The 57,671-nt window shown below is 50.3% G+C and carries 47 protein-coding genes (2 of these 47 running past the window's edge); 21 read left to right on the top strand and 26 right to left on the bottom strand.

From position 1 onward, the window contains the following. From R3187_RS13885 to R3187_RS13865, 5 genes are all read right to left on the bottom strand, one after another. Positions 1-239, bottom strand: partial view of an META domain-containing protein gene (locus R3187_RS13885; RefSeq protein ID WP_318967654.1) — the 5' portion only. 865 nt of this gene lie to the left of the window's left edge; only the first 239 of its 1,104 coding nucleotides appear in the window; its start codon is at positions 237-239; the stop codon falls past the left edge of the window. Positions 240-302: 63 nt separating this feature from the next. Next, positions 303-1,184 carry an alpha/beta hydrolase gene (locus R3187_RS13880; RefSeq protein WP_318967653.1) on the bottom strand — a complete coding sequence of 294 codons (882 nt, stop codon included), beginning with the start codon at positions 1,182-1,184 and terminating at the stop codon, positions 303-305. A 65-nt stretch (positions 1,185-1,249) separates the two neighbouring features. Then, the gene (gene upp, locus R3187_RS13875) at positions 1,250-1,876 is read right to left on the bottom strand and encodes a uracil phosphoribosyltransferase (protein ID WP_318967652.1); all 627 of its coding nucleotides are present in this window, start codon (positions 1,874-1,876) and stop codon (positions 1,250-1,252) included. A gap of 43 nt (positions 1,877-1,919) precedes the next feature. Next, positions 1,920-3,182, bottom strand: a complete 1,263-nt coding sequence (locus R3187_RS13870) for an HD-GYP domain-containing protein (RefSeq protein ID WP_318967651.1) — start codon at positions 3,180-3,182, stop codon at positions 1,920-1,922. Between the two features lie 138 nt (positions 3,183-3,320). After that, positions 3,321-5,924, bottom strand: coding sequence for a TonB-dependent receptor (locus R3187_RS13865; RefSeq protein ID WP_318967650.1), 2,604 nt, complete (start codon positions 5,922-5,924; stop codon positions 3,321-3,323). Between the two features lie 482 nt (positions 5,925-6,406). Between R3187_RS13865 and R3187_RS13860 the strand changes: the two genes are divergently transcribed. Further along, positions 6,407-7,081 carry a TetR/AcrR family transcriptional regulator gene (locus R3187_RS13860; RefSeq protein WP_318967649.1) on the top strand — a complete coding sequence of 225 codons (675 nt, stop codon included), beginning with the start codon at positions 6,407-6,409 and terminating at the stop codon, positions 7,079-7,081. Between the two features lie 11 nt (positions 7,082-7,092). Beyond that, positions 7,093-9,414 carry an acyl-CoA dehydrogenase gene (locus R3187_RS13855; RefSeq protein ID WP_318967648.1) on the top strand — a complete coding sequence of 774 codons (2,322 nt, stop codon included), beginning with the start codon at positions 7,093-7,095 and terminating at the stop codon, positions 9,412-9,414. Between the two features lie 84 nt (positions 9,415-9,498). On the opposite strand, the gene R3187_RS13850 is transcribed toward R3187_RS13855, so the two are convergent. Continuing rightward, positions 9,499-10,620, bottom strand: a complete 1,122-nt coding sequence (locus tag R3187_RS13850; protein WP_318967647.1) for an amino acid dehydrogenase — start codon at positions 10,618-10,620, stop codon at positions 9,499-9,501. A gap of 149 nt (positions 10,621-10,769) precedes the next feature. On the opposite strand from R3187_RS13850, the gene R3187_RS13845 reads away from it, so the two are divergent. Next, the gene (locus tag R3187_RS13845; RefSeq protein WP_318967646.1) at positions 10,770-11,219 is read left to right on the top strand and encodes a DUF4826 family protein; all 450 of its coding nucleotides are present in this window, start codon (positions 10,770-10,772) and stop codon (positions 11,217-11,219) included. Positions 11,220-11,295: 76 nt separating this feature from the next. On the opposite strand, the gene R3187_RS13840 is transcribed toward R3187_RS13845, so the two are convergent. The 5 genes from R3187_RS13840 to R3187_RS13820 all read right to left on the bottom strand — a co-directional run bounded on the left by R3187_RS13840 (position 11,296) and on the right by R3187_RS13820 (position 16,309). Further along, positions 11,296-12,450 (bottom strand): cupin domain-containing protein, encoded by a 1,155-nt coding sequence (locus R3187_RS13840; protein WP_318967645.1) that lies wholly within the window; start codon positions 12,448-12,450, stop codon positions 11,296-11,298. Between the two features lie 68 nt (positions 12,451-12,518). Next, positions 12,519-13,889 (bottom strand): adenylosuccinate lyase, encoded by a 1,371-nt coding sequence (gene purB / locus R3187_RS13835; RefSeq protein WP_318967644.1) that lies wholly within the window; start codon positions 13,887-13,889, stop codon positions 12,519-12,521. Positions 13,890-13,904: 15 nt separating this feature from the next. Next, on the bottom strand, positions 13,905-14,534 hold the full coding sequence (gene hflD / locus R3187_RS13830) for a high frequency lysogenization protein HflD (RefSeq protein ID WP_318967643.1): 630 nt from the start codon (positions 14,532-14,534) through the stop codon (positions 13,905-13,907). A 2-nt stretch (positions 14,535-14,536) separates the two neighbouring features. Beyond that, entirely contained in the window at positions 14,537-15,640 is a 1,104-nt protein-coding gene (gene mnmA / locus R3187_RS13825) for a tRNA 2-thiouridine(34) synthase MnmA (RefSeq protein ID WP_318967642.1), read from the bottom strand. A gap of 123 nt (positions 15,641-15,763) precedes the next feature. Beyond that, complete coding sequence (locus R3187_RS13820; RefSeq protein ID WP_318967762.1) at positions 15,764-16,309, bottom strand: pseudouridine synthase; 546 nt, start codon at positions 16,307-16,309, stop codon at positions 15,764-15,766. A gap of 290 nt (positions 16,310-16,599) precedes the next feature. On the opposite strand from R3187_RS13820, the gene R3187_RS13815 reads away from it, so the two are divergent. Then, positions 16,600-18,828 (top strand): NADP-dependent isocitrate dehydrogenase, encoded by a 2,229-nt coding sequence (locus tag R3187_RS13815; RefSeq protein WP_318967641.1) that lies wholly within the window; start codon positions 16,600-16,602, stop codon positions 18,826-18,828. Positions 18,829-18,942: 114 nt separating this feature from the next. Here the strand turns inward: R3187_RS13815 and cspD are convergent, their stop codons facing one another. Continuing rightward, complete coding sequence (cspD, locus tag R3187_RS13810; protein ID WP_019676583.1) at positions 18,943-19,155, bottom strand: cold shock domain-containing protein CspD; 213 nt, start codon at positions 19,153-19,155, stop codon at positions 18,943-18,945. Between the two features lie 192 nt (positions 19,156-19,347). Between cspD and clpS the strand changes: the two genes are divergently transcribed. Together clpS and clpA are read left to right on the top strand one after the other, a co-directional pair. Then, positions 19,348-19,668, top strand: a complete 321-nt coding sequence (gene clpS, locus R3187_RS13805) for an ATP-dependent Clp protease adapter ClpS (RefSeq protein ID WP_318967640.1) — start codon at positions 19,348-19,350, stop codon at positions 19,666-19,668. A gap of 52 nt (positions 19,669-19,720) precedes the next feature. Continuing rightward, positions 19,721-21,988 (top strand): ATP-dependent Clp protease ATP-binding subunit ClpA, encoded by a 2,268-nt coding sequence (gene clpA / locus R3187_RS13800; RefSeq protein ID WP_318967639.1) that lies wholly within the window; start codon positions 19,721-19,723, stop codon positions 21,986-21,988. An 81-nt stretch (positions 21,989-22,069) separates the two neighbouring features. Here the strand turns inward: clpA and infA are convergent, their stop codons facing one another. The 4 genes from infA to trxB form a co-directional block, all read right to left on the bottom strand. After that, positions 22,070-22,288 (bottom strand): translation initiation factor IF-1, encoded by a 219-nt coding sequence (infA, locus tag R3187_RS13795; RefSeq protein ID WP_019676586.1) that lies wholly within the window; start codon positions 22,286-22,288, stop codon positions 22,070-22,072. A 96-nt stretch (positions 22,289-22,384) separates the two neighbouring features. Continuing rightward, positions 22,385-23,113, bottom strand: coding sequence for an arginyltransferase (locus R3187_RS13790; protein ID WP_318967638.1), 729 nt, complete (start codon positions 23,111-23,113; stop codon positions 22,385-22,387). Further along, the gene (gene aat, locus R3187_RS13785; RefSeq protein WP_318967637.1) at positions 23,106-23,822 is read right to left on the bottom strand and encodes a leucyl/phenylalanyl-tRNA--protein transferase; all 717 of its coding nucleotides are present in this window, start codon (positions 23,820-23,822) and stop codon (positions 23,106-23,108) included. The genes R3187_RS13790 and aat overlap by 8 nt, the downstream gene beginning before the upstream one ends. An 18-nt stretch (positions 23,823-23,840) precedes the next feature. Further along, entirely contained in the window at positions 23,841-24,797 is a 957-nt protein-coding gene (gene trxB, locus R3187_RS13780; protein WP_318967636.1) for a thioredoxin-disulfide reductase, read from the bottom strand. 389 nt (positions 24,798-25,186) lie between these two features. Here trxB and R3187_RS13775 point away from each other — a divergent pair, with 389 nt between their 5' ends. Continuing rightward, positions 25,187-26,728, top strand: a complete 1,542-nt coding sequence (locus tag R3187_RS13775) for a S8 family serine peptidase (RefSeq protein WP_318967635.1) — start codon at positions 25,187-25,189, stop codon at positions 26,726-26,728. 78 nt (positions 26,729-26,806) lie between these two features. Here R3187_RS13775 and trhA read toward each other — a convergent pair whose 3' ends face one another. Then, a complete protein-coding gene (trhA, locus tag R3187_RS13770; protein WP_318967634.1) occupies positions 26,807-27,454 on the bottom strand; it encodes a PAQR family membrane homeostasis protein TrhA in 648 nt (215 codons plus the stop codon). 170 nt (positions 27,455-27,624) lie between these two features. Here trhA and R3187_RS13765 point away from each other — a divergent pair, with 170 nt between their 5' ends. Continuing rightward, complete coding sequence (locus tag R3187_RS13765) at positions 27,625-28,875, top strand: glycosyltransferase (RefSeq protein ID WP_318967633.1); 1,251 nt, start codon at positions 27,625-27,627, stop codon at positions 28,873-28,875. Positions 28,876-28,899: 24 nt separating this feature from the next. Here the strand turns inward: R3187_RS13765 and R3187_RS13760 are convergent, their stop codons facing one another. Further along, positions 28,900-29,289 carry a hypothetical protein gene (locus R3187_RS13760; protein WP_318967632.1) on the bottom strand — a complete coding sequence of 130 codons (390 nt, stop codon included), beginning with the start codon at positions 29,287-29,289 and terminating at the stop codon, positions 28,900-28,902. A 139-nt stretch (positions 29,290-29,428) separates the two neighbouring features. Here R3187_RS13760 and R3187_RS13755 point away from each other — a divergent pair, with 139 nt between their 5' ends. Continuing rightward, positions 29,429-30,190: a Nif3-like dinuclear metal center hexameric protein gene (locus R3187_RS13755; RefSeq protein ID WP_413229029.1), complete on the top strand. Its 762-nt coding sequence runs from the start codon at positions 29,429-29,431 to the stop codon at positions 30,188-30,190. Then, complete coding sequence (locus R3187_RS13750; protein WP_318967631.1) at positions 30,187-30,987, top strand: methyltransferase domain-containing protein; 801 nt, start codon at positions 30,187-30,189, stop codon at positions 30,985-30,987. Before R3187_RS13755 ends, R3187_RS13750 begins: the two co-directional genes overlap by 4 nt. Before the next feature lie 5 nt (positions 30,988-30,992). On the opposite strand, the gene R3187_RS13745 is transcribed toward R3187_RS13750, so the two are convergent. Together R3187_RS13745 and R3187_RS13740 are read right to left on the bottom strand one after the other, a co-directional pair. Continuing rightward, a complete protein-coding gene (locus tag R3187_RS13745) occupies positions 30,993-34,631 on the bottom strand; it encodes a translocation/assembly module TamB domain-containing protein (protein WP_318967630.1) in 3,639 nt (1,212 codons plus the stop codon). Continuing rightward, positions 34,628-36,349, bottom strand: coding sequence for an autotransporter assembly complex family protein (locus R3187_RS13740; protein WP_318967629.1), 1,722 nt, complete (start codon positions 36,347-36,349; stop codon positions 34,628-34,630). Before R3187_RS13740 ends, R3187_RS13745 begins: the two co-directional genes overlap by 4 nt. A 308-nt stretch (positions 36,350-36,657) precedes the next feature. On the opposite strand from R3187_RS13740, the gene R3187_RS13735 reads away from it, so the two are divergent. After that, positions 36,658-37,776 (top strand): beta-ketoacyl-ACP synthase III, encoded by a 1,119-nt coding sequence (locus tag R3187_RS13735; RefSeq protein WP_318967628.1) that lies wholly within the window; start codon positions 36,658-36,660, stop codon positions 37,774-37,776. 94 nt (positions 37,777-37,870) lie between these two features. On the opposite strand, the gene R3187_RS13730 is transcribed toward R3187_RS13735, so the two are convergent. Next, positions 37,871-38,179: an isoamylase early set domain-containing protein gene (locus R3187_RS13730; RefSeq protein ID WP_318967627.1), complete on the bottom strand. Its 309-nt coding sequence runs from the start codon at positions 38,177-38,179 to the stop codon at positions 37,871-37,873. Positions 38,180-38,654: 475 nt separating this feature from the next. Between R3187_RS13730 and R3187_RS13725 the strand changes: the two genes are divergently transcribed. Genes R3187_RS13725 through R3187_RS13710 form a run of 4 tightly spaced genes read left to right on the top strand, consistent with a single transcriptional unit; the run spans position 38,655 to position 45,382 of the window. Next, complete coding sequence (locus tag R3187_RS13725; protein ID WP_318967626.1) at positions 38,655-39,896, top strand: efflux RND transporter periplasmic adaptor subunit; 1,242 nt, start codon at positions 38,655-38,657, stop codon at positions 39,894-39,896. A gap of 1 nt (position 39,897) precedes the next feature. Further along, positions 39,898-43,407, top strand: a complete 3,510-nt coding sequence (locus R3187_RS13720) for an efflux RND transporter permease subunit (RefSeq protein ID WP_318967625.1) — start codon at positions 39,898-39,900, stop codon at positions 43,405-43,407. Positions 43,408-43,457: 50 nt separating this feature from the next. After that, positions 43,458-45,083 carry an L-lactate permease gene (locus tag R3187_RS13715; protein WP_318967624.1) on the top strand — a complete coding sequence of 542 codons (1,626 nt, stop codon included), beginning with the start codon at positions 43,458-43,460 and terminating at the stop codon, positions 45,081-45,083. A gap of 41 nt (positions 45,084-45,124) precedes the next feature. Then, entirely contained in the window at positions 45,125-45,382 is a 258-nt protein-coding gene (locus R3187_RS13710; protein WP_318967623.1) for a DUF2007 domain-containing protein, read from the top strand. Here the strand turns inward: R3187_RS13710 and R3187_RS13705 are convergent. From R3187_RS13705 to pabB, 3 genes are all read right to left on the bottom strand, one after another. Continuing rightward, positions 45,379-46,761, bottom strand: coding sequence for an L-serine ammonia-lyase (locus tag R3187_RS13705; RefSeq protein ID WP_318967622.1), 1,383 nt, complete (start codon positions 46,759-46,761; stop codon positions 45,379-45,381). The two genes, R3187_RS13710 and R3187_RS13705, sit on opposite strands and share 4 nt — an antisense overlap. A gap of 146 nt (positions 46,762-46,907) precedes the next feature. Next, positions 46,908-47,510, bottom strand: coding sequence for a CoA pyrophosphatase (locus tag R3187_RS13700; RefSeq protein ID WP_318967621.1), 603 nt, complete (start codon positions 47,508-47,510; stop codon positions 46,908-46,910). Then, entirely contained in the window at positions 47,500-48,912 is a 1,413-nt protein-coding gene (gene pabB / locus R3187_RS13695) for an aminodeoxychorismate synthase component I (RefSeq protein ID WP_318967620.1), read from the bottom strand. The genes R3187_RS13700 and pabB overlap by 11 nt, the downstream gene beginning before the upstream one ends. A 129-nt stretch (positions 48,913-49,041) precedes the next feature. Here pabB and R3187_RS13690 point away from each other — a divergent pair, with 129 nt between their 5' ends. The 4 genes from R3187_RS13690 to bktB all read left to right on the top strand — a co-directional run bounded on the left by R3187_RS13690 (position 49,042) and on the right by bktB (position 54,458). Further along, a complete protein-coding gene (locus R3187_RS13690) occupies positions 49,042-50,574 on the top strand; it encodes a fumarate hydratase (protein WP_318967619.1) in 1,533 nt (510 codons plus the stop codon). A gap of 69 nt (positions 50,575-50,643) precedes the next feature. Next, positions 50,644-52,671, top strand: coding sequence for a S9 family peptidase (locus R3187_RS13685; protein WP_318967618.1), 2,028 nt, complete (start codon positions 50,644-50,646; stop codon positions 52,669-52,671). A gap of 235 nt (positions 52,672-52,906) precedes the next feature. After that, positions 52,907-53,257 carry an MmcQ/YjbR family DNA-binding protein gene (locus R3187_RS13680; RefSeq protein WP_318967617.1) on the top strand — a complete coding sequence of 117 codons (351 nt, stop codon included), beginning with the start codon at positions 52,907-52,909 and terminating at the stop codon, positions 53,255-53,257. A 13-nt stretch (positions 53,258-53,270) separates the two neighbouring features. Next, the gene (gene bktB / locus R3187_RS13675) at positions 53,271-54,458 is read left to right on the top strand and encodes a beta-ketothiolase BktB (protein WP_318967616.1); all 1,188 of its coding nucleotides are present in this window, start codon (positions 53,271-53,273) and stop codon (positions 54,456-54,458) included. A gap of 28 nt (positions 54,459-54,486) precedes the next feature. Here the strand turns inward: bktB and R3187_RS13670 are convergent, their stop codons facing one another. Both R3187_RS13670 and R3187_RS13665 read right to left on the bottom strand, forming a co-directional pair. After that, a complete protein-coding gene (locus R3187_RS13670) occupies positions 54,487-55,131 on the bottom strand; it encodes a DsbA family oxidoreductase (RefSeq protein WP_318967615.1) in 645 nt (214 codons plus the stop codon). A gap of 98 nt (positions 55,132-55,229) precedes the next feature. Next, positions 55,230-56,099, bottom strand: coding sequence for a LysR family transcriptional regulator (locus tag R3187_RS13665; RefSeq protein WP_318967614.1), 870 nt, complete (start codon positions 56,097-56,099; stop codon positions 55,230-55,232). Positions 56,100-56,407: 308 nt separating this feature from the next. Between R3187_RS13665 and R3187_RS13660 the strand changes: the two genes are divergently transcribed. Beyond that, entirely contained in the window at positions 56,408-57,520 is a 1,113-nt protein-coding gene (locus tag R3187_RS13660) for an S-(hydroxymethyl)glutathione dehydrogenase/class III alcohol dehydrogenase (RefSeq protein WP_318967760.1), read from the top strand. A 140-nt stretch (positions 57,521-57,660) separates the two neighbouring features. Beyond that, positions 57,661-57,671, top strand: the start of a protein-coding gene (gene fghA, locus R3187_RS13655; RefSeq protein WP_318967613.1) for an S-formylglutathione hydrolase. Its footprint extends 841 nt past the window's final position; 11 of the gene's 852 nt are visible here — the first part of the coding sequence; the start codon lies at positions 57,661-57,663; the stop codon falls past the right edge of the window.

Raw genomic sequence — 57,671 nt, 5'->3', positions numbered from 1 at the left:
ATCCCGGGACAATCAGCACAGGGCAGGGTGCCGGTATAACTGACATCACTGTCGATAAATATCTGTTCGAAATTAGTGGCAATAGCCTCGGTAGTTTCGCTGTCAGGCACCACTTCTTCCTGCACTTGCTGCGGTGCTGGCTCAATGTTACTGATTTTATCCGGGGCAACCTGTTCAGGAGCAGGTAGCTGGCTGCAGCCTGCCAACACCAGTGCCACTAGTAATAACGACTTTTTCATCTGCATACTCTGATTTCATTTTGGGCAGTATAACGTAAAGCAGCGTTATTTATAACGCCAATTTTACCCGCTGCTCAGCTTTAAATGCTGCAATATAAGCCGGGCAGTAGCTGCCGGGTTTTCTTGCATAAAGCAGTGCCCGCCTGCGGTAACCATACTTGTTATGGCCGGATTACGACCTTGCCATTTTTTAACCGCTTTGCCGATAAAAGGGTAACTGCTGTCACCATAAATTATCAGGGTAGGGGGACACGGCTGGCTCAGTTGCTGCCAAAGCTTATCAGGATACGAGCTGAAAATTTCAGCTTCGCGTTCCGGTTGGCATTTCAGACTAAAACCCTGCTCAGAGTCAGTCAGGGCATGGTCAATATAGGCCGCCAGGGCCTCGGGCTGCCATTTTTTAAACATGCCGCGGTTATGCAGGTAATGGTAAGCAGTGTTTTTATCCGGCCAGTGCCGGCGGCGGCGGATAGCCGCTTTAGCCATCGGGTTTTTGTGGTACAGGCCAATCCCCTGCAACGAGCGCATTACGGTTAGCATAGAAGGGGTAAACAACACCGGATCCAACAGGATGGTCTGCTGAAACGGGCTGGCCGCTTTGCTGTTAATTAACGCGGTTAACACGCCGCCAAAACTGTGGCCAACGCCAATAACCGGCTGACCGGCAAACAGGTGCCGGTGCGCCAGTAAAGCGGCTTCAGCCAGCTCGGCACTGGCATTCCAGCCTAAAAACGGCCCTCCGTGATCGCTGTCGCCATGGCCCTGGGCATCGGACAGGAAAAAATCAAAGTGCAGCTGTAAATGTTGCAGTAACGGCAGGTAAGTGCGGCTGCAAAAACCGTTGCCATGCAACATATGCAGTAGTGGTTTGCCACTGGGTTTGGTGTAATAGCCGCGTAACGTAAAGCCGAAGTGGGTAGGGTAATGCCAGGGGATTAAATCCACAACAAATGTCCATTAACGAAAAATGGCACCAAGGTGCCATGTTTTATGCTGCCAGGCAACGGTGTTTAACGGGTGCCAAATAATTTATCACCGGCATCGCCCAGACCCGGTAAAATATAGCCCTGCTCGTTTAATCCCTTGTCGATAGCCGCAGTATAGAGTTCAATATCGGGGTGGGCCTGGCCAAGGGCAGTAATCCCCTCTGGCGCTGCAACCAGTACAAGTGCTTTAATGTGCTGACAACCCTGTTTTTTCAGCAAATCAATGGTGGCAATCATCGAGCCGCCGGTGGCCAGCATCGGATCGACCACCAGCGCCAGGCGCTGGTTTAAGTCTGCGGCCAGCTTGTGAAAATAAGGCACTGGCTGCAAACTGGTTTCGTCACGATAAACGCCAACCACGCTGATCCGGGCGCTGGGCAGTAAATCCAGCACGCCATCGAGCATACCTAAACCTGCTCGTAAAATCGGCACTATAGTCACTTTTTTGCCCTGGATCTGTTCAATCTGACACTGACCATGCCAGGTATCGATAGTCGTCGTTTCGGTAACCAGGTCCTTAGTGGCTTCATAGGTCAGTAAGCTACCCAGCTCACTGGCCAGTTGCCGGAATTGCTTGGTACTGATATCCGCTGCCCTGAGCAGGCCGATTTTATGCTGAACCAGTGGGTGTTTTACTTCAGTAACATGCATCTGCTGTTCCCCATGTTGTTATCTAAGTTATCTTTCAGCCAGCTTAACCCGGTTTGCCCTGCACATAATAACTGACCTGCGCTCTGGGGTTCAGGTATTCTCTGACCCGCTCGGGCAGACTGGCAATGGGCAGCACCTTGCTGATACTGAGAGCGTCGCTGTCCAGACTGATAACCGGTGCTTCGAGGCGCGGCACTTCGGGCTCATAAATCATAACGTTGGGTTGCAGCAGGCTGTCACTGTTAACTGACATCACCATTGCTATTCGCTGGTCGCTTAGCATTACCACAGTACCGGGTGGGTATACGCCCATCATTTTGATCATAACCCGCATCGTTTTGTCATCCAGCTTGCCTTTCATACTGCGATAGAGGTATGCCAGCGCATGATGGGGAGAGCGTGCTTTGGCAGGGTCTGCCGGATGGCACAGATTATCAAACTCATTTACCACGGCAACAATATGCGCCAGTTTATTAATTTGCTCATCACGCAGGCCTTTGGGATAACCGGTGCCGTCCAGATATTCATGGTGCTGTTCAATTATTGGCCAGGCCTCAAGGGGAAAGGTATCGGCCAGCCCGACCAGATCGGTGCCGTACTTGGTATGCAGTTTTAATAAATTTTGTTCCGGAGCCGTAAGCGGCGTTGTTTTACGCAGGATCTGGCTGGGTATTTTTAGTTTGCCGATGTCATGAAACAATGCGCCTATACCGGTAATTTTAATGTCTTCCGCTGAAAAGCCCAGATTACGGGCCAGCATCATACTGACAATAGAAACGTTAAGCACATGGTAATACAAGGTTTCCTGATCTTTGTTGCCGGATGAAATTAAATGCAGGATCAGGCTCTCTGCATTAACAATAGTGTCGACCAGCTGGCCGATAAGCTGAGACGCTTCAGTAATGGCATTTAACGGCCGGCTGCTAACTTGCTTCATCAGGTCGCGTACCTGATTTAACGAATGATTAAAGGCTTTCTCGGTTTTCTGAATATCCCGCCGGTGTGCTTTAGCCTGCTCAATTCTGCGCATTTTTTCATCAAGCATCCTGGCCTGAGCTTCGGACATTTTGCTGTTAAATTCTATTTCCTCGCTTTCGGAAAGTTCAGTTATCTGCTCTGTTATCTGTTTGCTTTTTTCAGGATAAAAATAAACATATTCCAGGCCAAGATTCTTTATAATATGCAGCTGCTGCTGGTTTTCAATCACCATATTGCTTGACAGAAACGGATGCTTCATCCAGCCACTGGGTAACTTTATGGCATAGCCTAATTTAACTTGTTCGGGTTTAATTTTCAGTGCAGACAACTGCCACTCCGTTTTCAGAGAATTACTACTCAGACAGAGAGTTTAAGTAAGGATAGACACAGGCGCCAGCGTTAACTGAAAGATAAGGGGCTTTTCAGCCCCTTTATTGTGTAGGATCAGTATTAATATCCGAGCCTGTTAGAAATTTACGGTATATCTGACAGTCCACAGGGTACCAATCCAGTCATGAACAGAACTGGCATAGCCATTAGTGGGTGACGATGCATAAGACGGCTTTTCATCCGTCAGGTTGCGGACAGTCAGTAACACACGCTGGCTATCTGTCAACTCGTAACCGACACTGCCGCTGAATACCAGCCAGGCATCAACGGTTTCGTTACCACCAAATTTAAAATCACCGTCACCCAGTTCACTGATGTAGTGCGCAGATAAACTGGCAGTCCAGTTATTCAGGCTCCAGTCAGTGCCAAAATCTGCAACAAAGTCTGGCCGGGCGATTTCATTAGCGCCGCTGAGTTTACCCAGTAAGTCTTCACTGCCACTTTCCGGATTTATCTGCCGCTCATAAGAAAAGGTTTTGGTGCCGGTTGCATACAGCTTAAAGGTACCCAGGCTGTCGGTATTCAGCTGATAGTTCAGTTTAATATCAACGCCATCCGTTTCCTGACGACCGACGTTGAAAAAGCCGGTTCTGAGAAACACCAAATCATCACCGGCATCCAGTACGCAACCAAACTCACCATTTAGCGCGTCAATACTGGTGGTGGTGGGGGCGGTACCGGCAATACAGGCTTTGAGGGTAGTGTTAGCATCAACATCAACAATATCAGTATGTTCATAGCGCCAGTAATCTGCAGTAATTTGCAGGTTATCTGTCAGGTTCCATGAAACACCTACGTTAACGGCTTCAGAGTTTTCCGCGTTCAGGCCACGATTGCCAAGTGTCTCCTGATCAAGCTCCAACTCACCGGCGGTCGCGCCAAAATCACCACACAGCGCATCAAACGGCTGCCCGGCACCACAATTAATGTAAGCAGAGCTTAATGATTCACCGGCGCCCAGCTGTGACAAGGACGGTGCTCTGAAGCCGGTGCTCCAGGAAGCGCGGAGAATTAAATCATCGGTTGCCCGGTAACGAAGTGATAATTTCGGGTTGGTGTCACCACCAAAGTCGCTGTAATGATCGTAGCGAACAGCGGCAATCATATCCAGATTATCAGTCAGCGGCAGGTTAAATTCACCATAAGCGGCATATTGAGTCCGATCTGCGGCTGCATCACTGGCGCCCAGCGCGAATACACCACCCGATTGTGCTATCTCGGCAGGACGGTCAAAAATGTCTTCACTTCTGAATTCACCACCAAATACCGCACTGATATTGCCGGCCGGTAACTCAATGTTTAAATCACCGGCAATATTAAAGTCAACTGAGAATACTTCAGATTCACCAACCCGTGGCGCAAGTTCCCGCACCGCTGCAATAGCACTGGCACTGTTGTCCCGGCCTAAATTAAACGGGTTGAAACTGCCACTGGCAATAGCATCGTTTACTTTGTCGATGCCCATGTAACCCTGCACATGGGTAATTTCGTTTTCTGTTTTACCGTAGGTTGCCGCACTTTCCCATGACCACATGCCAAGTTCGCCCCGCAGGCCTGCTAATACCCGGTAGCTGGTGGTATCGTAATCCTGTATCCGGGTTTCCGGAAAACGTGAACGAACCCGGATTTGGTTTACCTCGCCATCGGCAGCGTCGATATCACGTGCCCATTGTGGCACTAACGATGAGTCACCCGCTAGCCGCACATCAAAGGCTGCAGCCGAGTCGTATGCTGAGCCGGTATTATTCTGCAGCATGGCTTCGGCAAAAAACTCGTTACCATTAGCCAGCCGGTAATTATGGTGCAGGGTAGCTCCGATGGTCGTGGTGTCTGGCTGAATAGCCCGTTCAATAACGTAGTCATAACGACAGCGGGTGCCACCGTTGCTGACATCATCACCACACCAGGGCTCTGCATAATCAGTACCATCGATGCTGACCCGGGTACTGGATTTTAATGTGACGTCAATCGGCCGGTCACTGTTAAACAGGGCGTTACGGTCAAAGTAGTCCACTACCAGCGTGGTGTTGCTGTTTTCTGTGTTAAAGCCACCCACGTAGGTCAGGTTAGTCCGGCCAAAATTACTGCTTTTGGTATCATCACCGTAAGATACCGATACTTCGTGGCCTTCCACATCTTTACGCAGAATAAAGTTAATTACCCCGGCGATAGCGTCAGAGCCATAAACTGATGAGGCGCCATCGGTTAACACTTCGACCCGCTCTAAGGCTGACATTGGGATAGCGTTAACGTTTACGAAAGAATCAAAACCATTGGTAAACGAATCGACAGCTACCCGGCGGCCATTGACTAACACCAGGGTTGAACTACTGCCAAGGCCACGCAAACTGACACCGGACGAGCCGGCTGGGGCGCCGTCAGCACCGCCGACACCACCGTTTTCGGTAAAGGTGCCGGCACTGGATGCCTGAGGCAGGTCGCGTAGAAATGCCCCTACGCTGTCATAACCGCGCTTGGTCATGTCTTCGCGGCTAAACACCTGTACCGGGTTTGCGCCTTCCATGTCCACGCCTTTTAAACGCGAACCGGTGATCTGGATTTTTTCTATTTTCTGCTCTTCAGCAGTGGTTTCCTCTGCAGCCATTACATGCTGGCCGGTGGCAGCCAGCATGACGGCGACGCTTAAGGTGGATAGCTTCATTTTTGCTTTAAAGTACATACACATTCCTCTGGATTACAAACGTTGCCTTTAACGGCAATCTGATTAAAAAAGGGAAAAGTGCGTCAAAGCAGAAACGGGGGTACACCCTGCAGGCAATTTAAAGGCAGCAAAATACCGGGATGGTTTTAAATGCTATTTTTTATGATGCTGCACGGGGAAGCCTCTGCCTGACGCAGAGGGAGAACTAATTATTGAACCATTCAGACAGGTAGAACGGAGAGCAATAGTAACAATGACTGCGGGCGCATTTTTGCATCAGGCTACTCTCCGGTTGGTTTTTGTTAACAGCAAAGTTCGCTCAGCAGCCAGATAATGTCAAGCGATTTTTTCAGCCTCTGATTTGTTTTCGGATTAACGCTGAAAAATGAAGCGTTTAGAAAAAATCAATAATGTTGTCAGACCAGTAAGCTGTTTGGCGCTTGACATCCTAACGGTTCAAACGTACATTTCAAACACCTGTTTAAATTTGGGCGATGATGATGGTTGCAAAGCAAAATACCCAACAAAAAATTCTGGACGCCGCCCAGAGTCTGTTTGCTGAAACAGGTTTTAATGACACCTCACTGCGCCAGATCACCAGTGTAGCTGAAGTGAATCTGGCGGCGGTTAATTATCATTTTGGCTCTAAGAAAGAGCTGATCCAGGCCGTGCTGCAACGTTATTTACGGGTGCTGATGGCCAGGTTAGATCAGGAATTCAGCCAGTTGCTGGCCTCGCAGCAGCCTAACAATTTAACCCAGGTGTTGGCAGTGTTTGTTAAACCGCTGCTGGAACTCAATTCAGTTCATCACAATGGCACCCGGATTTTTTTGCAGCTACTGGGGCGGGGCTATACTGATGTCCAGGGGCATTTACGCTGGTTTATTAACCATCATTATGGCCGGGTACTGGATAAGTTTGTGTTACTGGTGCAGCAATCCTGTCCCCAGTTACCTGCCAGCGAACTGTTCTGGCGGTTGCATTTCTCGCTGGGCACTGTGGTGTTTACCATGGCGTCAAACGAAGCGCTTGCCGAAATTGCCGAAGCAGATTTTAGTGAAGAAGTTGATATTGAAGGTGTAATTCAACGTCTGCTGCCTTATCTGGCAGCAGGTATTGCCGCGCCCGTTTATACCCGTTCAAACCCTCAGCAGCAGTTGCGCTCTGGTACTTAAAGGAAAGTGTTATGGAAATATTGTTAATTTTGGTATTGGCAGTGGTTGTGGTACTCGGGGTGACCGATATCCGGCGCAGTCTGATCAGTAAACCGGTATTTGCGGTATTTAAAAAAATCCTGCCGCCGTTGTCTGACACTGAACGCGAAGCGATGGAAGCCGGTGATGTCTGGTGGGATGGCGAGTTATTTAAAGGTAAGCCAGACTGGCAAAAACTGCACAGTATTCCCAAAGCCGAATTGTCTGAAGATGAACAGGCCTTTATGGACAATCAGGTGGAAACCCTGCTGGCGATGCTGGATGACTATAAAATCGTGCAGGAAGACCGGGATTTACCCAAAGAAGTCTGGGATTACATTAAGCGCGAAGGCTTTTTTGCGATGATCATTCCTAAAGCCTATGGCGGTCGGGAATTTTCTGCTATTGCTAACTCTACTATTGTTTCGCGGATTGCTACCCGAAGCTTAACCGCGGCGGTGACCGTAATGGTGCCTAACTCGCTGGGCCCGGGTGAATTGCTGATGCATTATGGTACTCAGGAGCAAAAAGACTTCTGGCTGCCAGATCTGGCGAATGGCACTCATGTGCCCTGTTTTGCCCTGACGGGCCCGGAAGCGGGTTCTGATGCCGGCGGTATTCCAGACACCGGAATTATTTGTAAAGGTGAATTTGAAGGCAAGCAAGTGCTTGGTATTAAGCTGAACTGGGATAAGCGTTACATTACGCTGGCACCGGTTGCCACGGTACTGGGACTCGCTTTTAAACTGTACGATCCCGAAAAATTACTGGGCGATAAAGAAGAGCTGGGTATTACCTGTGCGCTGATCCCGACCAGCCATCCGGGGGTGGAAATTGGCGATCGGCATTTTCCGATGAATATGGCCTTTATGAACGGAACCACTTACGGTAAAGATGTGTTTATCCCTATCGACTGGATTATTGGTGGCCCTGACTATGCCGGCCGCGGCTGGCGGATGCTGGTTGAATGCTTATCGGCAGGGCGGGGGATATCATTGCCGGCTCTGGCGACGGCTACCGGCCATTTGGCCACCCGGATGACCAGCGCTTATGGTTATGTCCGCCAGCAGTTTGGTATGTCGATTGGTAAATTTGAAGGGGTCCAGGAAGGTATGGCAAGAATTGGTGCCTTTACCTATACCCTGGAGGCCATGCGGGTAATGACAGCCGGGGCGATAGACTTAAAACTGAGCCCATCAGTGGTAACCGCCATTGCCAAATACCATATGACAGAAATGTCGCGCACTCTGTTAAATGATGCATTTGATATCCATGCCGGGCGGGCTATTCAGTGCGGACCAATGAATTATCTGGCCCATGGCTATATGGGGATCCCGATCTCCATTACCGTTGAAGGTGCCAACATTCTGACCCGCAACCTGATGATATTCGGCCAGGGCGCCACCCGCTGCCATCCTTATGTGCTGGCTGAGCTGGAAGCTGCGGCTAACCCCGATGCAGAAGAGGGCCTGAAACAGTTTGATAAATTACTGCTTAATCATGTTGGATTTGCTATTGGTAATACTTTCGCGGCATTGTGGCAGGGCCTGACAGCAGGCGCCTTTAACAGCGCACCGGTTGCCGGTGAAACCGCCCGCTATTATAAGCAGCTAAGCCGGATGAGCCGGGCGCTGGCGCTAAGTGCTGATGTTTCAATGCTGATGTTAGGTGGTGATTTAAAACGCAAAGAAATGTTATCTGCCAGGTTGGGAGATGTGTTAAGCCAGTTATATATTGCCTCAGCAGTACTGAAGTTTTATGAAGATAACGGTCGTCAGCACGCTGATTTGCCTTTTGTTCATTACAGTATACAGCGCTCATTATTTGAAATTGGTAAGGCCTTTGACGGCTTCCTGGCGAATTTCCCGAACCGGATAGTAGCCCGGATTATCCGGACCCTGGTGTTTCCATTTGGAATTGGCTATAAAATGCCGGAAGATGATATTGCCATTGCTATCTGCAGCGCGCTGGCAAAACCCGGTGTGATCCGGGATCGGTTAACGCATCTGTGTTTCATTGGCCAGAGCGAAGATGATGCTACCGGCCTGATGGAGTCGGCGTTTGTCGCCATGCATAACGCCCAGCCACTACTGAAGAAAATATATCAGGCGCAGCGTGACGGTAAAGTTGGCCGTAAATTGCCAATGACAGAGACTATTGAACAGGCATTAGCGCAGCAGGTGATTAGCGACCCTGAAGCGACGCAGTTAACTGAAATGAACCGGTTACGCTTTAAATCAATTTCGGTTGACAGTTTTAAACCGGGGGTATTATCAAAAACGGCGATTAGCAAGCAAGGTGCGGCTAAAGCCTGATGAGAGTCCGCCAGTAAAAATAAAAAACCGGAGTTATCACCTCCGGTTTTTTTTATACTTTATTTCAGTCGGTAGCAGGATGTTTTATTGCTGGCCGCGGCTGATAATTTCCTGGGCCATAACATCAGCAATTTCACTGGTGGGTTTATCTTCTGCATCGGCGCGCTGAAATATATTTAGTAAGGTCTGATAAATCTGGTTAACCTTAGCTGTCGATTCTGCTTCATTGTAACCCTGAGGCCGCATTTCGCAGGCAACGTTGATAATACCACCGGCGTTAATCACGTAATCCGGTGCATATAGAATACCGCGCTGGCGCAGCATTTCACCATGCCGAGCCTGTTTTAACTGGTTATTAGCACAACCTGCTACAACCTTCGCTTTTAACAGGGCAATGGTTTCATCGTTCAGGGTCGCGCCAAGCGCACAAGGGGCATAAATGTCGGCTTCTACTTCATAAATGCCGTGCAGACCTACCGCCGTTGCGCCAAACTGAGTAACCGCCCGATCAACTGCAGCCTGATTAATATCAGTGACAATAAGTTTGGCACGTTCTTTATGTAAATGCTCGCACAGGTAAAAACCAACACTGCCCAGACCTTGTACCGCAACGGTTTTGCCCGCTAAATCGGCAGAGCCAAATTTGTGCATTGCAGCAGCTTTAATACCCTGATAAGTACCTAGTGCGGTAAACGGACCCGGATTACCGCTTTTGCCTTCCAGACCGGCAACAAAAGGCGTGACTTTATGCACCTGCATAATGTCGCCGGTGGTAATGTTTACGTCTTCTGCGCTGTAGTAACTGCCACCAAGCCGATGCAACATGCGGCCAAAAGCCTGAAACAGTGCTTCAGATTTAATGGTTTTTGCATCGCCGATAATCACTGATTTGCCGCCACCTAATGGCAAACCTGCCATGGCGTTTTTGTATGTCATACCGCGGGATAACCGAAGTACATCAGCAATGGCTTCTTCATCAGAAGCATAGTTCCACAAGCGACAGCCACCGACAGCCGGGCCTAAGCGGGTGCTGTGGACGGCAATAATTGCCCGTAAACCGGTTTGCTGATCACTGCAGAACACCACTTGCTCATGGTTATCGAATTCAGGATGATTAAATACTGCCACGTCTGATTCTCCCTCGGGTTTAATCTGGCTGTTAATGAGCGGCACTACGCCACTTTTTTGCGCCGCGGAATGTAACATTTCAACCGGGGTTACGCTATGCTTCGCGAAAAATAATAGCTGGTCAGACAAGTTATTTGGCGGCAATTGATAGCGCTGCTTGATTGTGTTGGCAGACTCCCTTAAAGTACCGGGATCGAACTTTAAATTTTGACGTGGAAGCAGATAAAATGAGTGAGCAGTTAACTCAGGCACAGCAACAGGAACAACAGGCACTCGCTGAAAAACAGCGGGCAGAGTGGGTAAGAAATCAGTACCAGGCAGCAAACCGCTATCTGGCGGGTTTAGGGATAATTCCGGATAACGTCGCAGTAACCGAAAGCTGTTATCTGCCACCATTGGTTGCCCTTTGGAAATTGAATACCAGAGACAAAAAATCATTCTGGGTGATAAGTGGTGATTTACCTACCGATCATATGCCATATTCTGCAGCGGCAACGGCCCGTGATGCCATGCGGTCATTCTCATTAAACTGGCAATTGAAAGCCGAAAAGATTGTCAGCAGTCAGTCGGTTGATAAAACCCAGCACGATTTTGCCAATTTACTGGTAGCCCGAGCCCAGGGATTATATGAGCTATTTGAAGATGACAGTTTGTGGCAGGGTCAGGCCAGCGCCTAAGCTGTAACGAACAACATACAAACAATAAAAAAACCGCAATTCCTGCGGTTTTTTTTATTGAGCGCTGCGATGCCGTTTATTCGGTAAAGTGCCAGTAGCCCAGATTAATTAAGTGCACCAGCAAGCCCAGCCGCTCTGATAATTCCAGAAAATGACGGCATTGCTGCTCGTCAAGTACCCGTTGTTCAGTAAGCAGTTTGGCGGTGGTTAGCTCGTTACCCGGTAACAGGTACTGCTCACCATTAATAAATAAAGCGATATCCGCATCAGCACTGGCCTGATGGTAGCAACAGCGTAGGCCGCCGGTCAGAGTCAACTGTGAGCCTTCTTCCAGATATTCAGCGATTTCATCGGCCTGATAATGCGGATCGGGTTCCTGTAAATCCAGTTCATGCTTGGCTCTGCTGATGTACTGACCAAACCATAGCGGCAGGCTTTGTTCGTCGCTTACCAGTTGTTGCAGCAACTGTTTAACCTGCGCCAGATCGGCACTGGCCAACTCGCCGATACTCTGGCTGACCGGCCGCTGAGGATCAGTAAAGCGCTTGCCGGTAATGTCATTATCAATCAGGTAATCAGCCAGGCCGGTCAGCAGGTCTTTCTGGGCTGGTGCCCGAAAGCCCACGGAGTAATTCAGGCTGTTTTCCAGTGAAATACCCTCATGCGGACAGCCCGGCGGGATATACAAAATATCGCCAGGTTCCATCACGACATCGATACAAGCCTGAAAAGGGCTGACCTGTAATAGCCTGGGATGAGGACAGAATTGCTTTAAGCTATCGTCTGGCATGCCAACCCGCCAGTGTCTTTTACCCTGGCCCTGGATAATAAACACATCATACTGGTCCAGATGCGGCCCGACGCCACCACCCGGGGTCGAAAAGCTGACCATCAGATCGTCAATCCGCCAGTTAGGGATAAACCGGAACGGGTCCAGCAGTCGCGCGGCGTCGGCATGCCAGTGATCCACGGCCTGAACCAGAATAGTCCAGTCCCGCTCACCAAACCGGCTGAAATCACTTACCGGATCGGTTTCAAGTTGCCAGTCGCCGTTGGCACAGTGCACCACCCTTGATTCAACGTCTTCTTCCAGCGCCAGTCCGGCCAGTTCATCGGCCGACAGCGGATCAGTAAAGCCGGCAAATCCCTGCTTCAGCAACAGCGGTTTTTTTTGCCAGAACTCGGCTAAAAACCGCTCCGGGCTAAGATCAGCAAAATTCAGTTTGTACATAAGGCCTTTCCAACTAAAAAGGCATTGCTACGGACAATGCCTGTTATGCTATCGACACACGTTGACGATTAAGCCAGTTTATCTACCAGCGCTATAGCATCACCAATGTAATTGGCCGGCGTTAACTGCTTTAATTCAGTCTTTACTGCTTCAGGCAGCTCAAGCGTGTCAATGAACCGGGCTAAGTCGGCCTGGTTAATCCGTTTGCCACGGGTCAGCTCTTTCAGCTTTTCATAAGGCTTTTCAATGCCGTATTTGCGCATAACCGTTTGTACCGGCTCGGCCAGCAGTTCCCAGTTGGCATCTAATTCGGCGAGCAGCGCCGGGGCATTAACTTCCAGCTTGCTGATGCCTTTCAGCGTTGCCTGATAGGCAATTAAGGTATAACCAAAACCCATACCCAGATTGCGCAAGACGGTGGAGTCGGTTAAGTCACGCTGCCAGCGTGACACCGGTAATTTCGCCGACAAATGATTGAATAATGCATTGGCGATGCCCAGGTTGCCTTCAGAATTTTCAAAATCTATCGGGTTAACTTTGTGTGGCATGGTTGAAGAGCCAATTTCGCCGGCGACTGTTTTTTGTTTAAAGTGACCCAGGGCGATATAGCCCCAGATATCACGGTCAAAATCCAGCAATATGGTATTGAAACGGGCGATGGCATCAAACAGCTCGGCTATATAGTCATGCGGTTCAATCTGGGTGGTATAAGGGTTAAAGCTTAGCCCCAGACCTGTGACAAACTGCTCGGCAAACTGGTGCCAGTCCAGATCCGGATAGGCGGATAAATGCGCGTTGTAATTGCCCACTGCACCATTAATTTTGCCCATGATATCGATGGCAGCAATCTGATCGCGCTGGCGTTTTAGCCGGGCGTACACGTTGGCCATTTCTTTACCCATGGTGGTGGGTGACGCCGGCTGACCATGGGTGCGGGCCATCATCGCGACCGTTTTATGCTCGGTAGCCAGGCTTTTTATCGCGCCTAGCAGCGCATCACATTGTGGCAGCAACACCTCACTGCGGGCCTGACTTAACATTAAGCCGTGCGACAGGTTGTTAATATCCTCAGAGGTGCAGGCAAAATGGATAAACTCGCTGATCGCATTCAGCTCACTGTTGGCGGCCACTTTTTCTTTCAGCAGGTATTCCACTGCTTTTACATCATGGTTAGTGGTGCGCTCAATATCTTTTACCCGCTGGGCGTCGGCCAGGCTGAAATTGTCGACAATATCATCCAGTAATTTACTGGCTTCAGCTGACAAAGCCGGAACTTCGGTAATCGCCGCGGTAGCCGCCAGTTGCTGTAACCACCGTACTTCAACAGTAACCCGGTATTTAATCAGACCAAATTCACTGAAATACGGGCGTAGCTCAACTGTCTTGCTACCATAGCGGCCGTCAACCGGGGATATGGCGGTAAGGGCATTAAGTTCCATGAAAACTCCTGAAGTTTAAGATGTGGTTTGTGCCTGCAGATGCTTGGCAGCAGCAACCAGTTTACGACGTTGAAAAATAAAGTTAAGCCGGCTACCACCGGCCTGACGCCACAGCACGGCAGCCCGAACTGCTGCCAGTAACAGTGCCCGTACTTTTTGCTGAACGGAGGTTTGCTTTAGTACATCGGGCTGACCGTATACCTGAATGCGGCTGCCCAGGCTGCTGATACACTCACTGTAAATATCAGCCAGCCGACCGACGATGGTGTCATCAGTAACGGCAAAGTGCTGCAGTTGACGTTCCAGCTGCGAGAGCTGTTTGCCAAGCTCTGCCATATTGGCCCGGTTTTTATTCAGTTTCCGTTCCAGTGCCAGTACGCCCACCAGATAACGGGTAAACTCGACATCCCGGTTTGTGCTGTCTCCCAGCTGGGTAATAATAGTCTGTAAACCACTGCTTATCTTGCTCAGATCATCACCATATACCGCCAGTGGCGACTCGGGAGTCAGATTGGCAATGCTGGCCAGGGTGGTCTGATACTGCTCCGGGTCCAGTTTGTTGTGCCGGGCCAGACTTTGCAGTAAACAAATGGCCTGGCTTAAGCCAGCCAGGGCAATAATTTGAGTAGATAAAGACGATTGCATAATTATTTAATGGCCTTGTCGATAATGCCGCCGCCCAGACAGACGTCATCAAGATAAAATACCGCGGATTGTCCCGGCGTAACGGCTTTTTGCGGCTGGTCGAATACCACATTAACCTGGCCATCCGCCTGCGGCGTCAGGGTACAGCTGATATCCGTCTGCCGGTAACGGGTTTTTACTGTGCAGCGCATTGGCTGCTGTGGCCCCTGGCGGTCAACCCAGTCTAACTGACTGGCAGTAAGACCGCTGGCCAGTAATGCCGGATGATCATGACCCTGAGCAACCAGTAAGCGGTTTTGCTCTAAATCTTTAGCGACGACGTACCAGGGGTCATCACTGCCTTCGCGCAGCCCACCAATTTTTAAGCCTTTGCGCTGGCCCAGGGTGTGGTACATCAGGCCGTCATGCCGGCCCAGTAGCTGGCCATCGTCGAAACTGACAATATCGCCCGGTTGGGCAGGCAGATATTGTTGTAAAAAATCTTTGAATTTACGCTCACCAATAAAGCAGATACCGGTAGAGTCTTTTTTGTCATGGGTTATTAAACCCTGCTGCTCGGCAATGGCCCTTACGGCCGGCTTTTCCAACTCGCCAACCGGAAACAGGGTCTGAGCAATGTGCTGTTCGCCCAGCGTATATAAAAAGTAGCTTTGATCTTTATTGGTATCTAAACCACGCAGCAACTGCCACTGGCCGTTATGAAAGCGGCGGCGGACATAATGACCGGTGGCAATATAGTCGGCGCCGAGCGCGTCGGCGGCAAACTCGAGAAAGGCTTTAAATTTTATTTCTTTGTTACACATGATATCGGGGTTAGGGGTGCGACCCGCCCGGTATTCAGCCAGAAAATATTCAAACACGTTGTCCCAGTACTCGGCAGCAAAGTTTACCTTGTGCAGCACTATGCCCAGTTTATCGCAAACCTGTTGTGCATCCTGCATATCTTCAGCGGCAGCACAGTATTCGTCATTGTCGTCTTCTTCCCAGTTTTTCATAAACAGGCCTTCAACCTGATAACCCTGCTGGATTAACAAATAGGCTGATACGGACGAATCCACGCCGCCAGACATGCCGACGATGACTTTTTTACTGCTGTTAGCTGACATTGCACCACACTGGTTCTGCTAAAAATAAGGCGCGGAGTATAGCACTAATTTAGCCGGTTAAAAATCGTTATCGCCAGCGTGGCTGCAGCTTATCTGCCGGTAAAGGCTGTTGACCCGACACGTTTACAGCTCAACCACCCGATATTCCCCTGGTTGCAGCTCGGCCAGCTGCCAGGGGCCAATCTGCGCGCGTACCAGGCGCAAGGTGGCAAATCCGACGGCTGCGGTCATCCGCCGCACCTGGCGGTTACGGCCTTCAGTGATGGTCAGGCTGAGCCAGCTGGTAGGAATATTAGCGCGGTAGCGGACAGGGGGCGTACGCGGCCACAGCGACGGCTCGTTAATGCGCTCGGCCACAGCAGGCAGGGTAGGACCATCTTTTAACAGCACGCCCCTGCGCAGCTGTGCCAGGGCGTCATCAGTGATATTTCCTTCCACCTGTACCCAGTAAGTTTTTGGTGCCTTGTGCTTCGGGTCACTAAGCTGATGCTGAGTCTGGCCACAATTGGTCAGTAGCAGCAGCCCCTCGCTGTCGCGATCGAGCCGGCCGGCAGCATAAACCTGTTTTAAAGGAATAAAGTCAGCCAGGGTTGAGCGCGCTGGCGTGCTGTTATCAGTAAACTGGCTAAGCACATCGTAAGGTTTATTGAACAATACCAATAATGGAATTTCGACCTTGGTCCTATTGTTTTTTTTCTGATTTGGCTTATGTTGCCTGTGGCGAAAAGACGCTGGCTGTTTCAAAACGAATTCCTGTTAGTCAGTTGGCGTGGCCTCTGCACCACGGCGCAGCCTGTACGGTGGCGCCTGTTTTAATCAGTTGGATGCTGATATACTAACGACCGTTGTTTTTGCTGCGTTTTAAACAATAATTACCGTTTTACAGTGTTAGCGCGGCACTTCCCATAGGGGACCGCGGGCTTCCGTGGACATTCCGCGATTACAATACAGGAACTAACATGTCGAAAGAAAGTGCAACAATCATTTACACCATCACTGATGAAGCGCCAGCGCTGGCCACTCATTCTTTGCTGCCTGTTATCCAGGCATTTTCTTCAGCTGCCGGTATTGCTGTTGAAACCCGGGACATTTCATTATCAGGCCGCATTATTGCCAGCTTTCCGGACTTTTTAAAGCCTGAGCAGCGAATTAATGATGCGTTGGCTGAATTAGGTGAAATGGCGAAAACGCCTGAAGCCAATATTATTAAGTTACCCAATATCAGCGCATCTGTGCCGCAGTTAAAAGCGGCAATTAAAGAATTGCAAAGCCAGGGCTATGCCTTGCCTGAGTACCCGGCTGAGCCAAAGACTGAGCAGGAACGTGATGTAAAAGGTCGCTATGACAAAATTAAAGGCAGTGCGGTAAACCCGGTACTGCGTGAAGGTAACTCAGATCGGCGCGCGCCGGCATCGGTTAAGCAGTATGCCAGGAAAAACCCGCATAGTATGGGCGCCTGGCAGTCCAGTTCTGCCTCGCATGTTGCTCATATGAGCAGCGGTGATTTTTATGGCTCTGAGCAGTCAACAACCTTATCAGCTGCTGATAGCCTGCGGATTGAACTGCATCAGGCTGATGGTGCAGTTAGTGTATTAAAAGACAACGTTGCCGTGCTGGCTGATGAAGTCATTGATGCAGCGACCATGAGTGCTAAAGCGCTGCGTGATTTTTTTGCGGCTGAGATTGCTGATGCCAAAGCAAAAGATGTTCTGTTTTCGCTGCATTTAAAAGCCACCATGATGAAAGTGTCTGACCCCATTATGTTCGGGCACGCGGTTAAAGTGTTTTATCAGGAAATTTTCAGCAAATATGCAGCTGAATTTGCTGAGGTTGGGGTGGACGTTAGCAATGGTCTGGGCGATGTATACGCCAAAATTACCAGCCTGCCGGCAGCAAAACAGCAGGAAATTAAAGACGCTATCGCCGCGCTTTATGCTGAAAAGCCAGATATGGCAATGGTTAATTCAGATAAAGGTATCACTAATTTACATGTGCCAAGCGATGTAATTATCGACGCTTCGATGCCGGCGATGATCCGCAGCTCCGGCCAGATGTGGGGCCCGGATGGTCAGTTAAAAGACACCAAAGCCGTTATTCCGGATCGCTGCTACGCCGGGGTTTATCAGGAAACCATTAATTTCTGTAAAGAAAACGGTGCTTTCGATCCCCGTACTATGGGCTCAGTACCGAATGTTGGCCTGATGGCGCAAAAAGCCGAAGAATACGGCTCGCACGATAAAACGTTCGAAATTGCGGCGAAGGGCACCGTTAAAGTGATCAACAGCAAAGGTGAGGTGTTATTCAGTCATCAGGTTGAACAAGGCGATATCTGGCGGATGTGTCAGGTGAAAGATGCGCCTATTCGTGACTGGGTAAAACTGGCTGTAAACCGTTCCCGGTTAAGCGGCACACCAGCGGTATTCTGGCTGGACAGTAAGCGGGCACATGATGCGCAGCTGATTAAAAAAGTGGATCATTATTTAAAAGACCACGACACCAGCGGTCTGGATATTCAGATCATGGCACCGGTTGAAGCAACCCGCCATACCCTGGCCCGAATCAACCAGGGCCTGGACACCATTTCTGTCACCGGCAACGTACTACGTGACTACTTAACCGATCTGTTCCCGATTTTAGAATTGGGTACCAGTGCCAAAATGTTGTCCGTGGTGCCACTGATGAACGGCGGCGGCTTGTTTGAAACCGGTGCCGGTGGTTCAGCACCTAAGCATGTCGAGCAATTTGTTGAAGAAAACCACTTGCGCTGGGATTCCCTGGGTGAATTTCTGGCGCTGGCTGCTTCGCTGGAACATTTATCTCAGGTTACCGGAAACAGTGCAGCCAAGGTGCTGGCTGACAGTCTGGATAAAGCAACGGCCACGTTCCTTGATAACGACAAATCGCCGCGGCGCAAAGCAGGTGAGCTGGACAATCGTGGCAGCCACTTCTATTTAGCGCTGTACTGGGCACAGGAGCTGGCGAATCAAACTACTGATACTGCACTGGCTGCCCGTTTTAAAACGCTGGCAGATGCGATGCAGGCCAATGAGCAGCAGATTTTAGCTGAGCTGAATGGTGTGCAGGGCAAACCGGTTGAGATTGGCGGTTACTACCGGCCGGATGATACCCTGGTCAGCAACGCGATGCGTCCGAGCGCCACGTTAAACCGTACCTTGCAGGCGCTGTAAACTGGCGACAGCTGCCAGGTGTTAGCAGGCAGCACAGTACATAGAAAAAGCAGGCATAATGCCTGCTTTTTTATTAGTAGATGCCGATGCCAGGTCGGTACAACGATGGAGAGGTTATTCTTCGCCGGGGAGCTTAATATTAACAGCATGCAGCCCTTTCGGGCCTTCAGACAAATCGAACACCACATCCTGGCCTGCTTTTAGCGTGCGGTAGCCATCCATGCTAATGGTAGAATAATGCGCGAAGATATCTTCATCACGGCCATCTTCACGAATAAACCCAAATCCTTTGGCATTATTGAACCATTTTACTTTACCGGTAGCCATACTACTTACTTCCTTCTCTAAGTTAGCTATATTCTGTATTCTAAGGTGTACTTGAAGGGGACAAGTGCAGCCCCAACATCTAATGTAGATAATTTAAGCAAACAGTCAAGCTATTTGCAAAAATAGTGCGAATTTTTTACTAATTTTTAATATAAGCGCCTTTGCTGGTTGGCGCAGGCATGGCTATAGTTTATGAGCGGTAAGCAAAATTTAGATACAAAACATGACGACCTGGCAGAGTTAACCCGACAAAAGGTTAGTCCGCCACCAATGTATAAGGTTATTTTGCACAACGACGACTACACTCCTATGGACTTCGTGATCGATGTGCTCACCCGTTTTTTTAATATGCAGTATGAGAAAGCCAGTGAAATAATGTTGAAAGTACATTACGAGGGCAGTGCGGTATGTGGCATTTTTACTGCAGAAATTGCCGAAACGAAAGTACAGCAGGTGCAGCAATATGCAAAAGAGCATCAGCATCCGCTGCTGTGCACAATGGAGCGCGCTTAGGTATGTCTTGGCATGGTCTGGAAGTGGTTCTCAGGGGTATTGGGAGTAAGCTATGTTAAATAAAGATCTGGAACTGACGTTGAATTTAGCGTTCCGGTTTGCGCGTGAACGCCGCCATGAATATATGACGGTGGAACATTTACTACTGGCATTGCTGGATAACCCGGCCGCGGGTGACGCATTAAAATCGTGCGGTGCCAATATAGAAAAACTGCGGCTGGAACTGGCCAGCTTTATTGATTCGACCACCCCGGTGTTGCCTGATGGTGATGCTGAGCGTGATACTCAGCCAACCCTTGGTTTTCAGCGGGTGCTGCAACGGGCGGTATTTCATGTCCAGTCTTCCGGCAAATCAGAGGTGACCGGCGCCAATGTGCTGGTCGCGATTTTCAGTGAGCAGGAATCACAGGCTGTTTATTTACTGAAAAAAATTGATATTACCCGACTGGACGTGGTTAATTTTATCTCGCATGGCGTCACTAAAACCGAAAAGCTCGAGCAGCATGATGATAGCCCGCAGGAAGAGCTGACGGATACCATTGCCGAAGAGAGCAAGTATCTGGAAAACTTTACCAGTAATCTGAATGTGCAGGCTAAAAATGGCCATATTGACCCGCTGATTGGTCGCGACCGTGAAGTAGAGCGGGCGGTACAGGTTCTGTGCCGGCGCAAGAAAAATAACCCGTTACTGGTCGGTGAAGCCGGCGTTGGCAAAACCGCCATTGCCGAAGGTCTGGCCTATCGGATTGTTCAGCAACAAGTGCCTGAAGTAATTGCCAATGCCACCATTTATGCGCTTGATATGGGCGCCTTACTGGCCGGTACTAAATATCGTGGTGATTTTGAGAAGCGGTTAAAATCGTTATTAAAAGAGCTGGAAAAAGAAAAAGACTCCATTTTATTTATTGATGAAATTCATACAGTGATTGGTGCGGGTGCCGCCTCTGGTGGGGTGATGGATGCCTCAAACCTGATTAAACCGCTGCTGTCGAGTGGCCGCTTACGCTGTATGGGCTCGACGACGTACCAGGAATTTAAAAGTATTTTTGAAAAAGATACTGCGCTGGTGCGGCGTTTTCAGAAAATTGATGTGACAGAGCCGAGTGTGGAAGACACCACCCGGATTTTACTGGGTTTAAAAGAGCGCTACGAGCAGCATCATAATGTGCGGTATACCCAGAAAGCGATCCGGGCTGCAGCGGAGCTGTCAGCCAAATATATCAATGAGCGGCATTTACCGGACAAGGCCATCGATGTGATTGATGAAGCCGGTGCCAGCCAGCGTTTATTGCCGGCGTCGAAACGCAAAAAAGTGATTAACGTTGCCGAAATTGAACATGTGATTGCCAAAATGGCCCGGATCCCTGAGAAGTCGGTGTCGGCCTCTGATAAAGATGTGCTGGCAAATCTGGATCGGAACCTGAAGCTGGTGGTATTTGGTCAGGATGAACCGATAGAAGTGCTGACGGCGGCCATTCGCTTATCGCGCTCAGGCCTTGGTAACGAAGAAAAACCGATTGGTTGCTTCCTGTTTGCCGGCCCGACCGGGGTGGGTAAAACTGAAGTGACTAAACAACTTGGCAAAGTTATGGGTGTCGAGTTGCTGCGCTTTGATATGTCGGAATACATGGAACGGCATGCTGTCAGCCGACTGATTGGTGCGCCGCCGGGTTATGTTGGCTTTGAGCAGGGTGGCTTGCTGACTGATGCGGTGTCAAAGCATCCGTACTCAGTGGTGTTACTCGATGAGATTGAAAAAGCCCACAGTGATGTTTACAACATTCTGCTGCAGGTAATGGATCACGGTACCTTAACTGATAATAATGGCCGTAAAGTGGATTTCAGGAATGTGGTGCTGGTAATGACCACCAATGCCGGTGTACAGGAAACAGTACGTAAATCGATTGGCTTTAAACAGCAGGATCACAGCCATGACGCGTTAAGTGAAATAAACCGTACCTTTAGTCCTGAATTCAGGAACAGGCTGGATGGCATTATCTGGTTTAAACACCTGGCTGAGGACATTATTCTGCAAATTGTTGATAAATTTGTCTGTGACTTACAGGTACAACTTGATAAAAAACAGGTATCGATGGAATTGACTGCAGACGCCAGACAGTGGCTGGCTGATAAAGGCTACGACCAGGCGATGGGCGCCCGGCCGATGGCCCGGGTGATTCAGGAGCAACTGAAAAAGCCGCTGGCCAATGAGATTTTATTTGGTCGGCTGTTGCACGGTGGCGATGTCAAAGTCAGCCTGAAAAACGATGCACTGTTTTTTGATTATCAGACCGAGCAGGATATGGCCTTAGTGGATTAAGCGTTCTTCCGCCGCAGCTGTCTAACTAACGGCAAACAAAAAACCCGGTAAGTACCGGGTTTTTTTGCGACTACAGCGGATTTAACGCTGACGGAATACGATACGGCCTTTGCTTAAATCATAAGGCGTTAATTCAACGGTAACTTTATCGCCTGTCAGAATGCGGATATAGTTCTTACGCATCTTACCGGAAATGTGAGCGATAACCACATGACCATTCTCCAGTTCAACTTTGAACATGGTATTTGGCAATGTATCCAGGATGGTACCTTGCATTTCAATTACGTCTTCTTTCGCCATTCAGCGCACTCGCCTCTATAAATTTGGGGTCAACCTTCAAAAAACTGCGCAGATTGTGCCGAAATCACAGCAATAAGTAAAGCAGCAAGCGCTTTTTTAAGCAAAAGAGTGCCATTGTCCCTGAATAAAGCGTTGTTGTGGGCGAAATTCAGCCTTATATGCCATCTTTTGACAGGCCGTGACCAGATAGCCTAAATAAACATAGGCTTTATTGTCCTGCCGGGCTTGCTGCAGCAAATAACAGATTGCCAGTTTGCCAGGCGAAAAGTGTTGATACTGTTCGGCAAAAAATGTGTATACCGCTGAATAGCTGTCGGCAAGCTCATCAATAATGCTGACACTGACCAGTTGCTGCTGATGGTATATCTCCAGAAAGCGCACCGGCAGCCAGCTGCATGCCAGCATACTGCTAAGCTGCTCTTCGTTTGCCGGGTACATAATGCCATCATCGTGCTTAAACGCGATATAAGCAGCAAACAGCGGGAAATAGCGGCTTAAATCAGCTTGCGTTACCAGACGGTATTGCAAACCGCTGCGCTGTGCTTTATTCAGCAGCCGGCGCTGGCTGCGGGATGGCTGCCATTGCTGCGGGTTAATGCGGACTGACTGACAGGCGTTACAGGCCGGGCAGTGTGGGGTATAGCTTTGTTCACCACTGCGCCTGAAGTTCAGCGCCAGCAGCTGCTGATATAGTTCGGCGCTGATGGGCTCTTCCGGCATTAACACAACTAATTGCTCCTGTTGGCCGGGCAGGTAACTGCAGGGAGCAGGCTGGGTTAAACCAAACCGTAATGAACGCTTTGTTGCCGAATAAGACTCAGTCATATTGTAAGCTTAGCGGTTGTGGCAGCCAGTGGCCGGTTGGGCTTTTGAGCATTTCCTGTTGCTGCAATAAGGCTAAGTATTGCGGGCGGCCAATTGTCCCGGCCCCTAATTGCTGTAAGAAAGGGTTAGGGATCTGACAGTCAATCCAGCCCGGCGCATACCGGCTAAGATGTTGCTGCAGCGCCAGTAACGCAAATTTTGCGCCGTTGGGTATCCGGTTAAACATTGACTCGCCACAAAACAGGCCGCCAACAACAATACCATACAGGCCGCCGACCAGCTTGCCAGCCTGCCACACTTCAATACTATGGGCATGGCCTTGCTGATGTAGCTGCTGATACGCCTGTTGCATTGGCGGCAATATCCAGGTTTCAGGTTGGTGCCTGCGCGGCGCGGCACAGCCGTTAATCACGTCGGAAAACGCATGATTAAGAGTCAGCTGCAGTGCTGAGCGTTGCCATTGTTTACGCAGGGTACGGTTAAATTTCAGACTGGCTGGAGCAAATACTGCGCGTACCGCCGGGCTCCACCATAACAACGGATCACCGTCGCTGAACCAGGGGAAAATGCCGCTGCGATACGCCAGTGTCAGGCGGCCACTCGATAAGTCGCCGCCCATCGCCAGTAAACCATCGGGTTGTTCAAGCGCCTGCTCAACCGGGGGAAACCACAGTTGGGCAGGGTCAAGCTCATGCAGGTAAATAGCCATTTGAACTGGCTGACTGCGCTATTTTACCAGACCATCCAGGTAACGCTCAGCATCCAGCGCAGCCATACAGCCTGTTCCGGCAGAGGTAATAGCCTGACGATAAATATGGTCGGACACGTCACCGGCAGCAAACACACCGGGAATACTGGTTTGGGTGGCATTACCTTCCGTGCCGCTGACGACTTTTAAATAACCGCCATTCATGTCCAGCTGGCCTTTAAAAATATCGGTATTAGGCGAGTGACCAATGGCAATAAAGACGCCCTGCAGCGCCAGCTCCGATGCGGCTTCGCCTTTGGTTGACCCTAAACGTACGCCGGTAACGCCCATTTCGTCGCCCAGCACTTCTTCCAGCACACAATGGGTGTGGAGCACGATTTTTCCTGCGGCCACTTTTTCCATTAAACGGTCTACCAGAATTTTCTCGGCTTTAAAGGTGTCACGACGGTGAATAAGATGCACTTCACTGGCAATATTCGACAGATATAGGGCTTCTTCTACCGCGGTATTACCACCACCGACCACGGCCACTTTCTGATTACGATAGAAAAACCCATCACAGGTCGCGCAGGCTGAGACACCGCGGCCACTGTAGGCTTCTTCTGACGGCAGACCCAGATATTTAGCCGAGGCACCGGTACAGATAATTAACGCATCGCAGCTATAGCTGCCGTTATCGCCGGTCAGGGTAAATGGCCGCTGTTGTAAATCAACAGTGTGAATATGATCGAAGATAATCTCGGTGTTAAACGCTTCGGCATGGGCCTGCATCCGCTCCATCAGCGCCGGACCGGTTAAGCCATGAGCATCGCCCGGCCAGTTCTCAACTTCAGTGGTGGTGGTCAGCTGGCCACCCTGTTGCATGCCTGTTAGCAGCACCGGTTTTAAATTTGCTCTGGCAGCATAAACTGCGGCGGTATATCCGGCCGGGCCTGAACCCAGAATTAGTAACCGACAATGCTTGCTGTTTGACATCTTTTACTCCAAAAAACGACTAAGTGAAAACGCAATGGGGACGATTCTAAAAGAATGCAATGAGCATAGAAAGATCTGCTGGCTAATTAGTTCGGTGCGGACTGTAAACTTCTGGCGCAAAATTGTTATTGCTTAAAGGTATAAGGCAGATCTGTAAGTTATATGCGCTGCTGTTAGTTTTCCTGAAACAGGGCATTTGTTTCTATTCGTTGGTTTTTTTTTCTGAAATGGGGTGAGTGTATTTTTTTGTAATCACTTTGTCATGCTTTTGTAATTGTTGTTTTTCTGAGCAACTGGTTAGTTAGAGCCCGCAGGACGCAGCTTAAGCACAGGATGTCTGACAACGATTAATTTAACAACCAAATTATTAAATATAAAAAGGTACCACAATGAAAACTACAAAAACTCTCTTAGCACTTAGCGTAAGCAGTTGCTTTGCATTAACGTTAACTACTCCGGCAATTGCTGACAGCCTGGTCGATGATGGCGATAAGAGCAGCCGTTACATTATCAAGTTCAAGCCCACGGCAGCAGTAATGAACAGCAACAATGGCCAGAGTGAATTTTCAACCCAGCAAGCTGAAACAGTGTTACGTGGTCATCAGGTTGCAGCATTAATGCATTTAAAGTCGGCCAATGCCAGTGTCGCTAAATTATCTGCCAGGCAGTTAAAGGCACTACAGTCCAACCCGAATGTGCAGTACGTTGAAGAAGATGCTAAGCGCTATCTGATGGATGTCATCAGCCCGATGGCACAATCTACCCCTTATGGTATTAATATGGTGCAGGCAAATCAGCTGAGTGACAGCAGTGCCGGCAATATTAAAGTCTGTGTAATCGATACCGGCTATACCTCTGGCCACGAAGACCTGCAAAGCTCCGGCGTTACCGGTTATGCGTTCTCAGGTCATGGCAACTGGTATTCTGATGGCAATGGCCATGGTACGCACGTTGCGGGCACTATGGTGGCGCTGGACAATAACTCAGGCGTTGTCGGCGTTATTGGTTCAGGCCAGGCTGGCGTGCATATCGTTAAAATATTTAACGACTCCGGAAACTGGACCTATGCGTCCAATTTAATTCAGGGTATTCAGTCGTGTCAGGACGCCGGTGCCAAAGTGGTTAATATGAGCCTTGGCGGCGGTTCGTCGAATCAGACTGAAAACAATGCCATGAATAATTTCTACAATAACGGCATGTTACTGGTAGCGGCAGCCGGTAATGCCGGCAATACCAGTTTGTCTTATCCGGCGTCGTACAACGCAGTTGTCTCTGTGGCAGCGGTTGATTCTAACCGTAATCTGGCCAGTTTCTCGCAGCGTAACTCACAAGTCGAAATTGCCGGCCCTGGCGTGAATGTCAGTTCAACCTGGCGTAACGGCGGCTATAACAGCATCAGTGGCACGTCGATGGCTTCACCACATGTGGCTGGTGTGGCTGCACTGGTTTGGAGTAATCATCCATCCTGTTCTGCCTCGCAAATTCGTAATGCATTAAATGCAACAGCCCAGGACCGAGGCGCAGCAGGGCGGGATAACTCCTATGGTTTTGGTATTGTGCAGGCTAAAGCAGCCAGCGACAGGATTACCAACAACGGTTGTGACGGTAGCGGCGGCGGTGGCGGTACACCTCCGGGCGGTGGCGCAACCTTCCCGAACCTGTCGGCATCGACCGGTCAGTGGTTACGTGGCAGCTATCAGATCCCATCAGGTGTGTCGCAAATCACCTTCCAGATCTCAGGCGGCAGTGGTGATGCTGATTTATATGTACGTTATGGTAGTCAGCCAAGCACCAGTGCTTACACCTGCCGGCCGTATTTAAACGGTAATAATGAAGTCTGTACCATTAACAACCCGCAAGCCGGCACCTGGCATGTTGGCATCCGTGCCTACAGCGCCTTTAGCGGTGTAACGTACAGCTACCAGTACTAAGCGATAACATACAACCGCAAAGGTTGTTGCAGGGCTGCGTTAGCAGCCCTTTTTCTATAATGCCATTAACAAATTTTGCTAGGCATGCGGCATCACATACCAATATACGGCTAAAAAGTGCAGGATGCTGCCGGCAAGGACGAATAAGTGCCAGATCATATGATGCAGATACAACGTGCGCCAGATGTAAAACAGTACGCCTCCGGAATAGGCCAGGCCGCCGGCCAGTAACAACCACATTGCCGGCGCAGGCACGTGAGTCAGCATTGGTTTAATCGCGACCACGACAATCCAACCCATTCCCAGATAGAGCGCCAGTGATAGTTTTTTATATTTAAGGCCGGTCGCCAGTTCCAATATCACGCCGGCTATGGCAATCAGCCAGATCACAGTAAATAACGTCAGGCCCCAGTCGCTGCGCAGGCTTACCAGGGTGAATGGCGTATAGGTGCCGGCTATCAGGATAAAAATAGCTGCATGATCCAGCTGGCGCAGCCGGTATTTAAGCAGCGGGTTATGAATGCTGTGATAAAGCGCCGAGCTGCTGTACAGCAAAATGATACTGCTACCATAAATCAGCGAACTGGCCAGCTGCCAGCTGTCGCCATAGAGAACGCTCAGTCGCAGCATCAATATCAGGCCAATGAGTCCCAGTACTGCGCCTACAGCATGGCTCAGTGCATGCAGCTGTTCTTCTAAAACGGTATAGCGGCTTATACTGGTCATAGGTTTTACCGGATTGATTGCTTAAATACGTAGATTTAACTACGTATCTTAACAACAACCTGCCTCAGGTAAACAGCAAGCTGTAACTTAACGGCAAAAGCATTGGTATTTAATGGCAGCGGCGGTACACTGCGTTTTTTTAACAACGCCAATGCAGCAAAGCTAGCCTTATGCCACTACTTATTATTCTGGGCTATGTCTGGCCCGAACCTAACTCCTCCGCTGCCGGCAGCCGAATGCTCAGCCTGATCAAGCTGTATCTGAGTTATGGCTGGCAGGTGAAGTTTGCCAGCCCGGCAGAACTGAGCCCGCATCGTTTTATGCTGGCAGAGCTTGGCGTAAGCGAACAGCAAATTACATTGAACTGCGCTAGTTTTGACCGCTGGCTTGCGGAGCAAAACCCGCAAGCTGTGATGTTTGATCGCTTTATGCTCGAAGAGCAATTTGGCTGGCGGGTAGAGCAGGCGTGCCCGGACGCAATGCGTATTCTGGATATGGAAGATTGTCATGCTTTGCGCCAGGCTAGACAAAGCTGCCATACCCAACAAAGGCCGGTTGATGCGCAAGCACTTAACTCTGAGCTGGCATTACGGGAAATAGCGGCCATTTATCGCTGCGATTTAACCCTGGTGATTTCAGAAGCGGAAATGCAGATTCTGCAACAGCATTATGGCGTGCCGGCAGCACTGCTTTGTTATTGTCCGTTCTGGTTAGATAAGTTGCCGGCAACTAACAGCCCGGGTTACGGCGAGCGCCAGCATTTTATTGCGATAGGTAATTTCCGACACGCCCCCAACTGGCAGGCAGTATTGTGGCTGAAACAACAGATCTGGCCGCAAATACGCAAACAGCTGCCTGGCGCCCAGCTGCATATTTACGGCGCCTATCCGCCGCCCAAAGCCACGGCGCTGGACAACCCGCAGCAGGGTTTTTTAGTTAAAGGCTGGGTGGCAGATAGTGCTGAGGTTATGCGCCAGGCCAGAGTATGTTTAGCCCCACTGGCCTTTGGCGCCGGCTTAAAAGGCAAGTTGCTCGAAGCAATGTGCCAGGGCACTCCCAATGTCACCACGGAAATTGGCGCCGAAGGTATGAACATTGATAGCGGCTGGTGCGGCGCTATTGCTAGCGACAGTGCCGGCATTGCCAAGGCTGCTGTCGAGTTGTATCAGGACGAGGCACTTTGGCAACAGGCGCAGCAACAGGGTTTTCAGATCACCAGCCGACGGTTTGGACCACAGCAGGCACTGCGAGTCTGGCGCGATATTGAGCAGGTAAGAACAACTTTACCGCAACAGCGGCAGATAAACTTTACCGGGTTGATGCTCAGACATCATGCATACCGCAGTACCAAATTTATGGGGCAGTGGATAGAGGCAAAAAGTAAACTGGCGCAAATTGCGCCAGTATCGGGTAACGAATAACTAACTGTTAAAGCTTAACGGCTGTTAACGGGAACCACGTGGCAGCCGTTGCTTGCTGTCGTTGATTTTCTGGGCCCAGAAAGCAGCTGCTGCACCCGGAGTCGTTTTCAGTGGATTCTCGGCTTTAGCTTTACTTTTTGCTGCCGCTTTTGCAGCGGGTTTAGCGGCCGGCTTGGCAGTTTTAGCCGCTTTTTGATCCGCCTTAGCAGGCGTTTCAGTTTTGGCAGCCGCTTTGGCTTTACCGCCTTTACTATAACTTTGGGCTAATTCCGCCAGCTCAGCCAGACGGATATTTTTACCGCCATCAACACTGAACCAGCCTGGCTTTTGCTCCAGCTCGGGCTCTTTACCAAATTTAGCTTTGTAAGCCGCAGTAAAATCAGTGATTACCTGATCTTTATCCAATTTTGTCATGCTAGGTACCTGTGCGTGAAAATTAATCGTTGCCCGCTATTTATACATCAAAACACAGGTAATAGACAAATCTGCCTGCTTTTTAACAGTTTTTAAGTACAATAGAGCGTTTAACGAATGAATTAAAGCGGAGTTTTTTATGCTGCATCGGCAACAACTGCTCAGCCTGCTGTCAGAGCTGCTGCAACCCGGACGGATACGTGACTATTGCCCTAATGGCTTGCAGGTGGAAGGCAAGCCAGAGATCAGACGGATTGTTACCGGGGTGACGGCCAGTCAGGCGTTGGTTGACGCAGCAATTGGCTGGAATGCCGATGCGATTTTAGTGCACCATGGCTATTTCTGGAAAAATGAAGCTTCGGAAATCACCGGCATGAAGAAAAAACGCTTACAAGCGTTATTAGCCAATGACATAAATCTGTTTGCTTACCATCTACCGTTAGATATTCACCCTGAACTTGGCAATAATGCACAGCTGGGCAAACTGCTCAATGCAGAGGTCATTACGCCGATAGCAACCGTTGAACCGCTGGGGGTGGTAATGCAGGGCGAGTATGCTAAGTCCAGATCTTTAAGTGAGGTAGCAACATTACTCCGGCAGCAACTGGGCCGGGACATGCTGGTGCATGCTGGTGTTGGTAATAAGCCGGTTCGCAAGCTGGCCTGGTGTACCGGAGGTGGCCAGGGTTACATTGAGCAGGCTGCAGCAGCAGGCGTGGATCTGTTTATCAGCGGTGAAGTGTCAGAGCAGACTATTCATGTGTCGCGCGAACTGGATATTCATTTTATTGCTGCCGGGCACCACGCTACCGAGCGCTATGGAATTAAAGCCCTGGGTCAATATCTGGCGGCTAATTATCAGTTAGACGTAAAATTTATAGATATTGATAATCCGGCATGAACAAACAGACCGATCGCAGCTTCGACGGGATCAGCGCGAAGTTTCAGCGTAATATTTACCAGAGTAGCAAGGGGGAGATCCGCCAGCAGGTGCTGCTGCGCGATCTAAGCAGCCTGGTTGTGTTACAGCAGCCTTGTCAGGTGCTCGATGTGGGAGCAGGGCAAGGTCAGATCAGCCTGGCGTTGGCGAAAATGGGTCATAGCGTCCATTTAACTGATATTTCAGCCGACATGCTGGCCATTGCAGCTGAGACAGCCGCCACCGATGGGCTGCAAGTATCGGGACCTGCAGCAAAGGTACGTTTCAGTAAACTAAGCCTGGCTGAATTAAGCGCTGATAAAACACAGCAGTATCCGCTGGTGTTATGCCATGCCATGCTGGAATGGCTGGCTAAGCCAGAGTTAGCATTAATGCAGCTATACCGGCTGCTAGCGCCGGGTGGGATGCTGTCGTTAATGTATTATAATAAGGACGCCAAACGTCTCAGTAATATTCTGTATGGTAATTTTGATTATGTAGCGGCCGATTTCAAGGTAAAAAAGAAAGTCAGTTTAAGCCCGCAAAACCCGCTGGAGCCGTTGCAGGTTGAGCAATGGTACCAGCAGGCCGGCTTTAGCTTAATCAGTAAATCCGGTGTTCGTTGTTTTCACGATTATCTGCAAAACCGCAACCAGCAGCAAAGCCATTTTGGCCAACTGCTGGAACTGGAATTAAAATACAACCAGCAGGAGCCCTATGCGTCGATTGGCCGCTATACCCATTTGCTGCTGCGCAAACAGGTTACCAGCAACGACTGACACGCCTAATCAAACTCAAAGCGGTATAACAAGTCTACGGCATTATCCAGGCCTGACACTGCTTCCAGATATAAACTCTGCATTAAACGGTAGCGCAGAGTAAATTCGCCAATCGGCTCAAAAATGCCGACGCCGTATTTAATTTGTAAATCCCGATTCAGATAACCACTTACCGTTACCTGCGAGCTGTCACCAGAGCCGGCAGTATCTAATGTCAGATTACTGACCCCAAAGGCTTCGCCAATTTCCCCTACCAGGCTGCCACTGGACGCTATACTCATCCCGATAAGGCTGGTGGTGACGGCATTGGCAGCGCTGCCCGATTCGCTGTCCAGATCACGCCCGGCCAGCAGATAGGACAGGGCATTAGCCTGTGGCATGGCCGGTTCTGAGAAAATAGTAACTTGTGGCCGGTCTGCCGGGCCGATAACCCGGATGCCCGCTACCACATTGTCTTCCATATTGGCGGGGTTACGAATGGCCTCAACATTCAGATAGGGTTGATCCGGTGGACCATTGAAGGTCATTTTGCCTTTGCGGATCAGTAAATCCTGGCCGTACGAGCGAAAAGTCCCGTCAACCAGTCGCACTTCGCCATTAATGGTTTGTTTATTCTGCTTTTGCCGAACCTGCAGGTTGCCCCGCAGCAGCGTCTCCAGGCCAAAAGCTTCCAGCTTAACCTTGTCACCCAGTTCAACTCTGATATCTGCTTCAAGCGGAATGGCCATTGCTTGTTGATCAGTTACCGGTTCGCCCTCGGCTGTCAGAATAACGGTATCATTTGATAAGCCAATGGCGTTAGGCGGTAGTTCATCAATACTGAGTTGGGCACTTGGAATGTTGATATTACCGGTGACTTTGGTCAGTTGCGGGCTGGCGTTTATTTCAAGGTCCGGTTTAACCTGCAACCGGCCCTGTTCTATCTGAATGCTCAGCGGATCACCATTTACGGCCAGTTTTGCCCGCCAGTTATCCAGCTGCTGCCAGTTAGCGTTACCCGTCAGTTTCAAGTTACCCTGAGGCGTATCAATATCGCCCTGCAGCTCTGCCTGCTCGCCTTTAAAATTAACCTGTAGCTTACCGTCATTAATGTCTGCTGGCGCCAGTTTACCTTTTACCCGCAGTTGTTGCAGAGCCAGCGTGCCCGCCAGCAACGGGCTTTCTACTGTACCTTCAGCATTGATATCAGCACTGATCACACCAGCTAACTCGCTGTATTCATCCAGTAACGGCTGCAGGAACTCCAGAGTAAACTCGCTAAGCCGGACATTGGCGGTTAATGGCCGGTTACTGCTGCTGACATCACTGATATTAAGTTCAGCGGTTAACGACGCCTGATTATTCAGGGTTGCCTGCAGGCTGGCAGTTAGTGTGTCATCCTGTAACACGCTGCTCAGACTGAGTTGTTGCCAGCTCAGTTTAACAGGAGGGGTTGCCACCTCAGTTAACGCGCCATTCTGGCTTTGCAGCGCCAACTCAAGCTGCGGGCGCTGACCAGGTTGCCAGCTGGCACTGGCGTTGGCGCTGAGCTCGCCATCTAAACTGACCGCCAGTGGCATAAATTCATTCAGATCGGCCAGATTAAGCTGCCGTAATTCAATATCAGCCGCCATCCTTTCGCTGCTAAGGCTGGCATCATCAGTTAAACATAACGACGCCGGGTTTTGCAGCCAGCAATGCTGACTGATCTGCAACTGCTGTTTATCATGCATATAGTCTAAAGAAACGGGCTGTTGCAGTTGCCAGCTACCCAGCGGGCTGCCAAGCTGCGCATCAGCCAACTGGCCTTGCCAGTGGTTGCGGTCCGTCAGTTGGCCATTAAGTTGCAAACTGCTATCTGATAACGGTGACTGTAATGCCAGCTCCAACTGATGTTGCTGCTCGCTGCCTGAACCTGTCACTGTCAGCTGGTTTATCTGGTATCCCTGCAGCCGGCCGTCACTGGCCACCAGCTCAAAACTGGCCTGTAGCTGCTCCTTTAGCGCCAACTGCAACTCAAGGTTCAGCTGTTCCAGCCGTTCAGCGCCATAACGCAACGTATTAGCGGTAACGCTGGCGGTTAATTGCGGCTGGCGCTGGGCACCGCGGATAGCTACGTCGGCGTTAATAATGCCACTGGCTGTGGGCAGGCTGGCGCTTAAATCCGGAATGTTAACCTTTGCATCGAGCTGCCACTGTTCAGCCAGAGAGCCGGTTAAACTAATCTGATTGCTGCCATGCTGCACCAGCAACTGTTCACTGCTGAACTGATAACGGTTGGCGCTCTGACGGAAGCTGGCCGAGATGTCGCCGCTGATGTTAATTATTTCATCGCGCAAGCTGCCATCAATAGCCAGCTGGGTTAATTCAGTCTGCCAGCTGCCACCGGCACTAAGCTTGCCGTGGTTTGCCAGTTTACCATTCAGCTGTCCCTGGTATTGCGGCCAGAATACTCCGGGTTTGATATTGCTCAGGTTTATTTCGGTTTGCCAGCTTAGGGGCGGGGTCAAGTTAATGTTGGCATTGCCGTTGATAGCACCGTCCAGGGTATTAAGCTTGAAACGATTTATCGTTAATAACGACTCGGCTAACTGATACTGGCCGCTGGCACTGAGATCAGTATCTGGCACCGTTTGGTGTGCCACGCCAGCGTCCACAGTAAACTGTAATTGTTGTAAATCACCACTGGCGGTTATCTGGCCGCTGGCCAGCTGCCACGGCGTGTCGCTCTTCGGCGGCCAGCTGAAGGCATCGTACTGTGCAGTCACATTGAGCGGTAAGCTGTCGGTTAACAGCGCCAGCTCGGCCTCGGCACTGGCATTGAGAGTGCCTGTGGCGCGGGCATTAATCACTAAATCAGCCAGACTGCCGCTCAGGCCAATATTCAGCTGTTGCTCCGCCAGCGGCGCTTGTTTCAGGACGGTGCTTAGCCGGCCGCTTAGCGGGTAGTTACCTTGCAGGGTAATTTCAGCTGTGGCAGTAAGGTTTGCCAATGGGTGAGTGGCCTGCAGGTCCAGTAACCGGATACTTTGCTCGCGGGCTTGCAGGCTGAAACTGACATCGGGCAGCGCGGTTTGCTGGTCCTGCTGTTGCAGGCTGGCGTCGCTCAGCTGAAAGCCGTTAATAAACACCGAGACAGGCAGACTGATATCGCTAAGTGCCGGTGGCTGATAACTGAAAGGTTCAGTGGCAATTTCATTGCTTTGTCCGGGTTCAATCTGCAGCTGCTTTAACTGACTGTTGTTCAACTGTAGCTGGCGGCCCCAGGCTTCTATCTCAGTACTAAAATGTCTGAAACGGATGGTATTTGCCCCCATGTTGGCCGTTGCATCTTCAATAGTCAGCCCGGAGATACATACTTTTAGCTGAAAAAAGCAGGCATTATTAATATCAAGCTGCACCCGGGCCAGCTGCAGCTGAGCGGTATCATTTTGCCAGCTGATATCACTAAGCTGCATGCCACCGAGCAGGCTGCCACGGTGGGCCGCTACCGTTAACTCCGGGACGTATTTCTGAGCCAGCCATAGCCCCAGTTTCAGACCGGTTGGCGTGTACAGCAAAATAACCAGCAACAGCACCACGGCTAACAGTGGCAGCAGCAACGTCCAGTTTAGCCATTTCAGCACTTTTTTAATCAGATTGGTCTTGCTCAGATTAGTTGTCATAGCTCTGGACCAAGGGAAAAATGAATTTTAAACGCTTTGCGCTCGCCGCTGTCCAGACCGTAGCCAAAATCCAGCCGCACCGGGCCAACCGGTGAACCCCACCGAACACCCAGCCCAACCCCGCGTTTAAAATCGGGGCTGTCACTCCACGCACTACCATAGTCAAAAAAGCCGGCAAGCCACCAATTACCTTTAACTCTGTACTGATATTCAAGCGAAGCGGTTGCCATATAACGGCCACCAACTACCTCCGTATCGTCGTCTTGCATGGGCAACGATTCATAACCGTAACCACGCAGGTTATTTTCACCTCCGGCAAAAAAACGCAGCGAAGGCGGTAAGTCTTCAAGCGCTGCCCCAACTACGGCTCCGGCATCGGCGCGGGTAACAAAGCGGTGGTTGCGGCCCACGCTGCCAATCCAGCCGGCCCGGCCGCGCAGCCGGACAAAGTTGGCATCTGACCCCCAATATTTATCTGATACTTCAATGTTGAATAACAGTCTGTCTGCAGACCTTGGCATTTGGCCACCAGATTGCCGAAGCCGGTTAAAACTCAGGCCCGGCATCAGAATATTGCTGGTGTTTTTCTGTTCAAACTCGGTTGCTTCTTCATACAACCAACGAAACGACGCAATTCGATACCAGTCACTTTCTAATAACCAGTGGCGCTCCGCTGCCAGATTAGACACTTTGGTACGAACATTATTCTGCCTGGTATATTCTTTTACACCAACGCCATACTGAAATTGATAAAAGTCGCTGGGAGAATCGGCCAACGGCATTTTATAACGCGCTTCAATATTCTGCTCTTCACCGGATAATATCAGGTCGGCATTCAAACTATGGCCACGGTCATTCAGCCAGGGTTTAAACCAGCTTAATTTCAGACGAGGGCCTACCTCTTGCGAATAGCCGATACCGGTTTCCACACTGTTGCGCAGTCGCGGTTCAAGTTTTACCAATATCGGCAGGGTGTAATCTTCAATTTGTTCAGTAGCGCCCTCAATGGCGATAGATGAAAACCAGTTGGTATTGGCCAGTACCTGATTAAATTCGCCCAACTCGCTGGCCAGATAGGGCTGGCCGGGCTCAAACGGGACGAGCGACTGCATCCATTGATCACGGATTTGCTGACCGCTGAAAGAAACCTCGCCAAATTTGTAGCGGGTACCACTGGCGAAATGCAAATAAATATTGGCCTGGTTTAATTCAGGAATGACTTCTAAGGTGCTGCGGCTGAATTCGGCGTCAAAATAGCCTTTACGCAGCGCCAGGCTGCTTAACTCTTTCTTCAGACTCTCATAGGTACCATGATGCAGCACATCACCCACCTGCGGTGCCTGCCGCCGCAGTAAGCCAGCGAATTGCCGATCGTCAGTCGCATCGCCACTTAGCTTAATATCAGCTGTTTTGATCAGAGTCGGCGGGCCGGCTGAGACAGTAACCAACAGTGTTGTTTTGCCTGATTTTTCTGAAACAGTAAACTCGATTTCACTTTGATAGTACCCCAGCGCCTGCAGCGCGATTTCAATATCCTGTCGTAGTTTCAGCTGAAAACGCAGCGAATCTGAAATATCTGTTTTGTCATAGCTGGCGATATGATTATTAACATTTTGTTCTAGCGCACCGCTCAGGCCACGTATTTTCAGCTCAGTCTGGGCCTGAATGCTGACACTTGTCAGAAAGAAAAGACTGATTATTTTTCTAAATAGCGACATGCGGTTAATCTGGTATCCTGTTAACAAAGCAGCTGTGGCACTAAAGCTGCTTCTTTGTGAGAAACATTATTATGACGCACAACGAATGGCAGTGTATACCGTCTTTACTGGATGCCGGCTTAACAAATACCGGGCTGCAGTAAAACAGCGTTAATGTATTCGGCTAAACGCCAAGTGGATTTTTCGTTATACTAACTGCCAGGCCCGGGCAGCGGTTACAACCTGACTATAGTAAAACTATAGCAAACTGCCGGAGTCGCACTACAACCAGATAATAAGATCGTTGCAACCGGACAAGGTGTAATTTAATGCAAAATATTGTAATCAGTGGATCAGGGTTATTTACCCCCAGCGCTACCATCAGCAATACAGAGCTGGTTGCCAGCTATAACCAATATGTCGATTTGTATAATCAACAGCATGCCACTGAAATCAGTAGCGGTGGCCGTGACGCGCTGGAGTATTCCAGCTCAGAATTTATTGAGAAAGCCTCAGGGATTAAATCACGCCATGTGTTGTATAAAGAGGGCATTCTGGACCCGCAAGTGATGCATCCGGTGTTTGCCAAGCGTGATGAAAACACCCCGCCGGAAATGGTGGAAATGGCCATCGCCGCAGCCCGTGAGGCGATGGCTCAGGCCAATAAAACAGCAGCGGACATTGATTTAATTATTTGCGCGGCGTCCAATATGCAGCGGCCTTATCCGGCACTGTCTATTGAATTACAACATATTCTGGGCGTAAACGGTTACGCCTTTGATATGAATGTCGCTTGTTCTTCTGCAACGTTCGCCATCAGCAATGCGGTTAATGCCATCCGTGGTGGCACCGCGAAAGTGGTGTTGGTGGTTAACCCGGAATTTGCCTCGCCCCAGGTCGATTACAGAAATCGCGACAGCCATTTTATTTTTGGGGATGTCTGTACTGCAACGATTATTGAAGGGCAAAGCAGTTGTACCGCAGATAACGCCTTTAATATCCTCGGTATGCGGCTGAAAACCAGCTTCTCCAACAATATTCGCTGCGACATCGGATATACCGAACATTGTTTTGCCGAAACTGACCCTAAAGTCCCGTTTTTTAAACAGCAGGGTAGAAAGGTGTTCAAGGAACTGCTGCCTATCGTCGCTGAGGTGATTCAGGATGAGATGGCTGCCCTTAATATTGGCCCGGATCAGTTGAAACGGTTATGGCTGCATCAGGCCAATATTAATATGAATATTTTTGCTGCAAAGAAAATTCTGGGGCGGGATCCGTTGCCGGAAGAAGCGCCACTGGTTTTGGACACTTATGCTAACACCGCTTCAGCCGGTTCAATTATCGCGTTTCACAAGTATAAAACCGGGCTTAGCAGCGGTGATAAGGCCGTGCTCTGTTCCTTTGGCGCAGGCTACTCGGTAGGCTGTCTGATGCTGGAACGGTGCTAAGCCAGCGCTGTTAGTGGCTGACAGCGAGATTGTCGTTGTCAGCCAGAGCCGGTCGTACAGCACTTATCAGCAACTAACTAAGCAACTAACTAAGTTATAAGCGAATAACGGAGTTATGATCGTAGGATAGCGGCGATGGCAAATAGGCATCTGCCGCATCGTCATTTAACCAGGTTCCGCCATTGACCAGATAACGGAATTGATATTCCCGATCATTTTCCAGGGTCAGACTGGCGCTGAAATCACCCTTTTTACTTTTTTTCATCGGCAACGCACTGGGATCCCAGTTATTAAATTCACCGAGCAGGGCAACTGACTCAGCATCGGCTAATTGCTCAGCGCTGAGTTTAAAAGTCACTTTGCAGGCTGGTTTCGTTTTTAAATATTGTTTGGTGATACTCATGTTTATTCCCTCAATCTGGCTGGGTTAACAGCCTGCTTAAGCAACTTGCTGCTGCGATAGTGAATACTACCAGAAATACTAGCCGCGGTTTATGACTGAAAAATGACCAAGTTGATCACAACTGCTACCATAAATCAGGGTAGTCCAAACGGCAAATAACTTTAAGTTGTAGCGATATAACAGCCATTCAAACGCGTGTTTAAAACCTGTGTGTTTGTAACAAAATATTACGCTGCAGGGGTATTGCCGCGGCGGCAAAACGGCCGTGGCCAGAAGATTGTTCAGCAGCAGTAAGAATGCAAGCCGCATACGTAAAGGCTTGAGGCTTAGCCGGATGAATTTAAAAGGGTTTGGTTCACTCTGCATGCCACGGCAGTTTTGCTATTTCAGGATACAAAGATTAACAGTCGCTGGCATACAATTGCTGCCGTAACGATTATGATGCAACAAGTTAAATTTGACAGGTGGGTAAGTCATGTCGTCTTTCTTTGTAAAAGTAATACTTCCGGTAATCGTGATTGTGGTGGCTATAGCTGCTGCTGTGGGCTTAGCTAAAATGCGCCAGCCGCCGGAAAAAAATGATGAAAGCAGGCCGGCGATCCTGGTTAATGCCGCCGCTATTGAGCCAGATAATATCGTTTATCAAATCAAGTCACAGGGCATGGTAACGCCCAAGCTGGAAACCAGCCTGATTTCTGAAGTGAATGGCCGGATTGTGGCAGTGGCCGAGCAATTCGTTGCCGGCGGTTTTTTCAAAAAAGGTGATTTGCTGGTCAGGGTAGAACAAAGTGATTATTTAACGAATGTCAAAGCGGCGCAAGCTGCAGTGGCCAATGCCCAGGCCATGCTGGCAGAAGAAAAAGCCCGGGTTAAGGTAGCGGAAGAAGAGTGGCGCTCTTTTACCGATGGCACAGCGCCAGCACTGGGTTTACGCCAACCACAATTAGCCAGTGCGCTGGCCAGTGTCCAGTCAGCAGAGGCAGAGTTGGAGCGGGCAAAACGCGATCTGGACCGAACTGAAATCCGGGCACCGTACGATGGTATGGTTCGCAGCCGGGCCGCCAATCTGGGCCAGTTTATCAGCCGTGGTACGGTGCTTGGCAATATTGTCGGCACCGAAGTGGCTGAGATTCGTTTACCGCTGACCGATATCGATATGGCATTTTTAGCCATGCCCGGTGAAAGGGATCCGGATAGCAATAAAGTCACCCTGAGCAGCACGGTAGCAGGGCAGCAACAAAGCTGGCCGGCAAAACTGGTCAGAACCGAAGGCATACTGGATGAGCGCAGTCGGGTTATCTATGTGGTGGCTGAAGTCATCGACCCTTATCAGCGCCAGAGTCAGGGCCAGGGCGAAAGCCAGCCGGTATTAAACTTTGGCCGCTTTGTCGGCGCGACTATTGTCGGCACTCAGGCCGAGCAGGTTGTTAAGGTAGCGCGGCATTTACTACTGCCGGGTAATCAGGTGCTGGTGGTCGATAAAGACAATACTCTGCAATTTCGTCAGGTAACGGTGGACAGGGCAACCAGTGAATTTGCCTATATCCAGGCCGGTCTGCAGCCGACTGATCAACTGGCGTTATCGGCTATTTCAAACCCACTGGCAGGGACAGTAGTCAGAGTTGCCGGGGCAGACAGTGCCGAGCCGCAAACTAGTGACGAGACCCAGCTGGCTGAAGCCGCAGCAGTAAAAGCCGGTAAGGTAAAGGAGCAATAATATGGATACCAACAAAGGTATTATTGCCTGGTTTACCCGCAATAGCGTGGCGGCTAATCTGCTGATGGCCATTATTCTGGTGGCTGGTATTGCTTCAGTACTGACGATTAAAAAGCAGGCATTTCCGGAAATAGAGCTGGAAGTGGTTAATATCCGGGTGCCTTATCTGGGGGCGGCACCACAGGAAGTTGAAACCGGTGTTATCGATAAAATCGAGCAAAGCCTGCGCGGCGTTAACGGTATCAAGCGTATTCGCTCGACCGCCGTTGAAGGTCTGGCGACGGTACGGGTGGAAGTTGCCTCAAACTATGAAGTTCAGGAGGTAATGGACGAGATCAAAACTCAGGTTGGTTCTATTTCGTCGTTACCAGAACAAACTGAGCGGCCGGTAGTGTACCGGGTACGCTTTCAAAGCAATGTCATGTGGTTATCCCTGTATGGCGATGCGCCGGAGCGGACATTAAAAGAGCTGGCGAAAGATATCCGGGATGACATTAAAAAGCGTCCTGGGGTCAGCAAGGTTGATGTAATAGCGGCCAGAGACTACGAAGTTGCGGTTGAAGTCTCGGAGCTTAAATTAAAAGAATATGGTTTAACCCTGGATCAGGTGGTTACGGCAATCCGCGCCAGCTCAGTTGATTTACCCGGCGGCGCTATCCGTTCTGAAAGTGGCAATATTCTGCTGCGAACCAAAGGTCAGGCCTATAACCAGGCTGATTTTGACAATATTGTATTACTGAAATTTGCAGACGGCACCCGGTTGACCCTCGGTGAAATTGCGACGGTCAATGACGGTTTTATTGAACGTAGCCGCTTAGCAACCTTTGATGGTAAGAACAGTGTCTCAATCCGGATTGATGCCGTTGGCGAAGACGATACCCTGCAGATTGCCGATACGGTAAAACAATATGTTAAGGATAAGAAAGCCAGTTTACCGCCCAGTGTCCAGTTAGATTACTGGGGCGATTCCAGCTACTACCTGCAGGGCCGGCTGGACCTGATGACCGATAATCTGCTGTACGGCGTTATACTGGTGCTGCTGGCACTAACGCTGTTTCTGGAATTCCGGGTCGCGTTCTGGGTAATGGTGGGTATTCCGGTGTGCTTTTTAGGTGCGCTGGCGATGTTGCCGCTGCCAATGTTTGATGTTTCGATCAATATGATAAGCCTCTTTGGCTTTATTCTGGTACTGGGGATAGTGGTCGATGACGCCATTATTATTGGCGAAAGTGCCTATACCGAAATAGAAAAACGGGGCAAATCTACCGCAGCGGTCATCGCCGGCGCCAAAAAGGTCGCGATGCCAGCGACATTTGGCGTGTTAACCACGATTGCCGCTTTTGTGCCAATGCTGATGGTTGGCGGTGGCCAGTCTGCTATCTGGGAATCCATTGCCTGGGTAGTGGTGCTGTGTCTGGCATTTTCCATTATCGAATCGAAACTGATTTTACCTACCCACATTGCCAATATGGACACCAAGCCCTGGGATCCGGATAAAGGCGGGATTTATGCGCTGGGCCGCTTTGGCAGCAATACCTTAAAGCGGGTGCGCGAAGCGGTTTCCCGTGGCCTGTTCCGCTTTATTCACAACACCTATAAGCCGTTTATCGAAGCTTGTATTCGCCTGCGCTATCTGACCATGGCTGGTTTTTTTGCCATGTTAATTTTAATGGTCGGGGTGTTACGGGGGGGCTTCGTGCCCTGGGTGTTTTTTCCGGATCTGCCCAGTGACTTTATCCAGGCCAATGTCCAAATGGAAGAGGGCGCCTCGAATGAAGCTACTGTGCTGGCAATGCAGGAAATTGAAAACGCCCTACTGCGAGCCAATACCGAACTGGGCCGCGAGTTTAATGAGGACGTGATTAAACACCGGCTGGTATTTTTAAACAGCGATACCGCCGGCCAGCTGGTGGTAGAGCTTAAAAAAAGTGAAGACCGTGAAATAGACGGTTTTGAAATCGCCCGGCGCTGGCGGGAACAGGTGCCGGAAATTCCCGGTTTAAAAACCTTTAAAATTAACAGCTCGGTCGCCGGTGGTGGTGGTGCTGACATTGCGCTGCAGCTGCGCGGCACTAATCTGCAAAACCTGCAGCTGGCTACTCAGGAGCTGAAAACCAGATTAGCAGAGTATGTCGGGGTATTTGATATTGAAGACAATTTACTCGGTGGCAATGATGAAATTGTGTTGGCGCTAAAACCTGAAGCTGATTTACTCGGCATTAGCCTGGCAGATTTAGCCCGGCAGGTGCGCTATGGTTTTTATGGTGCTGAAGCCCAGCGCTTACAACGCAATGGCGAAGAAATAAAAGTAATGGTGCGTTACCCGCGGGAAGAGCGGCGCTCAATTGGTGATTTGGAGAATATGCGTATCCGCACCGCTAATGGCGGGGAAGTGCCGTTCTCCCGGGTAGCAAGTTACACCATGCAACCGAGTTTCAGCGCCATTAACCGGGTAAATGGCGAGCGGGCCGTAACGATTACCGCGGCAGCTGATAAAACCCTGATCGAGCCTGGCGTCGTGGTACGCGAAGTTAAAGATAAAATTATTAAAGAGCTGGAGCAGAAGTACCCTGGTGTGACAGGCTCATTAGATGGTGCCAGTCAGGATGAAATTGATGCTCAGGTTGATTTAATGAAAGCGGCGGTGCTGGCGTTGTTTGCGATTTATGCCTTAATGGCGGTGCCGCTGAAATCTTACAGTCAGCCACTGATTATTATGAGCGTGATCCCATTTGGCTTAATTGGCGCGGTGATCGGCCATATGGTACTGGGGTTGAGTATGAGCATTATGTCGATTTTTGGCCTGGTGGCGCTGGCCGGGGTTGTGGTAAACGACAGCCTGATCATGGTCGACTTTGTCAACCGGGCGCGGGAGCAGGGCATAGCGGTGCGCCAGGCCGTGGTCGAAGCAGGTACCCAGCGTTTCCGGGCTATTTTGCTGACATCGCTGACCACCTTTGTTGGCCTGGCACCTATTGTGCTGGAGCGCAGTTTACAGGCAAAAATAGTGGTACCCATGGCAGTATCGCTGGCGTTTGGTATTTTATTTGCGACGGTCATTACCCTGGTATTGATCCCGGCACTGTATGTGATCCTGGAAGATACCAAGAAAACCGTACCCCAGGCCATTGCCAGCTTTGGCCGGGCCGTTCGCAGCTATGCTAACTTTACCCAGCCCGACAGCCGGCGTGAATTCTGGCAGTTTTTTCTGGTTCACCTAATGTTGTTATTTGTATTACTGATTGTCGACGGTATCGTTGCCAGCATTGGCTTGTTGCCAAATGGTGTGGTTGCCCTGGCGTATTTAATTGGCATGACGTTGCCGGTTACTGCAGCAATCTGCCGGCGCTTAACCGATTTGCCATTCAGTCGCTGGTGGGCATTGCTGTTGCTTATCCCGGTACTGGGCTTGTTCACGCTGCTAATTATAACGTTACGGGCAGGCAGCAGTGAGCAGGATAATGCCAGCTATCCTGAGCAAACGGCTGCGGGACAGCCGGGATTGAGCTAAGGTAGTTATTAGCAGCAGCGCTGGCAGCCAGGAGGTATTGACCTGATCTTATGACCGCATGGCAATGGATAACAGCGGCGATGCCGCTGTTAAGTGTGTTTATGCTGCTGGTGCTGCTGCGGATGCCAGCACGCCGGGCAATGCCGTTGAGTTTTGTGATCTGTGCGGTGCTGGCTTATCTGGTATGGCAGGTACCGCTGCAACAACTGGCCGCGGCCAGCACCGAAGGGCTGGTGATTGCGGCCACTATTCTGTGGATCGTGTTTGGCGCCATTTTCCTGCTTAATGTGCTAAAGCAGACCGGCGCTATCGATGTTATCAAAGCCGGCTTTGGCGCCATCTCCGCTGATAAAAGGGTGCAGCTAATTATTATTGGCTGGTTGTTTGGCAGTTTTTTAGAAGGCGCGGCCGGTTTTGGCACCCCCGCGGCTATCGCCGCGCCATTGCTGGTGGCACTGGGATTCAGCCCGTTGTCAGCTGTGGTGCTGGCGTTGGTGGCTGATTCCAGTGCGGTCTCTTTTGGCGCTGTCGGTACCCCGGTGCTGGTTGGCATTGCTCAGGGTGTACCGGGCATTGAACCTGACACCGTGTTACAGGTAGCGTTAACTGCCATTAGTATTGATATCGCCGTTGCCTCCTGGTTGCCGCTGTTGATGGTGGTGATGTTAACCCGCTTTTTCAGTGAGCAAAAAAGCTGGCGTGCCGGCTTTGCTATTGCGCCTTTTGCATTGCTAAGTGGCTTAGCCTTTACACTACCGGCTTATCTGGTGGCCTTATTGCTGGGGCCTGAGTTTCCGTCGGTACTGGGCGCCTTGATAGGGCTGGCGCTGATCTGTACCGCCGCCCGTTACGGTGTGCTGTTACCGGCAACACCCTGGTTATTTAAGCCCGACCAAGCAACACCCGCTCAGGTTGAACAAGCCACCACAATAACGCCAGATATCCTGTCAGCCACAGCTGCCTTACCATTATGGCGCGCCTGGCTACCCTATATGTTAGTGGCGATGTTACTGGTATTGACCCGGATCCCGGGCTTGCCTTTCAAAGCCGGCCTACAGCAGCTTGCCTGGCACTGGCCGGCAATTTTTGGTACTGAACTGACCGTCACAGTCAGCCCGTTATATTTACCGGGCAGTTTATTTGTGCTGGTGGCGCTGGTCGGTTGCTTTTTCCTGCGGGGCTCTGCAACGATGCTGCGAAACGCGGTGATGCAAAGTGGCCGGATGTTACTGCCTTCGGCTATTGCGCTGGCCGGTGCGGTACCAATGGTGCGGATATTTCTGCAGTCTGACGTTAATACCGCGGGTTTACCTGCTATGCCAATAGCACTGGCAACCGAAGCGGCCCACTATTTAGCCGACAGTTGGTTATGGATAGCGCCTTTTGTCGGTGCCTTAGGCTCTTTTATTGCCGGCTCAGCAACCTTTTCTAATTTAATGTTTGGCAGTTTTCAGCTGGCAATGGCCTATGAAGCCAGCTTACCGCTGACCTTGGTGCTGGCTTTGCAAATGCTTGGTGCTAATGCCGGTAATATGATTTGTGTGGTTAACGTTGTCGCGGCTGCCAGTGTGGTTAATTTGCAGGGGCGGGAGGGTGATATTATTCGCTATACACTGTGGCCAATGCTATTTTACTGTGTTGCTGCCAGCAGTGTCGCCTGGTTGTTGTTACGGTAAGCTGATGAAGCAAGAGTTAGGACAAGCGTTGTAAGGCAAATATGAAAATTATTTTTAATGCTAACGATATTCTCGAAGCCCATATTGTCGCTGGTATGCTGCAGTCTTTTGGTATAGAGGCCCATGTTGGCGGCCACTATCTGCAAGGTGCGGTAGGCGATGTGGCACCGCTGGGTATCGCCACTATCCTGGTGCAGGATGAAGACACTGAGCAGGCTGAGCAGATAATTGCTGACTATCAGGCTGGAGCAACCAGTAGCGAACCAGACGATCCGCTACTGTTCTCTGAACCCGGTTAACATTCGATAATATTTACCGCCAGGCCGCCGCGTGAGGTTTCTTTGTACTTGGTTTGCATATCGCGCCCGGTGTCCCACATGGTTTTAATCACTTTATCTAATGACACTTTCTGATCGCCACTACCACGAAGAGCCAGGCGGGAAGCATTAATCGCTTTAATTGAACCCATGGCATTACGCTCAATACAGGGCACTTGCACCAGGCCACCAACCGGATCGCAGGTTAAGCCCAGGTTGTGCTCCATGCCAATTTCAGCCGCATTTTCAACGTGCAGCGGGGTACCACCCTGAATTTCAGTTAAGGCCGCCGCCGCCATTGAGCAGGCTACGCCCACCTCGCCCTGACAACCGACTTCTGCACCGGAGATAGAGGCATTTTTCTTATATAAAATGCCAATAGCGGCAGCTGTCAGCAGGTAGCGGGTGGCAATTTCCGGGCTGACTGGCTGAATAAATTTATCATAATACATCAGCACCGCCGGAATAATGCCGGCAGCACCGTTAGTAGGGGCAGTGACCACCCGGCCACCGGCGGCGTTTTCTTCATTTACGGCCAGCGCAAATAAATTAACCCAGTCCATGACCTGCAGTGGGTCGTTGCTTTTCTCTGACATCAGCCGTTTGTATAAAGCGGGCGCCCGCCGTTTTACTTTTAAACCGCCGGGCAGAATACCTTCGGTTTTAATACCGCGTTCAATACAGGCCCGCATCGTTAACCAGATATTATTCAGCTCACTTTCAATCTGAGCAGGTTTACGCAGTACTTTTTCATTTTCCAGCATTAAACCAGAAATCGACAAGCCATTTTCTTTGCATAAAGCTAACAGTTCGGTGCCGGATTCGAACGGGAATGGCGGCGGATTATCGGCGGCAAACTGACTGGCGGCTTCTTTTTCTTTGGCGAAATCTTCTGCCTTCACAATAAAGCCGCCACCAATTGAGAAGTACACTTCGCGCAGTAATTCATTTTTGCTGCTGTCAAATGCCACCAGCTCCATGCCGTTGGAGTGCTCTTTTAACGTTTTGCGCCGGTGAAACACAATGGCGCCTTCGCGCGGAAACTTTACACTATGATTTTGTGCCAGTTGCAGTTGCTGGCTGTCATGCACCTGTTTTAGTAATCCTTCGATGCTGTCGGGGTCGATAGTTTCCGGTAAGTAACCTGATAAACCGAGGATAACCGCTTTGCCGGTGCCATGGCCCACGCCGGTCTGGCCCAGCGAACCATACAGTTCGACTTTAACGCTGGCAACCTTATCAAGCACCCCGGCATCACTAAGGTTATCGGTAAATTTTTTGGCGGCGCGCATCGGGCCTACAGTGTGTGAACTGGAAGGGCCAATGCCAATACTGAACATGTCAAAAGCACTGATAATCATAATAGGGTTCTAATCGGTTATTCTATGAAATTGCAGCCATTGTAACGGAAGCTGACCACGACTGTAAGCCAACTGGTAACTGGTCGGGTGTTATTACCAAATGTATTACCAAATGGCCGAACCTGACCTGTATCTTTAACTTTACATTAAGCCAGTTGCAAACAAAGCTGATGCATAATGGCGGCGGTGGCGCCCCAGATAAACTTATCCTGATACGGCATAAAATGCAGATCCCGGGTTTTACCGCGCAAGGTCAGCGAGAGCTGATGACGGTTTTGCTCTGGTAAAAAGTGACTAAGCGGTACTTCAAATACTGCCGCTACTTCCGATACCTGCAGCTGAAACGCACGTTGCGGCTTAAGCAGGCCAACCCAGGGTTCAATAATAAAGCCGGTCGTGGTGTCCTGCGCCGGTAAGCGGCCCAGCAAGTTAACTTCTGACTGCGCCAGGCCTATTTCTTCTTCTGCCTCACGCAGCGCAGCCTGGTAGCTGCTTTCGCCAGGCTCCATCCGCCCGCCGGGAAAGCTGATTTGACCCGGGTGATGGCGCAGGTGCAATGCCCGTTGGGTAAATAACACTTTCAGCTGGTTACCGTAATCAACAACTGGCACCAGTACCGCAGCATGCGAAGAGGTGCTCCGGGCGTTATTTGCTAACGGCACCGGGCCTTTTACCGCCGGCAGCGGCCCGGCAGCGGTTGCCGGATTAGGCGTTAATATAAAACGGCTGCTAAAGTGCTCAGCCAGCATTGGCGGTGTCCTGCATTTGGGGCAGAGAATTAACCGCTGACTTATTAAGATTAACCAGTACCGGCAATATTTTGTTTACCTTATCCAGAGTTTCCTGGTATTCACTGTCCGCTTCAGAGTCGGCAACAATGCCGCCACCTGCCCAGCAGTAGATGTTACTTTCACTACAAACCAGCGTGCGTATCGCGATATTGGTGTCCATATCACCGTTATTATTAATATAGCCAATAGCGCCGCAATATACTGAGCGGCGGTGCGGTTCAAGCTGTTCAATAATCTGCATTGCCGCCACTTTAGGGGCACCGGTAATAGAGCCGCCTGGAAAAGCTCCGCGCAGTAAATCACAGGCACTATATTGCGAGGCCAGCTCGCCGGTAACAGTACTGACTAAATGATGCACAGCCGGAAAGCTTTCTATGGCAAACAGCTCAGGTACCGCGACACTGCCAACCCGGCATACTTTACCAAGATCATTTCGCAGCAGATCAACAATCATCACATTTTCAGCCCGGTCTTTTTCGGCCTGTTGCAGCTCTGCAGCGGCTTGCTGGTCGAGCTCCGGTTTGCTGTGACGCGGGCGGGTACCTTTAATCGGTTTGGTTTCAACCTGGCGGTTTTTTAACTGCAAAAAACGCTCGGGTGAAATACTCAGCACGGCGCCTTGCTCCAGCCGGATAAAAGCAGAAAAAGGGGCGGCATTAGCCTGTCGTAACGCCAGATAGGCTTGCCACTCGTCGCCCTGATAGCTGGCACTAAAGCGCTGGGCTAAGTTAATCTGATAGCAATTGCCATTTAATAAATGCTGCTGAATGTTGTCGAAGCGATCGTTATATTGCGCCTGGCTGAGATTGGCCTGCCAGTTGCCGGTTAGCGAAAAGGGCACAAAGTGAACCGATTGCGCCAGCTGATGCTGCATTTTTTGCCAATGGGCTTTGGCATCACCGTAATAATCAACACACCACAGCTGATTTAGCTGCTTATCCAGCACCAGTGCGGCACTATATAAGCCTATCGCCATATCTGGCAGCTGAATATCATGCTCACTTTGCTCTGGCAGCTGCTCCAGATAGCGGCCTAAATCATAACCAAAATAGCCGAGCGCGCCGCCGCTAAAGGGCAGTTCACTGGCAACCGGCTCTGGAAAATAGCGCTTTAAGGCGCAGTTTAATACGGTAAAAGGGTCTTCTGAGTAATCATGAGTGCCGTGCTCGTCCCGCAACGTAGTGATGCCGTTGCCCGCTGTCAGGGTCGCCAGTGGCTGGCTAACCATAATCTGGTAGCGGCTGTTAGGGTGACTGCCGGCCGCAGAGTCGAGCAGCATTGCCCAGGGCTGGCTGGCAAAATGGCCAAAAAGGGTGGCTAAATCCGCCGGTGCGGTTTGTGGAATTAAATACTGCTGCATAGAAGGCTAGCCGCTGTTTTCGATGCGGGGTATCATACCAGCACAGTAGCCAATAGTTAATGGTACAGCCGGTTTCGGTATTAACCCATTGTCACAATAGTCAGTTTCGACTTTAAAGGAAAAGTAAGCATGACGGTAATTCGCCAACAAGACTTTATCGAGAGTATTGAAGATGCGTTGCAGTATATCTCTTATTATCATCCGCTGGATTTTATTCAGGCGCTGGAGCAGGCTTACCATAAAGAGCAGAACCAGGCCGCGAAAGATGCCATTGCCCAAATTCTGATTAACTCCCGGATGTCGGCTGAAGGCCACCGGCCGATTTGTCAGGACACCGGTATTGTCACCTGTTTTGTTAAAATTGGCATGGATGTGAAATGGGATAAAACCGACCTGACCGTACAGCAAATGGTTGACGAAGGTACCCGTCGGGCTTACCTGAACCCGGACAACCCGCTGCGGGCCTCAATTGTTGCAGACCCTGCCGGCGCACGTAAAAATACCAAAGACAACACGCCATCAGTGGTTCATATCGATTTAGTGGCCGGCCATCATGTTGAAGTAATGATTGCAGCCAAAGGCGGTGGCTCAGAAAATAAAACCAAGATGGCGATGCTTAATCCGTCAGATTCCATTGTTGACTGGGTGCTGGAAACCCTGCCGAAAATGGGTGCCGGCTGGTGTCCGCCGGGTATGCTTGGCATAGGCATTGGCGGTACCGCCGAAAAAGCCGCAGTGCTGGCCAAAGAAGCACTGATGGAACCGGTTGATATTCAGGAGCTTATTGCTAAAGGCGCCGAAACAGCGGATGAAAAACTACGGCTGGAGCTGTATGAAAAAGTCAATAAACTGGGCATAGGTGCGCAGGGCCTGGGCGGCTTAACGACAGTAGTCGATGTAAAGATTAACAGCGTGCCCACCCATGCTGCCAGTTTACCGGTGGTGATGATCCCCAACTGTGCTGCTACCCGCCATTTGCATTTTCATTTAGATGGCACTGGTCCGGCAGATATTAAGCCGCCGAAACTGGAAGACTGGCCCCAGGTTACCTGGGAGCTGGGCGAAAAGGTGCGGCGGGTTAATCTGGATACCATTACCCCGGCTGATGTGCAAAGCTGGCAGGCCGGCGAAACGGTGCTGTTAAGCGGTAAAATGCTGACTGGCCGGGATGCCGCCCATAAACGGATTGCCGATATGCTGAATAAAGGCGAAGGCATGCCACAAGGAGTTGACCTTAAAAACCGTTTTATTTATTACGTCGGTCCGGTGGATGCGGTGCGTGATGAAGTGGTTGGCCCGGCCGGCCCGACCACGGCAACCCGGATGGATAAGTTTACCGAAATGATGCTGTCCCAAACCGGCCTGCTTGGGATGATTGGTAAATCCGAGCGCGGTGATTTAACGGTAGAGAGCATTAAAAAACATAAAGCGGTATATTTAATGGCCGTCGGCGGTGCTGCTTATCTGGTATCAAAAGCCATTAAAAAATCCCGGGTAGTGGCTTTTGCCGATTTAGGAATGGAAGCGATTTACGAGTTTGAAGTAGAAGACATGCCGGTAACGGTCGCGGTAGACTCTAACGGTAATAACGTCCATAAACAGGGCCCGGCAATCTGGAAAGCCAATATTGCTGAACTGGATGCCAGACTAAAAGCAAAATAATAACGATATTAACGCGCTGGTATTACCGGCGCTTTGCTTTAATTAAAATCATCCTGAAGGGGAGCAACGATGAAATACTCACTGATGCTGTTAAGCGCCTTAGCTGCAGCACCACTGGCAGCGAAGGCGCCGTTAACGGTGGAGCACCTGAACCAGTTTAATAAAATTACGGCGATGAGTTTATCAAACGATGGCCGGTATCTGGCTTATACCCAGGCCAATGGCGGTTTTGCGCCGGCCGATACCAGCACTGATATTTATTTAAGAGACTTACGTCAGGACAGCCCGGCGCAGCGCTTAACCCAAAGCGCTGCCAGTGAACGGGCCCTAGCCTTTAGCAGTGATGGCCAGGCCTTGTATTTTCTTGCTGATCGCAGTGGCAGCAGCCAGCTATGGCGCTTGCCATTAGATGGCGGCGAAGCACTGCAGGTAACTGATTTACCGCTGCCGGTTGAAGGCTTTAAAGTCTCGGCAGATGGTAAAAGCCTGGCCTTGTCGCTGGCGGTATTGCCGGGTTGCGCCACCTTACAATGTACCGTCGATGCTAAAGCAGCTGACAAAGAGCGCAAAGACAGCGCGCTGGTGTACGATGGTCTGATGGTGCGGCACTGGGATCACTGGCGTGAGCCTTATCGCAGTCAGTTGCATATTGCGACGGTTGCCGAAAATAATGGCATGGTCACCGATGCCAAAAACCTGATCAGCGACTGGGATACCGATATTGCCGGGATCAGCGAAGTAGCTTTTACCCCGGATAACCAGCATCTGGTGTTCAGTGCCAAGGCACCCGGCAAAGATCAGGCCTGGCATACCAACTACGATATTTTTCAGGTATCGGTTAATGGTGGTGACAAGGTTAATTTAACTGCCGACAATAAAGCCTGGGACGCCAAACCGAAATTTTCGGCAGATGGCCGGTTTATGGCCTATCTGGCGATGACTAAGCCGGGCGCCGAAGCGGATCGTTTTGGCTTAATGTTACTGGATATGGTGACCGGACAGCGCAAAGAGCTGGCGGCAGAGTTTGACCGCTCGGTCAGTGATTATCAGTTTGGCAGCGATAACCGTACAATCTATGTTACGGCGCAGGATTTGGGCCAGTACAGTATTTTTGCCATCAACACCAGTTTTGGTGATGTGCGTAAAGTCTATGGCAATGGCTATGCCGGTAATTTACAGGTAGCCAGTGACAAACTGGTGTTTACCAATCACCGGCTGGATATGCCCGCTGAAATATTTCAAATCAGCCCTGATGGCAGCCAGTTAACCCAACTAACTGATATTAACGCTATCTGGCGCGATCAGGTGCAGTTTGGCGACTATGAGCAATTCAGCTTTAAAGGCGCCAACGATGCCACCGTATATGGTTATCTGGTCAAGCCGTGGAATTTTACTGCAGGTAAAAAATACCCGATGGCGTTTTTAGTCCACGGTGGCCCGCAAGGTAGCTTCGGCAATATGTTTAATGAGCGCTGGAATGCCCAGATGTATGCCGCCAAAGGCTATGCCGTAGTGATGGTCGATTTTCATGGCTCTACCGGTTATGGTCAGGCTTTTACCGATGCCATCAGTCGTGACTGGGGCGGAAAACCGTTAGAAGATTTGAAAAAAGGCTTTGAATATATTGTCAAGGCTCAGCCGTGGATTGACGGTGAGCGCGCCTGTGCCCTGGGTGCATCTTACGGTGGTTATATGATGAACTGGATAGCCGGTAACTGGCCAACCGGTTTTAAATGTCTGGTGAACCATGCCGGTTTATACGATATGCCAAGCTTTTATGGCAGCACCGAAGAGCTGTGGTTCCCGGAGTACGATTTAGGTGGCCCGGCCTGGGCCGCAGGTTCTGATTATCAGAAATTTAACCCGGCTGCGCTGGCCGATAAATGGCAAACTCCGATGCTGGTTATTCACGGTTTAAAAGACTACCGGGTACCTTATGCCCAGGGCTTAGGTGCTTTTACCAACCTGCAACGTAAAGGTATTGATTCGCGGTTAGTGATTTTCCCGGATGAAAACCACTGGATCTTAAATAAAGATAACCGGGTACGTTGGTACGGTGAAGTGTTTGAGTGGCTGGAGGAGTACACTAAACAATAGAAATGTACTGCAGTAAACGGCCAAGACTCCGGTTACTGCAGAAGTCGGTTTGCGCACGCTGACACGCCGTAACCCCATCCCTGGGGGCTCGTTTGCAAGCAGCATCGTGCTGCTTGCCCGTCGGGCCAGCGGGCTGTCCAAATACGTTCCCTACGTATTTGTCCGCCCGTCCAGGGCTTCAACGGTCAGCTTAGAGCAATCCGACTCCTGCCTTTCAATTAAAGGAGTGCGTCTCATGTTCAACTTTCAACAATGCCGTGATCATTGCCTTATGCAACTGCAAAGCGTTGAGGACTTCCCATTCGGCCCTGATGTCTATGTCTATAAAGTAGGCAAAATTTTTGCCATTTTAAGTGAGCAGGATGGAATAGCGCGGGTAAATTTGAAGTGTGACCCGGCTGAAGCCGTTATGCTGCGTGATATTTTCCCGGCAATTACCCCTGGTTATCATATGAACAAGCAGCACTGGAATACCGTGCTGCTTGATGGCAGCGTGCCTGAAAATGAAATTAAACGACAGATAGACAACTCTTACCAATTGATTGTAAAAAGCCTGCCAAAAGCGAAACGGCCGCTACTAATCTAACCGGGGTATCAGCATGAATTTATCAGAAGTAGTGATCTTAGACGGTGCCCGCACAGCTATTGGTAGCGTTGCTGGTAGCCTGGCCAGTTTAAGCCCGGCAGAGCTTGGTACTGCAGCGGCCAGCGCCGCAATTCACCGCTCTGCGGTGGCCGCTACCGATATCGACCATGCCGTGTTTGGCCATATTATTACCACCGGACCTGCAGATGCGTATCTGGCGCGACATATTGCGCTAAATAGCGGTATGTCAGCAGCATCGGCGGCGTTTAATGTCAATCGGTTGTGTGGCTCCGGGGTGCAGGCGGTAATATCGGCGGCACAAATGATCCAGTTGGGGCAAAGCAAAATAGCGCTCGCTGGCGGTGCCGAAAGCATGAGCAACGGTGCTTATTTATTGCCGAATGTTCGTCGTGGTTTGCGAATGGGCCACGCCAGCGCAACAGACCTGACCCTGGGTATTTTAACCGATCCGTTTGGCAGTGGGCATATGGGAATGACTGCCGAAACAGTTGCTGCGCAATACGGCTTTAGCCGTAGTGATTTAGATGCCTTTGCGCTGCAAAGCCAGCAGCGTGCTGCACTGGCACAGCAGCATGGTTATTTTGACAGCCAGATTGTGCCGCTAACGGTAGTGCAGGGCCGCACTGAGCGGACATTTGACCGTGATGAGCATATCCGCGCTGACACCACCCCAGAGAGCTTAGCCAAACTTAAACCCGCATTTAAAGCAGACGGTATTGTTACCGCTGGTAATGCTTCAGGTTTAAATGATGGTGCGGCTGCGATGGTACTGACCAGTATGGCCGAAGCCAATAAGCGCGGGTTAACGCCCAAGGCCCGTTTGCTGGGTTATGCTTTTGCCGGCGTAGAGCCCGGGGTAATGGGGCTGGGACCAATCCCAGCGGTGCAGCAGGTGCTGGCGCAAACCGGTTTAACAGTAGCTGATTTGGATGTTATTGAGTCAAATGAAGCTTTTGCTGCTCAGGCGCTGGCGGTAAGCCGGGCGCTAGGTTTTGACAGTTCCAAAGTAAACCCGAATGGCGGCGCTATTGCGCTGGGCCATCCGGTCGGCGCCACCGGTTCGATACTGATCATTAAATTGTTAGCCGAGCTGAAGCGGATCCAGGGTCGTTATGGTCTGCTGACCATGTGTATTGGCGGCGGCCAGGGCGTAGCGCTGTTAGTTGAATCGTTGCAGTAGTATGTTCAGCGCAAGCGCTTTAACACTTTTACTGGCTTTCGCTGGCGATCTGCTGCAGCGCCTGCGCCAGTTGGGCTGGCTCCTGGGCACCGGAAATCAGGTATTTATTATTAATAATAAAAGCCGGTACCGATGAAATACCGGCTTGCTGGAAGTTAGCAATATCTTCGCTGACATCATTGGCATAGTCATCGCTTGTCAGAATACGGCTGGCTTCTGTTTTATCCAGACCAGCCTGCTCAGCGCACCCGGCTAACACGGCCGGATCAGACACATCTTTTGCTTCGCCAAAATAGGCATCAAACAGGGCCAGTTTCATCTCTGTCGCTTTATTTTGGGTTGCCGCCCACTTCACCAGCCGGTGGGCATCAAAGGTATTACAGGTAAAACGTTGCTGCATCTTAGTAAAGTTAAGGCCAAGCTCAGCGGCAATATTCATCATATTGGCCTGCGCCTCACGCATTTCTTGCTCTGAACGGCCATATTTGCGGCTTAGCGCCGGCAAAATAGGCTCCTTGGGGGCATTTTTATCCGGGTTCAGTTCAAAAGCGTGCCACTCAAGCTCAGTATTCAGCTCAGGCAATGAACTGAGCGCCTGCTGCAACCGGGCATAGCCAATGGCACACCAGGGACAGGCAATATCAGAAACTAAGTCAATTTTCAGGGTTGTCATCGGAAGCTTACCTCACAGGTTCTGAATAAAATGGAGTATGCCGAAAACGCTAACATGCCAGGCCAACACCAACAAGCATAGATGCTGCAGCATAGGTGTTAACCCAGTTTAGCAGCAAGAAAGTCGACCAGTACCCGCACTTTGGCGGATAAATGGCGGTTTTGCGGGTATATAGCCCAAATGCCATCATCTGGTTGGCGTAACTCGTTCAGCACCGCCAGCAAGTCACCACTTCGCAGTTTTTCACTAACGTAATAATCAGGTAACTGGACCAGTCCCAACCCTTTTTCAGCCGCGTCCAGCAGGGCCACACCACTGTTACAGACAATTCTGCCCTGGGGTTTAAACTGGATGACTTTACCATGCTCGACAAACCGCCACTGCGCAACTGTGCCGGTTAAGCAGTGATGGCGGGGCAGATCGTTAATCGTGACCGGTGTGCCGTGTTTTGCCAGATAAGCGGGCGAGGCCACCACATACTGGGTACGGCTGGCCAGCTTGCGGGCTATCAGGCTGGAGCTTTCCAGCGTTCCCAGGCGGATAGCTAAGTCAAAGCCACCCTGAACTAAGTCGAGCTTGTTATTAGACAGCTGTAAATCCAGTTCTGTTTCCGGGTATTGCTGCAGAAATTCATGTAACAGCGGTGCCAGGCGGGTTTCCCCATAAAATACCGGGGCAGTAAGTTTGATTAAACCGCGAGGGGTGGCCTTTAAATTGGCCAGGGTACGGTTGGCTTCTTCCAGGCTACTGACCAGATGGCGGCAATGCTGTAAATACAGAGTACCTTCTTCGGTTAAGCTGACGCTGCGGGTACTGCGATACAGCAATTTAATTGCAAGGCTTGCTTCCAGTTCAGCAATATTACGGCTAACCTGTGCCACCGAAATATCCAGCTGCTTCGCGGCTTTGGTAAAACTCTGCTGTTCGGCTACTGCAACAAACTCACTAATCCCGGTCCAATGTTTCAAATAAACCTGCCTTTTCTAAATGTGCTTCGGCGAAGAAAGGCTGCTTATTACGCCAGATTAAAGCAGCGGTTGGAACCCCGTTTTGGTTGCCACAGAGTGTCTGAGCGAGCGTGCCAGCGCGAGTGAGTTGCTGTGGCAAGCCAGGGCGGGCGTTGCAACGCAAGCTGCGTACTGACCAACTATTACAAATATGAAAAACTGATTTGCATTGTAGCTCATTGGTGCTGATATGGAAAAAATCAAAAACGCGTTATAGTTGTCATTATTAATATAAAAATCGCCAAGTAGTTAAAGGATACCTTATGAATATGATCAAAACCCGTGCTGCCGTCGCCTGGGGCCCAGGCCAGCCATTGTCGATTGAAGAAGTGGATTTGATGCCACCCCAAAAAGGCGAAGTGCTGGTAAAAATTATCGCGACCGGCGTCTGCCATACCGATGCTTTTACGTTGTCAGGCGAAGACCCTGAAGGTATTTTTCCGGCTATTTTAGGCCACGAAGGCGGTGGTATTGTTGAAGCGGTGGGCGAGGGCGTTACCTCAGTGGTGGTCGGCGATCATGTTATTCCGCTGTATACCCCGGAATGCGGCAAATGTAAGTTCTGCTTATCAGGTAAAACCAATTTGTGCCAGGCAATACGGGCCACCCAGGGTAAGGGCCTGATGCCGGATGGTACTACCCGTTTCACCAAAGACGGTAAGCCAATTTATCACTATATGGGCACCTCAACCTTTTCTGAGTACACGGTACTACCGGAAATCTCGCTGGCGAAAATTAATAAAGAAGCGCCGTTAGAAAAAGTCTGTCTGCTCGGCTGTGGTGTGACTACCGGCATGGGCGCGGTAATGAATACGGCCAAAGTACAGGCTGGCGATACGGTAGCGGTGTTCGGGCTCGGTGGTATTGGTTTATCCGCGATTATTGGCGCGGTTATGGCTAAGGCCGGCCGGATTATTGCGATTGATATTAATGAAGATAAATTTGATATTGCCAAAAAACTCGGCGCCACTGACGTGGTTAACCCGAAGAAGTTCGATAAGCCTATTCAGGAGGTTATCGTTGAGATGACTGACGGCGGTGTCGATTTCTCGTTTGAATGTATTGGTAATGTTAACGTGATGCGCTCTGCGCTCGAGTGCTGTCATAAAGGCTGGGGCGAGTCGGTTATTATTGGTGTGGCGGGGGCCGGGCAGGAAATTTCAACCCGGCCATTTCAGTTGGTAACAGGCAGGGTATGGCGCGGTACGGCCTTTGGCGGGGTAAAAGGTCGCAGCGAATTGCCGGATTATGTTGAGCGTTATTTAAATGGCGAATTTGAGCTGGATACTTTTATTACCCATACTATGCCATTGGAGCGGATTAACGAGGCCTTTGATTTAATGCACGAAGGTAAGTCGATCCGGACTGTAATTCACTTTTAAGTTGATCTTAGGTAGGACGTATTACAACGCCCGCCCTGGCTTGCCACAGCAACTCGTTCGCGCTTGCGCGCTCGCTCAGACACTCTGTGGCAACCAGAACGGGGTTCTAATCCATCCTATTCAATTAAGGTGGTATCTTCATGCCTCAAAT

The sequence above is a fragment of the Arsukibacterium sp. genome, assembly GCF_033721375.1.
Classification (GTDB): domain Bacteria; phylum Pseudomonadota; class Gammaproteobacteria; order Enterobacterales; family Alteromonadaceae; genus Alishewanella.
Note: the sequence above shows the minus strand (reverse complement) of the source record. Positions and strands in the feature narration are given on the sequence as shown.

What these genes read in the sequence shown, in the direction of transcription:
- R3187_RS13705 (WP_318967622.1), bottom strand. Translation starts at nt 46,761, where the DNA reads ATGATTATCAGTGCTTTTGACATGTTCAGTATTGGCATTGGCCCTTCC.
- R3187_RS13685 (WP_318967618.1), top strand. Translation starts at nt 50,644, where the DNA reads ATGAAATACTCACTGATGCTGTTAAGCGCCTTAGCTGCAGCACCACTG.
- R3187_RS13765 (WP_318967633.1), top strand. Translation starts at nt 27,625, where the DNA reads ATGCCACTACTTATTATTCTGGGCTATGTCTGGCCCGAACCTAACTCC.
- R3187_RS13845 (WP_318967646.1), top strand. Translation starts at nt 10,770, where the DNA reads ATGAGTGAGCAGTTAACTCAGGCACAGCAACAGGAACAACAGGCACTC.
- R3187_RS13755 (WP_413229029.1), top strand. Translation starts at nt 29,429, where the DNA reads ATGCTGCATCGGCAACAACTGCTCAGCCTGCTGTCAGAGCTGCTGCAA.
- trhA (WP_318967634.1), bottom strand. Translation starts at nt 27,454, where the DNA reads ATGACCAGTATAAGCCGCTATACCGTTTTAGAAGAACAGCTGCATGCA.
- R3187_RS13865 (WP_318967650.1), bottom strand. Translation starts at nt 5,924, where the DNA reads ATGTACTTTAAAGCAAAAATGAAGCTATCCACCTTAAGCGTCGCCGTC.
- hflD (WP_318967643.1), bottom strand. Translation starts at nt 14,534, where the DNA reads ATGCAATCGTCTTTATCTACTCAAATTATTGCCCTGGCTGGCTTAAGC.
- purB (WP_318967644.1), bottom strand. Translation starts at nt 13,889, where the DNA reads ATGGAACTTAATGCCCTTACCGCCATATCCCCGGTTGACGGCCGCTAT.
- R3187_RS13730 (WP_318967627.1), bottom strand. Translation starts at nt 38,179, where the DNA reads ATGAGTATCACCAAACAATATTTAAAAACGAAACCAGCCTGCAAAGTG.
- clpS (WP_318967640.1), top strand. Translation starts at nt 19,348, where the DNA reads ATGAGCGGTAAGCAAAATTTAGATACAAAACATGACGACCTGGCAGAG.
- R3187_RS13725 (WP_318967626.1), top strand. Translation starts at nt 38,655, where the DNA reads ATGTCGTCTTTCTTTGTAAAAGTAATACTTCCGGTAATCGTGATTGTG.
- infA (WP_019676586.1), bottom strand. Translation starts at nt 22,288, where the DNA reads ATGGCGAAAGAAGACGTAATTGAAATGCAAGGTACCATCCTGGATACA.
- R3187_RS13775 (WP_318967635.1), top strand. Translation starts at nt 25,187, where the DNA reads ATGAAAACTACAAAAACTCTCTTAGCACTTAGCGTAAGCAGTTGCTTT.
- R3187_RS13715 (WP_318967624.1), top strand. Translation starts at nt 43,458, where the DNA reads ATGACCGCATGGCAATGGATAACAGCGGCGATGCCGCTGTTAAGTGTG.
- R3187_RS13850 (WP_318967647.1), bottom strand. Translation starts at nt 10,620, where the DNA reads ATGTTACATTCCGCGGCGCAAAAAAGTGGCGTAGTGCCGCTCATTAAC.
- mnmA (WP_318967642.1), bottom strand. Translation starts at nt 15,640, where the DNA reads ATGTCAGCTAACAGCAGTAAAAAAGTCATCGTCGGCATGTCTGGCGGC.
- cspD (WP_019676583.1), bottom strand. Translation starts at nt 19,155, where the DNA reads ATGGCTACCGGTAAAGTAAAATGGTTCAATAATGCCAAAGGATTTGGG.
- R3187_RS13855 (WP_318967648.1), top strand. Translation starts at nt 7,093, where the DNA reads ATGGAAATATTGTTAATTTTGGTATTGGCAGTGGTTGTGGTACTCGGG.
- bktB (WP_318967616.1), top strand. Translation starts at nt 53,271, where the DNA reads ATGAATTTATCAGAAGTAGTGATCTTAGACGGTGCCCGCACAGCTATT.
- R3187_RS13660 (WP_318967760.1), top strand. Translation starts at nt 56,408, where the DNA reads ATGATCAAAACCCGTGCTGCCGTCGCCTGGGGCCCAGGCCAGCCATTG.
- R3187_RS13710 (WP_318967623.1), top strand. Translation starts at nt 45,125, where the DNA reads ATGAAAATTATTTTTAATGCTAACGATATTCTCGAAGCCCATATTGTC.
- R3187_RS13670 (WP_318967615.1), bottom strand. Translation starts at nt 55,131, where the DNA reads ATGACAACCCTGAAAATTGACTTAGTTTCTGATATTGCCTGTCCCTGG.
- R3187_RS13840 (WP_318967645.1), bottom strand. Translation starts at nt 12,450, where the DNA reads ATGTACAAACTGAATTTTGCTGATCTTAGCCCGGAGCGGTTTTTAGCC.
- R3187_RS13750 (WP_318967631.1), top strand. Translation starts at nt 30,187, where the DNA reads ATGAACAAACAGACCGATCGCAGCTTCGACGGGATCAGCGCGAAGTTT.
- R3187_RS13790 (WP_318967638.1), bottom strand. Translation starts at nt 23,113, where the DNA reads ATGACTGAGTCTTATTCGGCAACAAAGCGTTCATTACGGTTTGGTTTA.
- aat (WP_318967637.1), bottom strand. Translation starts at nt 23,822, where the DNA reads ATGGCTATTTACCTGCATGAGCTTGACCCTGCCCAACTGTGGTTTCCC.
- R3187_RS13690 (WP_318967619.1), top strand. Translation starts at nt 49,042, where the DNA reads ATGACGGTAATTCGCCAACAAGACTTTATCGAGAGTATTGAAGATGCG.
- R3187_RS13740 (WP_318967629.1), bottom strand. Translation starts at nt 36,349, where the DNA reads ATGTCGCTATTTAGAAAAATAATCAGTCTTTTCTTTCTGACAAGTGTC.
- clpA (WP_318967639.1), top strand. Translation starts at nt 19,721, where the DNA reads ATGTTAAATAAAGATCTGGAACTGACGTTGAATTTAGCGTTCCGGTTT.
- R3187_RS13745 (WP_318967630.1), bottom strand. Translation starts at nt 34,631, where the DNA reads ATGACAACTAATCTGAGCAAGACCAATCTGATTAAAAAAGTGCTGAAA.
- pabB (WP_318967620.1), bottom strand. Translation starts at nt 48,912, where the DNA reads ATGCAGCAGTATTTAATTCCACAAACCGCACCGGCGGATTTAGCCACC.
- upp (WP_318967652.1), bottom strand. Translation starts at nt 1,876, where the DNA reads ATGCATGTTACTGAAGTAAAACACCCACTGGTTCAGCATAAAATCGGC.
- R3187_RS13680 (WP_318967617.1), top strand. Translation starts at nt 52,907, where the DNA reads ATGTTCAACTTTCAACAATGCCGTGATCATTGCCTTATGCAACTGCAA.
- R3187_RS13760 (WP_318967632.1), bottom strand. Translation starts at nt 29,289, where the DNA reads ATGACAAAATTGGATAAAGATCAGGTAATCACTGATTTTACTGCGGCT.
- R3187_RS13700 (WP_318967621.1), bottom strand. Translation starts at nt 47,510, where the DNA reads ATGCTGGCTGAGCACTTTAGCAGCCGTTTTATATTAACGCCTAATCCG.
- R3187_RS13720 (WP_318967625.1), top strand. Translation starts at nt 39,898, where the DNA reads ATGGATACCAACAAAGGTATTATTGCCTGGTTTACCCGCAATAGCGTG.
- R3187_RS13860 (WP_318967649.1), top strand. Translation starts at nt 6,407, where the DNA reads ATGGTTGCAAAGCAAAATACCCAACAAAAAATTCTGGACGCCGCCCAG.
- R3187_RS13815 (WP_318967641.1), top strand. Translation starts at nt 16,600, where the DNA reads ATGTCGAAAGAAAGTGCAACAATCATTTACACCATCACTGATGAAGCG.
- trxB (WP_318967636.1), bottom strand. Translation starts at nt 24,797, where the DNA reads ATGTCAAACAGCAAGCATTGTCGGTTACTAATTCTGGGTTCAGGCCCG.
- R3187_RS13735 (WP_318967628.1), top strand. Translation starts at nt 36,658, where the DNA reads ATGCAAAATATTGTAATCAGTGGATCAGGGTTATTTACCCCCAGCGCT.